Consider the following 56,387-nt stretch of genomic DNA (forward strand, 5'->3'; position numbering starts at 1 on the left):
CATGCCACCCGTGCCGAGGGCGCTGCCTCGACGCGACACATCCACGCCACCCAGATCCTCGGGGCCGTGCACCTCGTCGATGCGCTCGGCGCCCGGCGTGCCGGGCGCCGCGGTGTAGAGCCCGTCGACATCCGTGAGCAGCACCAGCGCATCGGCGTGGGCCACGGTGGCGACCAGCGCCGCCAGCCGGTCGTTGTCGCCGAACCGGATCTCGTCCGTCGCGACCGCATCGTTCTCGTTCACGATCGGGAGCACGCCCAGGTCGAGCAGACGATTGAACGCGCGCTGGGCGTTGCCATAGTGGCTGCGCCGCACCATGTCGTCCGCGGTCAGCAGCACCTGGCCGACGGTGAGCCCATGAGTGGCGAAGGCGGCGCTGTAGGCCGCGACGAGTGCCCCCTGGCCCACAGAAGCCGTCGCCTGCGCCGTCGCGAGGTCCTTGGGCCGAGCCGGCAGTCCCAGGGGTCCCAGACCGGCCGCGATGGCGCCCGAGGTGACCAGGATCACCTGGCGGCCTCCGGCACGCAGCCCCGCCACCACATCGGCCAGGCGTCGCACCGCGGGCACGCTCAGGTGACCGCTCGCGTCCGCGAGGGAGGACGATCCGACCTTGACGACCATGCGCCGCGCGGACGCGATGGACTCCCTGGTGCCGCTCACCCGGTCTCCTTCAGCTCTCGATGGCCGTGCGGCCTAGTCGTCCTCGGCGGGATCGGTCCAGTGCCCCGCATCTCGCTCGGTCCACAGCTCCTCGCGCGCGGCCGACTTGGCGTCCATGCGCTCCTTGTGATCGGCACGCTTCTGTGCGCGGGTCGCCCGGCCGGACCGCTCGTGCTCCTCGACGCGCAGATCGGACCCACGCTGACCCAGCAGCTCAGCGCCGGCAGCCATCGTGGGCTCCCAGTCGAACACGACTCCGCCCTCACGTGCGCCGATCACGACCTCGGAACCCGGGACCGCACCCGCGCGGAACAGAGCGTCCTCGACGCCTGCCTTGGCGAGCCGATCAGCAAGGTACCCGACGGCCTCGTCGTTGGCGAAGTTGGTCTGCCGCACCCACCGCTCGACGCGGCCGCCGCGCACCTGGTAGTAGTCCTCGGCGCCATCGCGCACATGGGTGACCGTGAACCCTGCGTCGTCAACAGCCTTGGGACGAATCACGATGGGCGCCTTCTCCACCTCCGGCGTCGCCTCGCGGTGCTCGCCCACCATCGCGGCCAGCGCGAAGCCCAGCTCGCGCAGGCCCTCGTGGCTGACAGCGCTGACCTCGAAGATCGGCATGCCGGTCGCGGCCAGATCCTCGCGCACCATCTGCGCCAGCTCCCGGCCGTCGGGCACGTCGACCTTGTTGAGGATGATGATCTGGGGACGCTCGGCCAGCGGCACGCCGCTGATCGCCTCGTCGCCCGTGTACGCGCGCAGCTCACCGGCGATCACCTCGAGGTCGCGCACCGGGTCGCGGTCCGACTCGAGAGTGGCGGTGTCGAGCACGTGCGCGATCACCGAGCAGCGCTCGATGTGACGCAGGAAGTCGTGGCCCAGGCCCTTGCCCTCCGAGGCGCCCTCGATGAGGCCAGGGACGTCCGCCATGGTGAAGCGCGAGCCGCCGGCCTCGACCACGCCGAGGTTGGGCACCAGGGTGGTGAACGGATAGTCGGCGATCTTGGGGCGCACCTTGCTCATCGCCGCGATGAGCGAGGACTTGCCCGCGCTCGGGTAGCCCACGAGCGCCACGTCGGCGATGGACTTGAGCTCGAGCACCACGGTGGCCTCTTCGCCGGGCTCACCCAGCAGCGCGAAGCCAGGCGCCTTGCGCTTCTGCGTCGCCAGAGCGGCGTTGCCGAGCCCTCCGCGTCCGCCCGCGGCGACGACGAACTGCGCGCCCTCGCCCACGAGATCCGCGAGCACCTCGCCGCTCTTGGACTTCACGATGGTGCCGCTGGGCACGCCGAGGACCAGGTCCTCCGCGTTCGCGCCGTGGCGGTGGTCGCCCGCGCCTTGAGAGCCGTTCGCGGCAGTGCGATGCGGACTGTGGTGGTAGTCCAGCAGGGTCGTGACCTGGGCGTCCACGACGAGGATCACGGAGCCGCCGCGGCCCCCGTTACCTCCGTCAGGGCCGCCCAGCGGCTTGAACTTCTCGCGATGCACCGAGGCGACGCCGTGACCGCCGTTGCCTCCGGTCACGTGCAGAGTGACCCGATCGACGAACGTGGCCATGACGACTCCCTTCTGGGGACGTACCCAAGATAGACGTCAGGGGCGCCACCGCGAACGGTGACGCCCCTGACGGCGAAGACTGTGTGGCTTAGCCAGCCACCACGTCGACGACGTTGCGGCCGCGACGGCGACCGAACTGGACCGAGCCCGCGGCGAGCGCGAACAGGGTGTCGTCCTTGCCGCGGCCCACGTTCTGGCCGGGGTGGTGGTGGGTGCCGCGCTGGCGGATGATGATCTCGCCGGCGTTGACGACCTCGCCGCCGAAGCGCTTGACGCCCAGGTACTGAGCGTTCGAGTCACGACCGTTGCGCGAGGAGCTCGCGCCCTTCTTGTGTGCCATGAGATGTCCCTCGCGTTACTTGATGCCCGTGACCTTCAGGCGCGTGAGCTCCTGACGGTGGCCGATGCGCTTGCGGTAGCCGGTCTTGTTCTTGTACTTCAGGATGTCGATCTTGGGGCCGCGCTCGTCGCGAACGACCTCAGCGGTGACCTTGACCTTGGCCAGGGCCTTGGCGTCGGACGTGACCTTCTCGCCATCGACGAGCAGCACTGCCGGCAGCTCGACGGAGTCGCCCGCAGCAGCCTTGAGTCGGTCGACGACGATGACGTCGCCCTCGGAGACCTTCTCCTGACGGCCACCGGCCTTCACAATCGCGTACACCATGAATCTGAATCCTCTACGTCTGGATGGTTCCCTGCCGCTGCCGCACAGGGCGCAGGCAGGCCCGCGACGCTCGCGCGCCGACATACGAATATACCTGCTGGCCCCGCCTGAGGTCAATTCGCGGCGGACACCCCTGACGCGGCCTCGATCGCCGCCGCCCACCGCGTCATCTGGCGTGCCAAGCTCCGTTGCAGCGAGCGACGCTGCCACGGCGCCAGGCGGCGCGTCAGCCAGTGCTCGAGCGCCGAGGTCGGCGTGATCTCGACGACCAATCGCCACTGCACGAGCAGCCGCCCCTGCGCATCAGCCTCGTGCCCGACCGTCGTGGTGCAGGTCTCGACGAGCCTCCGGGGCCCGAGCGCGCGCATCACCACAGGGTCGCTCGCCACGAGCTCGCCTCGGAACGCGGTGCGCACGAGCCCGGCGCGAGCGGTCATCTCCCAGGTCAGGGGCAGGCCCGCCTCGTCGTGCTCGAGCGAGTCGAGCCGATGGCCAGCCTCGCGCACGTTCCACGCGACATCGAGCTCGGCCTCGAGGATCTGCTGCCGCGACGCGGCGATGCGCTCCTGGTGAGCGACGTCGAGCGTCACCCGCCGATCGCTCGCGGTCACGGCTGCTGCTGGTCCTCGTCCGTCGGCTCGCCTGCGTGATCGACCCCGTGGTCGGACGGCGCGTCCTGGGTGTGGTCCGTCGGCTCGGCGTCCGAACGATCAGGAAGCTCGATCACCGGCTCGACGGCGGCGCCGTCGGCGTGAGCGTGCTCGCCATCCTCGTCGTGGTGGTGCGCCTTCTCGGCGGCCGCCGCGATCGACGCCAGCGTCGCCTTGACGGCGGCGCGGGCCTCCTCGCGGTCATCGAGGGCATGGGTCTCGCCCTTGGCCTGACTGTGGGAGTGCTGCTCCTCCGGCTGCTTCTTGGCGGGCTGCCCGGTGCGACCACCGCGTCCACCGCGGCGACGCTCGGGCTGCTTCTCGCTCGCCTCGGCCACGGGCTCGCCGTGCACGAGGAAGCCGCGTCCCTTGCAGTGCTCACAGGTCTCGGAGAACGCCTCGACGAGGCCCTGGCCCACACGCTTGCGCGTCATCTGCACCAGTCCGAGCGACGTGACCTCCGCGACCTGGTGCTTGGTGCGGTCCCGGCCCAGGCACTCGATGAGACGGCGCAGCACGCGGTCCCGGTTGGCCTCGAGGAGCATGTCGACGAAGTCGATCACGATGATGCCGCCGATGTCGCGCAGCCGCAGCTGGCGCACGATCTCCTCAGCGGCCTCGAGGTTGTTGAGCGTCATCGTCTCCTCGAGCGTGCCGCCCTTGCCCACGAACTTGCCCGTGTTGACGTCGATGACCGTCATGGCCTCGGTGCGGTCGATCACGAGCGAGCCGCCGGAGGGAAGCCAGACCTTGCGGTCCATGCCCTTGGTGAGCATCTCGTCGATCCGAGCCTCCGCGAACACGTCGCCGTCACCGGTGAACTTGTGCAGGCGCGGCATCAGGTCAGGCGCGACCTGGCCCACGTAGGCGCTCAGCGAGTTCCAGGTGTCGTCTCCCTGGATGGTGAGCGACTCGAAGTCCTCGTTGAAGATGTCCCGCACCACACGGATCGCCATGTCGGGCTCGCCGCGCAGCAGCGTGGGCGCCTTGCCGCCCTTGGCCTCGGCCTCGATGCCCTCCCACTGGCGCTTGAGTCGCTCCACGTCCGCGCGCAGCTCCTCCTCGGAGGCGCCCTCGGCGGCGGTGCGGACGATCACGCCGGCATCCGCCGGGATCACCTCGCGCAGCAGCTTCTTGAGGCGTGCGCGCTCCGTATCGGGGAGCTTGCGGCTGATGCCGGTCACTCCCCCTCCGGGCACATAGACCAGGAAGCGACCCGCGAGCGAGATCTGACTGGTGACGCGTGCACCCTTGTGCCCGATCGGGTCCTTGGTCACCTGGACCATCACGGTGTCGCCCGGCTTGAGCGCGAGCTCGATGCGGCGGGGCTTGCCCTCGAGTCCCGCGGCATCCCAGTTCACCTCGCCGGCGTACAGGACGGCGTTGCGACCCCGGCCAACGTCGACGAACGCCGCCTCCATGCCGGGAAGCACGTTCTGCACGCGACCCAGGTACACGTTGCCGGCCATGGACTGCTGCGCCTGGTGCGAGACGTAGTGCTCGACGAGCACATCGTCCTCCAGCACGGCGATCTGGACGCGGTGGTCCTTCTCGCGCACCACCATGTCCCGCTTGACGGACTCGCGGCGTGCGAGGAACTCTGCCTCAGAGATCACGGGCCGGCGGCGCTGGCCGTCCCGGGACTCGCGACGGCGCTGGCGCTTGGCCTGCAGCCTGGTCGAGCCCTGGAGCTGGTCGTCGCCGCCGCCACCGTTGCCGCCCCCGCCGGAGCCGCCGGAGCTGCTCGAGCGGGAGCCGCGGCGGCGGCGCCTGCGGCGCGAGCCGCCCTCGCCGTCGCTGGAGTCCGCGTCGGAGTCGTCGGAGCTGCCCTGCCGGTCGTCAGAGTCCTGCTGCGCGTCGCCCGCGGAGTCGTCGGAGTCGCTGCCGTCCGGGCCGTCCCCTCCGTCAGGCCTCTTCTTGCCGCGGCCTCGGCCACCGCGGCGACGCCGGCGCTTCGCGCCGCCCTCGCCCGAGCCGTCGCCGTCGTCGGGACCCGAGCTCGCGGAGCCATCGGCGTCGGAGCCGTCGGCCCCGCCACCGTTGGCCGCTGCGCTGCCCGATGACTTGTCACCGTCGGACGCATCGGAGGCGGGCGCATCGGCCGCCTTCTTCTTCCTGGACTGGCGCTTGGCACCGCCCTTGCCCGCGGGCTTGTCGGCGCCGCCGTCGCCCTTCGAACCCGAGTCCTGCGATCCGGTGTCCTTGGCATCCTTCGCGGGCGCGGAGTCGGCCGCCTTGGGCGGTCCGGCCGGTGCCGATGCACGGCGCGGCTGCGCGGGCTCGGGCGCCTGGAAGATGACGGCAGTCGACGGTGCTTCTGAAGTGGTCTTGTCCTCGCTCAACGCGGGTACCTCGAATCGACACGGCCCACACGCCGTCTCGACGATCTCGTCGGTCGTGGCTCGCGGTATGCGGCCACGGAAGTCTTCAGGTCGCGGCGGACAGCGGCGCCTGCTGATCAAGCGCCCATCCCCGATGTCTCCGCCGTGTGGCTGTAGCCCGGCGGGACCATGACGGGACTGGCAGCTGCTCAGTCGCTGCGTCTGTCGCGCGGTTGGCACCCGGTGTGGCTGGGTGCGACCTGCCGACCATTGTGACACACCCCCGGGTGATCGGCCGCGAGGGGCCCCTCTCGGGCGATTCGCCCCTGACCCCTGGGGGCCATGACCGGGACCTTGGTCCCGGGGTCCCACCCCCTGGTGCCGGGGTAGATTCTCTGTACAGAATGCCCCTGCCGCGCCCGACCCTGGAGGCTCCGCGATGGAAGTGCTCGACCTTGCCCGCTGGCAGTTCGGCATCACAACCGTCTACCACTTCATCCTCGTGCCCCTCACGATCGGACTGTCGACCCTGGTGGCCATCCTGCAGACCGCGTGGGTGCGCACCGGCAAGGACGAGTACCTGAGGCTCACCAAGTTCTTCGGCAAGCTGCTGCTCATCAACTTCGCGCTCGGCGTCGCCACGGGGATCGTGCAGGAGTTCCAGTTCGGCATGAACTGGTCCGAGTACTCGCGCTTCGTGGGCGACGTCTTCGGCGCGCCGCTGGCCATGGAGGCGCTCGCGGCGTTCTTCCTCGAGTCGACGTTCCTGGGCCTGTGGATCTTCGGCTGGGACCGCCTGCCCAAGAAGGTCCACCTCGCGACCGTGTGGGCATTCGCGATCGGCTCCCTGCTGTCTGCGTACTTCATCATCGCCGCGAACTCGTGGATGCAGCACCCGGTGGGAGCGGAGTTCAACGAGGAGACCGGCCGTGCGGAGATGAACGACATCTGGGCGGTGCTCACCAACAACACCACGCTGGTCGCGTTCCCGCATGTGATCGCGACCGCGTTCCTGGTCGCAGGCACGTTCGTGGCGGGCATCGCCGTGTGGTGGATGGTCAAGCACGCTCGCGCGGACAACGGCCACCCCGACGTCCCCATGTACCGCACCGCCGCCCGGTTCGGGGCGGTCGTGATGCTGATCTCGGGTGCCGCCGTGATCTACACGGGCGACGTCCAGGCCAAGCTGATGTTCGAGCAGCAGCCCATCAAGATGGCCGCTGCCGAGGGGCTGGTCGAGACCCCCGATGGCCCCGCGCCTTTCTCACTCCTGTCGATCGGCAACCTGGCGGGCGACGATCCGGCGTCCGTCCAGCACATCATCGAGATTCCCGGCCTGCTCTCGTACATGGCGACGGGCTCCTGGGACGGCGAGGTCCTGGGACTCGAGGACCTGCAGGAGATCTACGCGGAGCGCTACGGTGCGGTGGACGAGTTCGGCGAGCTCATCGAGTACCGGCCCAACCTGCTCGTCACCTACTGGTCGTTCCGGCTCATGATCGGGCTCGCGGTGTTCTCCGCAGCGCTGAGCGTGCTGATCCTGTGGTTCACCCGCTCTAAGCGCGTGGTCGACCAGCCGTGGATGGCGAAGCTTGCACTCGTCAGCCTGCCCATGCCCTTCCTCGCCGGCAGCTTCGGATGGATCTTCACGGAGATGGGACGCCAGCCGTTCGTGGTGGCGCCCAACCCCACGGGCTCGGACCAGATCATGCTGATGACGATGTCCGGCGTCTCCGAGGCCACGTCCGTGGGCGAGGTCATCACCTCGTTGGTCGCGCTCACGCTGGTGTACGCGATCCTGGGAGTGTTCTGGTTCCGCCTCATGCAGCGCTACGCCTCCGAGGGCGCGCCGCACGTGGAGTACGAGGAACCCTCCGAGGACCCCGACCGACCGATGTCCTTCGCGTACTAGGGAGCGCCCACCATGGAACTCGATCTCCCCCTCGTGTGGTTCGTGATCATCGCGATCCTGTGGACCGGCTACCTCGTGCTCGAGGGCTTCGACTTCGGCGTCGGCATGCTGCTCGAGAAGGTCGGCAAGGGCGACCGCGGGCGCCGCGTCGCGCTCAACACCATCGGCCCCGTGTGGGACGGCAACGAGGTGTGGCTGCTCACCGCGGGTGGCGCCACCTTCGCGGCGTTCCCGCACTGGTACGCGACCCTGTTCTCCGGCTTCTACCTGCCGCTGCTGCTGATCCTGCTCGCGTTGATCGTCCGCGCCGTGGCGATCGAGTATCGCGGCAAGATCAACGACGACACGTGGCGCCGCCGGTGGGACTGGGTGATCATGGGCTCCGCCTGGGTGCCGTCGATCCTGTGGGGCGTCGCGTTCGCGAACATCGTGCGCGGGGTGCCGATCGACGAGACCATGACCTACACGGGAGGGTTCTTCAACCTCCTGAACCCGTACGCGCTGCTGGGCGGCGCCACCACGCTGACGCTGTTCCTCAGCCACGGAGCGATCTTCCTGTCGCTCAAGACCGATGGCGAGGTGCGGGAACGTGCCGAGGCCGTGGCGCGCACCATGGCCCCCATCGCGCTCGGAGTGACGGCGACCTTCGCGATCTGGACGCAGCTGGCCTACTCCGTGACGTGGACCTGGGCCGTGGTCGCGGTCGCCGCGATCGGGCTCGTGGTCGCGGTTCTCGCGGGTCGCCAGGGCCGGTTCGGGTGGGCGTTCGTGGGCAACGCCGTGGCGATCGCGTTCGCTGTGGTGCTGATCTTCGGGTCCCTCTACCCCGACGTCATGCCGTCCAGCACGGACCCCGCGTACTCCCTCACCGTCGACAACGCCTCGTCGACGGACTACACCCTCACGGTCATGACCTGGGTGGCGGTGATCCTCACGCCGGTGGTGCTGATCTACCAGAGCTGGACGTACTGGGTGTTCCGCCGGCGCGTCTCCTCGCACCACATCCCGGAGCACAGCTCGCTCACCTTCCTGCCCAAGAAGTCGCAGGCCAAGCAGTAGCCGCGTGCGTCCCCTCGACCCACGGCTGATCGCACGCATCGGCCCGGCCCGGCGGTACGTGGTGGTCACGGCCGTGCTCGGACTCGCGACCGCCGTCGCGATCGGGCTGCAGGCCTTCGTGATCGCTCGCCTGCTGGGCCCCGTGCTCGCGCCGGCCCCGCTCGTCGCCGATGGCCTGGGGTGGCTGGGCGCCGTGGTGCCCGTGAGCGCCCGCGAGCTCGGCACCGGGGTGGCATGGCTGCTCGCCATCGTCGCGGCCAGGGTGGTGCTGACGTGGACCCAGGAGCGCTTGGCCCACCGCGCTGGCGTCGCGGTGGTGGCAGAGCTGCGCGGCAAGGTGGTGCGCCACGCCGCCTCGCTCGGGCCGCGCTGGGCCGCGTCCGGCGAAGGCGCCCAGGTGACGACCACCGTCACCCGAGGGCTGGACGGGCTGCTGCCGTACTTCGTGCGCTACCTGCCCCAGCTGCTGCTCGCCGCCACCGTGACGCCGCTGATGCTGCTCGTGGTGCTCGACCTCGACTGGATCTCGGCTGCCATCATCGCCGCCACTGTCCCTCTGGTGCCGGTCTTCATGGTGCTGATCGGTCTGCTGACGCGCGAGCGGTCCGCACGGCACCTGGAGGCGATGGCGCGCCTGTCCGCACGCACGCTGGACCTCATCACCGGGCTTCCCACGCTGCGAGCGCTGGGGCGGCACCGTGGCCCGGCGGCTCGGGTGCGCGAGCTGGGCGACGCGCAGCGCCGCGCCACGATGGGCTCGCTGCGGGTGGCGTTCCTGTCCGGCATGGTGCTCGAGCTGCTGACCACGCTCGCGGTCGCCCTGGTCGCCGTGACCCTGGGCTTCCGCCTCGTGTACGGCGAGGTGGGCGTGGAGACGGCGCTGGCGGTGCTGGTGCTCGCGCCGGAGGTGTACCTGCCGGTGCGCAACGTGGGCACGCACTTCCATGCCTCTGCGGATGGCCTCGCGGCGGCCGATGCGGCGTTCGAGGTGCTCGAGACGGAGCCCGTGCGTGTGGGGGGCGACGCGCCCGCTCCCGATCTCGCGGGCGCCACCCTGCGGGTGGACGGACTGTCGGTCGCGACCCCGGATGGGCGGCGCCTGGCGCCGGCGGCACTCACCCTGGAGGCTCGGCCCGGCCAGGTCACGGCTCTCGTGGGCCCCAACGGCGACGGCAAGACCACCGCTCTGCTCGCGCTGCTCGGCCTGCTGCGGCCGGATGCGGGCGACGTGGCGGCGACCCCTCCAGGCGGGGACCGGGTGCTGCTCGCCGACGTCGACAGCGAGCGCTGGTCCCGCCAGTGCGCGTGGGTACCGCAGCGGCCGGACCTGGGTGTCGAGGGACGCACCATGAGCCTGGGCCAGCGCGAGCGTGCCGCCCTCGCGCGGGCTCTCGACTCGGACCGTCCGGTCCTGGTGCTCGACGAGCCCACGGCGCACCTCGACCACGCCTCGCGCGCGGAGGTCGTGGCAGCGATACGCGCCGCCGCGCAGTCCGGACGCACCGTGGTGGTCGCGACCCACGAACGTGATCTCATCGAGGCGGCCCACACCGTGGTCGAGGTGCTGGGCGAGCCGGTGGTGCGGCGATGAGCGCGTTGCGACGAGCCCTCGACGATGCGGCCATCCCCCGTGGACGCGCAGTGCTCGCTGTCCTCACCGGCACGGCGGCGCTGGGCTCCGCCGTAGGCCTTGCTGCGGTGGCGGCGTGGCTCATCGCGCGGGCCGCGGGCATGCCCTCCCCCGCTGAGCTCGCGGTCGCGGCCGTCGTGGTCCGGTTCTTCGGCATCGGCCGCGGGCTGTTCCGGTACCTCGAGCGCCTCGCGTCTCACGAGACCGCGCTGCGAGGCGTCGTGTCCTTGCGCGTGCGGGTCTACGAGCGGCTCGCCCAGGCACCCGCCGCGCGGGTGCTTCCCCTCAGCCGGGGCGAGGTCATGGCGCGACTGGGAGCCGACATCGAAGCCGTGGGCGACGCGGTGGTGCGGGGCCTGGTGCCCGTGGCCGTGGCCGTGACCGTGTCGAGCATCGCGGTAGGGATCTCGCTCTTCCTGGTGCCTCTGGCGGGCGCCATCCTGGCCGCGTGTCTGCTGGTCGCAGGGCTGGGCACAGCAGGGCTGACGCTGCGGTCCGCCCGGGCCGCGGCGCGGGCCGCGGTGACGGCCGATGCGCGGGTCACCGAACGCGCCCTGGCGGCGGTGGAGGGCGCGGCCGAACATCGAGTCTGGGCCACGTCCCACGCCTCGCACGAGGCGCTCGCCGCAGCGGAGACCGACGCCGCCGCGGCCCACGAGGCCGCGGCGCGTCCCGCAGCGCTCGGCGCAGCGGTGCAGACGCTGTCCGCCGGAGCGGCCCTCGTGGGCTCGATCGCGGTGGCCGTCACCCAGGCACAGGGGGGATCCATCGGCCCCACCACCGCGGCCGTGGTGGCGCTGCTGCCTCTGGCGGCCTTCGAGGCCGTGGGCGCGGTCCCCGCGGCTGTGACCCAGCTGTTCCGGTCGAGCGAGGCCGCGCGGCGCATCGAGGAGCTGGCCCCGGTGATTGAGGCGCCGCCATCGACCCCGCACAAGGCCCCCCAGAGCGTCGTGATCGAGGCCCACGATCTCAGCGCTGCCTGGCCGGGGATGACGCCCACCAGGGCCGTCGACCTCACGGTCGCGCCGGGCGAGGTGGTCGCGGTGGTGGGACAGTCCGGCATCGGCAAGACCACCCTGCTCGCAACCATCGCGGGCGCTCTCGCGCCCGCCAGCGGCACCGTGACGGTCGCCGGCGAGACCTCCAGCGACCGGCACCTGGGGACCAGCGTGGCGATGACTCCCGAGGACGCTCACCTGTTCGGCACCACGGTGATGGAGAACCTGCGCGTCGCGCGCGGCGACGTCTCGCCGAGCGAGGCCATCGCCGCGCTCGACGTCGTGGGACTCAGCTCATGGCTGACGACCTTTCCTGCCGGGCTGGACACGGAGCTCGGCTCCGGCGGAGGCACCGTGTCCGGCGGAGAGCGTCGGCGTCTCCTGCTCGCACGCGCGCTGCTCGCGCCCCAGCCCGCGCATCTGATCGACGAGCCGGGCGAGCACCTCGACGCCGCCGGTCGCGACGCGCTGCGCGCGGTTCTGGAGCGGCTGCGCGCTGAGGGCCGTAGCGTGGTGATCGTGACTCACGACCTCGCCCTCGTCGACGCTGCGGACCGCACGGTGAGCCTCGATGCCTGACGCCGCCACCCGTGCGCATGCCCTTGCCCAAGCCGTGATCACGCTGAACAGCGAGCTCGAGCTGCCTGCCGTCCTGGATGCGCTGCTGGACTCCGCGACCGAGCTCACGGGCGCGCGTTACGCGGCGATCAACGTGCTGGACTCGCGGGGACACTCCATGCAGTTCCACCACCGTGGCATGCCGGAGGGCGTGGGCGAGCGGCTGGGGCGTCCACCGGAGCCCATCGGCGTGCTGGGGCAGATCCCCGCAGAGGGCACCATCGCGGTGCACGACGTCGCCCAGCACCCCGCGCGCGTGGGCCTGCCCGCGGGCCACCCGCCGCTCACCACCTTCCTGGGCGCCTCGCTGCGGGTCCGCACCCACGTGTTCGGTCAGCTGTATCTGGCGAACAAGGATGGGGACTTCACCGACGAGGACGACCGGGCGATTCGCGCGCTCGCGGCCGCAGCGTCCGTCGCGATCGATCACGCGCAGCTCTACGATCTCGCGCTGACGCGCGAGCGGTGGCTCGCGGCCGCGCAGCGCATCACGACGCACCTGCTCACCGACGAGGACCCCGAGGAGGGCTTGCAGGCCATCATCGACACGGCCCTGGAGCTCTCGAGTGCGCGCACCGCCGCACTGGTGCTCCCCGGCGTCGAGGACGCGTGGATCATGGAGGTCACCGCCGGCGACGGCGCGCACGAGCTGCTCGGGCTGCGGCTCCCGGAGGACGGCACCGGGATGTCCGTGATCCGTTCAGGCGAGGGCCTGTTCGCTCCGGAGCCGCCCGGCGCCAGCGTGCTCGAGCCCATCACCTCCTACGGACCGAGCCTGTACGCACCGCTCGTCACCCAGGGACGCACCGTGGGGCTGCTGATGCTGTGGAGGGCCCGCGGCGCTCAGCAGTTCGACGCGGGCGACCTCTCGGTCGCGCTGCGCTTCGCGAGCCAGGCCGCTCTCGCGCTGAGCCTGGCCGAGCTCAGCCACGTGCGGTCCGTGGGCGCGCTCCTGGAGGAGCGCACCAGACTCGCCGATGACCTGCACGACTTCGTGTCCCAGGAGCTGTTCGCCACGGCGATGCAGATCGAGGCGATGTCGGACGAGGCCGAGCCCGCGCTGGCCGAACGTCTGCGGGGCACCCTCGAGCATGTCAAGCGCGCTCAGCACGAGGTGCGCGGCGTGATGAGCTCGCTCGCCGGTCAGCGCAGCACCGAGCCCATCGCGGATCGCCTGCGCCGCGAGCTGCTGCTGGCACGGGGCTCGCTGGGCTTCGAGCCGTCGGTGGCCGCGGACTGGCCCGACCTCGACGCGGCCGTCGTGGGCGACCCCTCGCTCGCGGACGATCTGGTGGCGGTCACCCGAGAGCTGATCTCCAACGTCGCCAGGCACGCGGGCGCGCGCGCCGTGCGCCTCGAGCTCACGGCCGGCGACGGACGAGTCCAGGTGCGCGTCGAGGACGACGGCATCGGCCCAGCTGGGGCGACCCAGCGCCACTCGGGCACGTCCAACCTCGCCAATCGCGCGATCCGCCGCAACGGCACCTTCAGCATCGCCGAGCTCACGCCGGGCGCCGAGCGACCAGGGTGCGTCGCGGTCTGGAACGTGCAGGCGGCCGGCTAGCGGCGAAAGGACTGAGCGCGCCGCTGCGTGGCCCAGGCGACCACCTGGGTGCGCCGCTGCAGGCCCATCTTCGCCAGGATGCTGGTGACGTGGTTCTTGACGGTCTTCTCCGCGATGCCCAGCGAGTCCGCGATCTCACGGTTGGACTTGCCCTCGCCCACGGCGCTCACGATCTTGCGCTCGGTGGGCGTGAGCGCAGCGATCGCGTCGTCCTCATGGACCTGGATGTGCTGACCGTGCTCACGACCCGAGGCGGCATCACGCACCGCCTTGAGCAGCTCAGCCGAGCCGGCGGTCTTGGCGATGAACGCGTCCGCCCCCGCGGCGCGCGCCGCCGCCTTCGCGTCGTCATCGTCATAGCTGGTGAGCACCACGATGTGGGTGTCGGGGTGCTGGCTGCGCACATGAGCGATCACGTCCAGGCCCGTGCCGTCCGGCAGGCGCAGGTCGGACAGGAGCACATCCGGACGCACGGCGTCCGCGCGCCGCACCGCCTGCGCGACGTTCGCCGCCTCCGCGACCACCTCGATGCCCTCTGCGCGGTCGAGGATGTCGCAGATCCCTCGCCGCACCACCTCGTGGTCGTCGAGCACCAGCACTCTCACATCAGCCATAGCAGGCATCGTAGCGGCGTGGACCCGGGACCCCCTGCTCCTTTGGTCCCGAGACCGCCGCTTGTCTCATGCGCGGGGCGAGAAGCGCCGCTGGCAGGTGGCGCACCAGTGCGTCGAACGTCCGCCGATGCTCGCCCGCCGCAGCGCTCTGCCGCACCGCGAGCACGGCTCGCCTGCGCGCCCGTACGCCTCGAGCGAGCGCGAGAAGTACCCGGACTCTCCGTTGACGTTGACGTACAGCGCGTCGAAGCTCGTCCCGCCCTGCGCGAGCGCTCGCGACATCACCGTGCGGCTCGCGTCGAGGAGCTCGCGCGCCTGGCGGAGGCTCACCGCGCTCGCGGGCCGCTCCGGGTGCACCCGCGCCGCCCACAGCGCCTCGTCCGCGTAGATGTTGCCGATGCCGCTGACGAGGGTCTGATCGAGCAGCACCTGCTTGATGCCGCGGCTGCCGCGGCGCCAGGCGCGGGTCGCCGCGGCGACGTCGAGATGAGGGTCGAGCGCATCCCGTCCGATGTGGGCGACCGAGCCCGGCACGGCCGCGAGGTCCGAGCCCGCTCCCCCGGCCTGCGCATCGGCCGTCGGCACGAGCGGCTCCACGTGGAGGTAGCCGAACGTGCGCTGGTCCAGGAAGTCCAGGGTCAGGGACCTGCCGTCGCGCTCGAGGTGCAGGCGGGCACGGCAGTGCGCGTGCGGCTGCGGCGCCTGCGCACCCTCGTGCACGCGGAACTGGCCTGACATCCCCAGGTGCGCGGCGAGCGCCTCGGCTGGCTCTGGCTCGTGAGCGTGGAGGAGCGGCATCCACAGGAACTTGCCGCGCCTGGCCACGGACGCTATGCGCGCATCCGCGAGCATGCCGGCGAACTGGGCGGTGCCTCCCGGCAGCAGCCGCACGCAGGAGTCGCGGAGCACGTCGACGCGGCGCACGGTCGCGCCCGTGATGAGAGAGGCCAGGCCCGCGCGGACCGTCTCGACCTCGGGAAGCTCGGGCACGCGGCCGCGGTCAGTCGGTGGTGGCGGCAGCGGCGTCGAGCGCCACGATCGCGGCGTACGCGCGCTCGGCGGCCTCCTGCTCGGCGTGCTTCTTCGAGCTGCCGGTTCCGCTGCCGAAGGTCTCGCCGTCGACCGTCACCGTCGCGGTGAAGATCCGCTCGTGGTCGGGACCGGTACCCTCAGCCGTGTAGGTGGGTGCTCCCATGCCCCGCAGTGCGGTCGCCTCCTGGAGCGAGGTCTTCCAGTCGAGGGCGACGCCCGAGGTCGCCGCCGCGGCAAGGGTGGGGCCCACCAGTCGCAGGATCACCTCGGTCGAGACCTCGATGCCGTGCGTCAGGTACACCGCGCCGAACACCGCCTCGAGCGCGTCGCACAGGATGGAGTCCTTGTTCGACCCTCCGGTCGCGGTCTCGCCCTTGCCGAGGAGGATGCACGGCCCCAGCTCGAGCTCACGGGCGACCTTGGCGAGGGCCCGCTGGGACACGGATGCGGCCCGCATCTTCGCGAGCTCGCCCTCGGGCAGATCGGGGTGGTCGCGATAGAGCCGGTCCGTCACCACGACACCCAGCACCGAGTCGCCCAGGAACTCCAGGCGCTCGTTGGTGGGAAGGCCCCCCGCCTCGTAGGCGAAGGACCGATGCGTGAGGGCGAGCACCAGCAGTTCGGGGTCGACGACGACACCCAGCCTGTCCGCCAGGGCGTTGGCCGCGGCCTGCCCTGGAATGCTCATCTGCTCGCCTCCCGCATCACGCGGGCACGATCAGGCGTCGTGCTCGGTGCGCAGCGCCTCCGCGTACTGGCGGCCGTTATAGGCGCCGCACGAGGGGCACGCGGTGTGCGTCAGCTTGGGAGCCTTGCACTGCGGGCACGCAGTGGTGTTCGCAGCAGTGGTCTTCCACTGGGAACGGCGGGCACGCGTGTTCGAACGCGACATCTTGCGCTTGGGAACTGCCACGGCTAGCTCTCTTTCTCTTCAGTCAAACTCTGGAGCGCCGACCACCTCGGGTCGATCGCGTCGTGGGCGTGGTCCGGATCGTCCGCGAGCCTGGCGCCGCACTGGTCGCACAGGCCCGGGCAGTCCGGACGGCACAGCGGGGTGAACGGCAGCTCAGAGGCCACCGCATCCCGCACCACCTCCTCCAGGTCGACGGTCTCGCCGTCGAACTGGAAGACGTCCTCCGGCTCCCCCTCCTCGTCATCGGCGTGAACGTCGTCGACGGTGAAGAGACCCTGGACTGGAGCCGCGACCTGCTGTCGCACCTCGTCCAGGCATCGTCCGCACTCGCCCACGGCCTCAGCCATGACGGTTCCGGAGACCCAGATGCCCTCGGACACGGATTCGAGACTCACGTCGAGTCTCAGCTCCGCACCCTCCGGCACGCCGATCACGTCGGTGCCGAGGACCGCAGGGGCCGGAAAGGACTCGCTCACCGTTCGCTGCGTGCCTGGTCGGCGCGCGATATCCCTCATGGAGATGCGAAACGGGGAGGAAGCGGGACGCTGCGACATTCGCGACTCCCATCCTTCCGGTCCGGGTGGACCCCGGCCCGTGCTCGTTCGGCAGGACCGGCGCACTACTCTACGCGATCCACGCCCCTGCTCTCAACCTGGGCGCTCCCGCGCCGCCGGGCCGATGCACGCGCTGGACGCGCTCAGGCCTCGCGCAGCGCCGCGGTCACCGCGTCGACCACTCCGTCAGGGACGTAGGGAGCGATGTCGCCGCCGTGACGGGCGACATCGCGCACCAGCGAGGACGCGATGTGGCTGAGCGAGTTGTCGCCGGTCACGAAGACCGTCTCGATGCCGGTCAGCGAGCGGTTCATGAGCGCCATCGGGCGCTCGTAGTCGTAGTCGGCGCCGCCGCGCAGCCCCTTCACGATCGCGTTGGCGCCCCTGCGGGCGCAGAAGTCCACGAGCAGGCCGTCCACGATCTCGACGCGCACGCCGTCCAGTCCGGCCGTCGCATCGGCCGCCAGGCGCACACGGGTCTCGAGGTCGAGCAGGGGCGTCTTGGTCGAGTTGTGGGCGACGGCCACGATGACCTCGTCGAACAGCGCACCGGCGCGGGCGGCGATGTCGAGGTGGCCCAGCGTGATCGGGTCGAAGCTGCCGGGCAGCACGGCGATGGTCATGATTCGACGCTACACCGCCCGCGCCGTGGGCCCGCGACGGCGTTCCACCGAGCGAGCGCGGTGCGGTGCGGTGCCTGAGCGTCGCCTAGTCGACGTGCTGGGCCCAGTGGAGCCGCGTCTCGCCGTACTTCTTGTCGCGCACGGGCTCGAGCTCCGGCGGCCATGGCGCGTCCCCCGCGCGCGTGGCCCACTCGAGGACCACCGCTGCGCCGGGAGCCAGGTGCGTCGCGAGCGCCGCCAGTACTGCGGCGAGGTCGTCGCGCGCGATGTCGTACGGAGGGTCCAGCAGCGCCACGTCCCAGGTCTCGGTCGCGCGCGTGAGGTACGGCAGCGCCCGCTCGCGCACCACGCGCGAGCGCGAGGCCACGCCCAGGTCGCGAACATTGCCCTGCAGCACCCGGGTGGCGGCCGCCGCGGACTCGACGAACGTCGCGTGCCGGGCTCCACGGCTCAGCGCCTCGAGGCCCAGCGCACCGGATCCCGCGAACACGTCGAGCACGCGCGCGCCGCGCAGCGCGTCGTCGTGGTCGAGTCGCGAGAACAGCGCCTCGCGCACCCTGTCCGTCGTGGGGCGGGTGCCCTTGGCAGGCACCGCGACCCGTCGGCCTCCGAGCTCTCCGGCGATGATGCGCGTCACGCGGACACTCTACGCAGGCCCGTCACGCCTGGATGCGGCGCATCACCTCGAGGCACGCGCGGCCGTTGTGATACGGACACTTCCACGGGCCGATGCGGCAGCTCGACTCATGCTCGACCATGGGTCTCCGGTCGCGGTCCACCTGCGCCCACCACTCTCCCGCGGCGTGGTCGACGATGTGCGCGTCGAGGAACTCCCACGCGTGCACGGCGCTCACGAGATCCGCATCGCGCCCCGCGATCTGGAACGCGTTGAGCCATCCCACCACGCCCTCGGCCTGGGGCCACCAGTGCTTCTCCGCCGCGGTCACGCCGGTGGGGTCGCCCTCGTACATCACGCCACCGTCGGAGTCGACGCCGTGATCGCGCACCGCGTCCGCGAGCGCCAGCGCCGCGCCGCGCGTGCGGCTCTCGAGCTCGGGGCTCGCGAGACCGGCCCGCTCCAACGCCTCGTACGCCTCCCACAGCAGCCAGCTGGCCTCGATGTCGTGACCGAAGCTGATGGTGTCCACCTGGCTGGTCCACCCGCGGTCGAAGAACAGCGCACAGTGCACCCAGGGCTCGTGGCGCAGGATGTGCGAGAGGACTGCATCGAGGACGGCGGCGAGGGCCTCGCCCACGACCCGGTCGCCTGAGACGTCCAGCAGCGTCGTGAAGGCCTCCATCACGTGCAGGTTGGTGTTCATCGACTTGGGGACGTTGAGGTCCTTGCTCGAGAGCGCCATGTCCTCGAGCTCACCCCAGTCGCGGGCGTGCGCTTCGAGGTAGCCTCCGCCCTCCGTGTCCCTTGCGTGGCGCTCGAGGAGCTCGAACAGGGTCATCGCCCGCGCGAGAGCCTCGGGATCACGTGCGGCGCGCGACCATGCCGCGAGGCCGTAGATCGCAAAGGCCTGGGCGTAGACCTGCTTGCGGTCCGACAGCGGCCTGCGCTGGGCGTCGAGCGACCACACCACGCCGCCGTGCTCCGCGTCCCAGAACGCTCCCGTGAGCACGTCGAGGGCGGTGGCGCCCACGGCGAGCCAGCGTTCGCGCTGCGCCCCCGCATCCGCCCTCGCGGCCTCCGCGAAGGTCCACAGGATGCGGGCGGCGAGGACGCTGTGGCGGGGTGCGTCGGCGTCCACCGAGAGGTCGTCCCGCACGGTGCCCGCGAGCCAGCCGTGGGCGTCGAAGGCACGCTGCTCCCAGAACGGCAGGATGTTCCCTGTCAGCTCGCGCTGGGCGCGCTCGCGAAGATCGGCGAGAGCTCCGGCGGCGGCGATCGGGGCGGGCATGCGACCACGCTACCTCGCGGTCGCGCACCACCTCGCGAGGACCACGACGGGTTCAGAGGAGGTGGTGCGGGACGTCGGTCAGCCGCGCTCGAGGAAGCTCTCGCGCTCGTCTCCCAACCAGTGGTCGATCGCCGCTGCCAGGGCGGGGCTGCCGGTCAGGTCCGGATCCGCGTCCACCAGGCCGCGCGCCACGGTGCGCGTCTGTTCGATCAGCTCCGCATCCCGCACCACGCGCAGGAGCCGCAGCGAGTTGCGGCCGCCGGACTGAGCCGCGCCCAGCACGTCGCCCTCGCGGCGCAGCTCGAGATCCTTCTCCGCGAGCGCGAACCCATCCGTGGTCGATGCGAGGGCGGCGAGCCGCTCGTGCGACAAGGATCCCGGCTCGGCGCGCGAGACGAGCAGGCACAGGCTCTCGAGGTCGCTGCGACCTACCCGTCCGCGCAGCTGGTGCAGCTGCGAGATGCCGAACCGCTCGGCGTCGAGCACCACCATCATGGTCGCGTCCGGCACGTCGACGCCCACCTCGATGACAGTGGTCGACACCAGCACCGGCGCGTCGCCCGCCGCGAACGCCGCCATCGCCGCGTCCTTCTGGTCCGTGCTCAGGCGGCCGTGCATCACGCCGATGCGCACGCCTGCGAGCTCCGGACGCTCGGCGAGCATCGCGGCCGTCTGGGCCACGGACGCCAGCGGAGCCTTCTGCTCCGGCGGACCGTCGAGTGCGAGCGCGCCCTCGGTGGTGACCGTCGCCTCGGCGGTCGCGTCGTCTGCCTCCGGCTCGTCCTCCGCGTCGATGCGCGGGCACACGACGTACACGCGCCGGCCACTGTCCACCTCTTCGCGCACCCGCGCCCATGCTCGCGTGAGCCAGGCGTCGTTGTCGGCAGGGACCACGTGCGTGGTGATCGCCGCGCGGTGCGCCGGCTTGTCCGTGAGCAGCGAGGTCTCGAGATCTCCGAACACCGTCATCGCGACGGTGCGTGGGATGGGGGTCGCGGTCATGACGAGCATGTGCGGGGGGTGCTCGCCGCGGCCGCGCAGCGCATCCCGCTGCTCCACGCCGAACCGATGCTGCTCGTCCACGACCACCAGACCCAGATCCGCGAACTGCACTCCCTCGCTCAGCAGCGCGTGGGTGCCGACCACGATCCCGGCGGCGCCGGACGCGGCCTCGCCCAGCGCGACGCGCCGAGCCTTCGAGCCCTGCGAGCCGGTCAGCAGCGCCAGCCGGGTCGCTCCGTCGACACCGCCCAGCATCCCTCCGTGGGAAAGCGATCCCAGGAGCTGCTCGAGCGTCCGCAGGTGCTGGGCCGCGAGCACCTCGGTGGGCGCCAGCAGGGCCGCCTGGCCGCCGGAGTCGACCACCTGGAGCATCGCGCGCAGCGCCACCACGGTCTTGCCCGCTCCCACATCGCCTTGCAGCAGGCGCATCATGGGAGTCGAGCTCGCCAGGGCCTCAGCGATCTCCTTCCCCACGGCGCGCTGCGAACCCGTGAGGGGGAACGGCAGGCGTGCGTCGAGCGCGTCCACCAACCCACCATCGCGTGGGGGCCGTGGCACGGCCGCGAGCGCCTCGCGGGCCGCGCGACGCCGCGCGAGGGCCGTCTGGAGCACCAGCGCCTCCTCGAAGCGCAGCCGGTCGCGCCCGCGCCGCCAGTCCTCGTCCCGTTCGGGCACATGGACCAGCCTCAGGGCCTCGAGAAGCGTGGGCAGGCCGCGCTCGTCGCGTACGTGGGCAGGGAGCGGATCGGGGACGTCGCCATCGGCGAGCGGATCGAGCACTGCGCGCACGGACCGGCCGATGCGCCAGGTGGGCACGCTCGCGGCCGCGGGGTAGATGGGGATGGGGCGCGACGCCTCGAGCATCGCCTCGTCCTCGTCCGCGGCATCGACGCCCACCATCAGGTAGTCGGGATGCGTGAGCTGGCGACGCCCGCGGTACTCGCCCACGGTCCCCGTGAACAGCCCCGTGAGGCCCGGCCTGAGCTTCGACTCGTGCATGCGCAGCACTCCCGCGCGCTTGGCGAAGAACGTCAGCTGGAGGCTGTCGCGCCCGTCGCTGACGACGGCCTCCAGCATCGCCCCTCCACGGCTGCGCATGCTGCGCACCTGAACCTGGCGTACCTGCGCCATCACCGTGACGTGCTCGCCGGCGCGCAGCGCAGCGATGTCCGTCATCTCGCCGGGACTGCCATAGCGGCGTGGGTAGTGGCGCAGCAGATCCTCGACCGTCTCGAGCCCCAGCTTGCCCAGACCTGCGGCGGTGCGGGAGCCCAGGACCTTCGCCAGCGGCTCGGCGAGTCTGTCAGGCGCGCTCACAGCGTCCGCTCGACCCCGATGATCACGGGTGGCGCCGCCTGCTCGCCACGGTAGACGTTCAGGTCCGCCAGCGGCGCGGCGGCGTGGACGGAGAGTCGCACCGAGTCCGCGACGGCGTCCGGCACGCCCGCACCGAGCACCAGCGACACCACCTCCGTGGAGCGGTCGATCATCCGGTCGACGTCGTCGTCGAGAGCATCAGGGGTCGACTGCCCCACCGCGGTCGCTTCCACGGCACGCGCCATCTCCGTCGCGACGTCCTGGCCGGGCGTCACGAGTGCGGCCGCGGCCACCGCCGCGATCACGTGCGCCTCGTGCTGGGCCTCGAGCACCGTGAGCGAGGGACGACGCCGCTTGCGTTCGAGCGCCTGCGCGGCGGCCCGCAGGGCCGGGTGGCCGGCGACGACCACCGCGGACACGCCCGAGGCATCCTTGACCGCGCGTCGCAACGAGCGCTTCTTGAGCGCGGTGGGATCGGGCACCACCAGCACCACCGCGCCGGCGTCCGCGAGGGGCTCGGCAAGCCCGGGGCACGACGTGAGAGCGACGATCCCCGTGGTCGCCCGGTCCAGCTCGTGCGCGACGCGGACGTTGCGCACGACGATCTGCCGCGCCCGCGACGCGATTCCGCGCTCGACTGCGAGGTGCGGCTCGTCCGTGTGCACGTGGGCCTGCCAGAGATCGTGCGCTCCCGTCACCGCCACCGAGTCCCCGATGGTCTCGAGCTCCCCGGTCAGCGCGTCGCGGATGTCGGCCTCGGAGCTCGTCACGAACATGACCTCGTAGGCGCCACCGGACAGATGCGCGGCGTCGTGCATGCGCAGGGCGCCGCGGTCCGTGATCTCCCACTCGACCTCGTCCAGCGCCGCGAGGGCGTCCGGGCCTGCGAGGGTCTCGGCCAGCATCTCCAGCTGGAGCGCCAGCCCCGCTGCGCCCGCGTCCACCACGCCCGCCTCGTGCGCGCTGGGGAGCTGATCGTGAGTCCGTGCAAGCGCGGCTCGCGCGGAGATCACCGCCGCCACGATAGTCGCCTCGCGACGCGAGCCCAGCGCCACGGCATCGGAGGCGCCCTTGGCCGCGGCACGCGCGACGGTGAGGATGGTGCCCTCGACCGGCGAGCTCACGGCGCGGTAGGCGGCATCCGCGGCGAGGTCCAGCGACTGAGCGATCTGCTGCGCGTCCACGTTGCCCAAGCCGCCGCGCTCGTCGATCGCGGACAGGAAGCCGGCGAGGTACTGGCTCACGATCACTCCCGAGTTGCCGCGCGCCCCCATCAGCGCGCCGCGCGCGAAGGCCGCCACCACCTCGCGGTGCGTGGCGTCCGCGCTGAGCTTCGCGACGGCGCGATTGCCCTCCTGCAGCGTGAGGTACATGTTGGTGCCAGTGTCGGAGTCCGGCACCGGGAAGACGTTGATCGAGTCCAGGCGCTCGCGCGCCTGCTTGACCGCGCGCACGCCCGAATCGAGCCAGCGCCGCAACTCCGTCGTCTCCGCCATCAGTCCTCTCCCGAGCGGCCCGGGAGGGCCTGCTGAGGCCCTATCGTGTCATGAGGGCCAGACAACCTCTGGGCGAGCGGCGCTGAGCCGAGCGCGCGGTTTGCTCACAGGGGTGTGCGTCGGATACCCTAGTGCGGTTGCCTGATCTCAGGCTGTCAATCGTGGCGCCGCCCACTCGGGGCTGTGCGCAGGTAATTTTAGGAGAACTATCGTGGCTGCCAACTGCGACGTCTGCGGCAAGGGACCGTCCTTCGGTCACTCGATCTCGCACTCGCACCGCCGGACCAAGCGTCGCTGGAACCCGAACATCCAGCGCGTGCGCGCCGTCGTGGCGGGTACCCCCAAGCGTGTGAACGTCTGCACCTCCTGCCTCAAGGCGGGCAAGGTCCAGCGCGCCATCTGACCTGGCGCCTCTCACCAAGGCCGATTCCCCTCGGGGAGTCGGCCTTTGTGCTTGTCCAGGGCCGTCAGCGGCAGCCATGCCTGCGGCGCGATGAGGCACCTCACCCCTGAGGAGTGCCGCTGTCGAAGTGATCCCAGCCGCGACTGGTGGGCTCCGCGCCATCCACGAGCAGGCGCGCCTGGCCCTCGTGCGCCTCGCCCACGATCGTCCAGCCCTGGGGGACAGCCGAGGCGCGCGGGAACGTCGCCAGCATGTGATGGTCCTCGCCACCGGTGAGCGCCCAGGCGAGCGCGTCCGGGCCGGCTCCCAGCGCATCGGCCGTGCGCGTGGCGGCCGGGTGGACGGGCACCAGTGCGGAATCGATGGCCAGCTCCAGCTCCGAGGCGCGCGCCAGGCGGCCCGCGTCTCGCACCAGACCGTCGGACAGATCCATCATGGCCGTCGCGCCGTGGAGAGCACCCTCGAGTCCGGCGCCGATGCGCGGTCGCGGCCGCAGGAAGAGCTGCACCGCCTCCTCGTCCACGCGCAGCTCGCGCGCGAGCTGCTCGTACCCCGCACGAGCCGCACCCAGCGCTCCGGAGACCGCGACCACGTCTCCGGCGGCAGCATCGGCCCTCGTGATGGGCTCGGTGCCGTGAGTCTCGCCCAGCGCGGTGACGGACACCACGATCTCGCTCGCGCCGGACAGGTCTCCTCCCACGACTCCGACGCCGTGCGGCTCGCACGCCTCCCGCAGTCCATCCGCAAGGCCCAGCACCCAGTCCACGGGTGTGCTGGCGGGCGCGCACAGCGTCACCTCCAGCGCGGTCGGGACCGCACCCATCGCGTCGATGTCCGCGAGGTTCTGCATCGCGGCGCGCCACCCCACGTCCGCCCCGGTCGACCACTCGCGGCGGAAGTGGCGGCTCTCCACCAGCACGTCGGCACTCACCACCAGATGCCCGTCGACGGCCAGCACCGCGGCATCGTCGCCCGGACCCAGGATCTCCGCATCGGAGGCGGGCAGTCGCGGTGCGAAGAGCGCGATCAGCGCGTCCTCGTCCATGTCTCCGATGGTCGTCATGGCACGAGCCTACGGCGGGCGCACGCCTGCCCTGCACGGCGCCCCGCGCACCGGGCCGTACCCTTGTCCTCGACCTCGGGAGGATCGATGACACGCCTGTTCGAACGGCTGGACCGCCTGGCGGCCGGCCGGCAGGCCAGCACGCGCGTGAGCGCCGATGCGCTCGGACATCCGCGCATCCGCCTCACCTTCCGGTGGGTCCTGGCGATGCTCGTCGCGCTGGTGGCGATCGCGGTCGCGACCGTCGCCACCGCGGCATGGCTGGACGAGCACGGGGAGGACGTCGCGCTGATCGGATGGATGCGCGGCGTGATCGGCCTCGTGCTGTCGACGACGCTGTTCTACTTCTGGCTGCGCGCTCGCGACGGATACGTGTGGGCGTGGACGCGGCTCACGCTGTTCTCGAAGATCTTCCCTCTCGTGACGCTCGCGATCGCCGCGGTGCCAGCCCTGCTGCCGGTCTGGATGGTCACCGAGCAGATCGTGTTCTCGATGGTGATGCTCGGGATGGCCTGGGCTCTCGACTCCCGCCGCATGCGCACCGCCTTCACCGCCCCCGCGGCGAATTAGGCTGGGCCTCATGTCTCGTCGCGCCCTGCTCACCCTCGTCGCGGCGTCTGCACTGGCGCTCTCCGGCTGCGCTCATCCGCTCGTGGTCGATCCTGCCCCGTACGCGGCGGACCCGGACTGCGCAGAGGTGATGCTCGCCGTTCCCACCGCGGTGGGCGGCCTGGAGATGCGCGGCACCACGTCGCAGGCGACGCAGGCGTGGGGCAGCGAGTACGAGATCGTGGCGCGCTGCGGCGTCGAGCCACCTGGCCCCACCACCGAGCGGTGCGTCACCGTGGAAACGCCCGCCGCCTCGGTGGACTGGCTGGTGAGCGAGACGGCCGATGCACGGGTGGCGGTCACGTTCGGCCGCTCCCCCGCGCTCGAGCTCACCGTTCCCACGGTGCGCGCAGACGAGGCCGTGGGCGACGTCCTCGCGGAGCTGTCGCCCGCAGCGGCACGCGCGCCCTCCAACGGGCTCGAGTGCAGCTGACCGTCACTCGCCTCAGAAAACTGGGGGTAGCGCGGGATACCGTGCGCGGTAGTATGCGCTCAAGTCATGTGTGACTTTATTCACTCGGCTCCGGGGGGGAATCGATGGCAGTCTTTGGTGCGCGCTCGCGCGCAGAGCGGATCAACCAGACAGGCGCCGGGGGGCGGCGACTGCTCTCCATCGCGCTCGTGCTCGCGGTGCTGGCGCCCGTCGCCGTGTTCTCCCCGCAGTCTGCCGATGCCGCAGAGAGCGATCCGCTGTCACTCGAGGGCTTCTCCGACGAGGCGGTGCTGACGACCGGACTGAATCAGCCCATCTCGCTGGACTTCCTCCCCGATGGCCGCATGCTGGTGCTCGAGAAGGGCGGCCAGATCAAGATCGGCAACCCGGCGACTGTGCCCATGGTCACCGAGGTCTACCTGACGCTCCAGGACATCACCATCAACGCTGAGCGCGGACTCATCGACATCGCCATCTCCCCCGACTTCGCCTCCACCGGGGAGTTCTTCCTCTACTACACCCCGACATCCACGCAGCGAGCGCGCATCGCGCGCTTCGACCATGTCGAGAACACGGGCGGCACCACCAGCCGTGGCGACCTGAGCTCGGAGTTCGTGGTGTGGGAGGACACGACTGGCTACACGAGCTGCTGCCACTACGGCGGTGGGCTCGACTTCGGACCTGACGGCAACCTCTGGCTCACCGTCGGCGACAAGTTCGTGGGCGATCGAGCGGCGGACCTGCAGGACGCGAGCGGCTCCGTGATTCGCGTGGAGCCGGACGGAGACGTGCCCCCGGACAACCCGTTCGCGGACGGCGCCGGCGGCGTCCACCCGTACATCTGGGCCTACGGGCTGCGCAACCCGTTCCGCGCGTCGTGGGACCTCGAGACCAACCGATTCTTCATCGGCGAGGTAGGCGGCAATGACATCCCGGAGTCGTGGGAGGACCTGCACATCGCCAAGTACGACCCGGCCTACAGCGGTCTCGACTACGGCTGGCCAGGCTGCGAGGGACCCTATCCCTACACGGACTTCCCCGAGTGCGGGATCGAGGATGGCGACCTCGCGGAGCCCATCTTCGCCTACCCGCACTCAGGCCAGGCTCGGAACAATGCCTCGATCACGGGCGGCTTCGTCTACCGCGGCAACCAGTTCCCCGCTGAGTGGGACGGGGTGTACTTCTACGGCGACTACGCCCGCAACTTCATCCGCTACCTGCGCTTCGACGAGACCGGAGAGACGGTCACCGGGGACTTCCCCTTCAAGTCGTCTGAGCAGCTGCCAGGCGGAACGCACACGATCGTGTCGCTCGCCGAGGGCGCGGACGGCGCGCTGTACTACGCGATGATCGCGAGCGGCCAGATCCGTCGCATCGTCTACGAAGGTGGCAACCAGGCGCCGACGATCACCTCGGCGCAGCCGGACGCCACCACCGGGCCCACCCCGCTCACGGTGAACTTCGCGGCGTCCGCGACGGATCCCGAAGGCGACCCCATCTCCTACACCTGGCACTTCGGGGACGGGACCACAGCGACGGGCGCGACCGCGCAGCACACCTACACCACGGAGGGGCAGTACGAGGCCTATGTCAGCGTCTCAGACGGCAGCCATACTGTGGTCTCGGACTCTGAGCTCATCCAGGCGGGCGTGGTGCCGGAGGTGGAGATCACCTCGCCGGTCGACGGTGCGCTGTTCCGTGCCGGCGACACGATCCAGGTGGAGGGCGTCGCGACCGATGACGGCCCGCTGGACCCCGAGGACTACTCCTGGACGCTGCAGTTCGGCCACGACAACCACTTCCACCCGGCTGATGTGATCCCGAACGGACCCACGGGATCCTTCGAGATCGGCACCAGCGGCCACGATTACAGCAACGACACGTGGTACGAGCTCACGCTCGAGGTGGCCGACTCCAGCGGGCTGGTCGGCACGGACACGGTGCAGGTGCGGCCCGACAAGGTCGAGCTCACCGTCGCGACCCAGCCCGCGGGGCTGATCACGCACCTCGACAGCATCCCTCACGAGGCGCCATGGGTGCACGACACGCTGATCGGCTTCGAGCACACGATCAGCGCGCGCTCGCCCCAATGCCTCGACGGTGACTCCTACGTCTTCGACAGCTGGTCCGACGGCGGCGACCAGACTCACACCTACACGGTGGGCGACGCCGACGCGACCGTGACGGCGGTCTTCGTCCAGAACGGGGTCTGCGCCGCTCCAGTCCCGGACGGCCTCGTCATGCGGCTCCAGGGCGACCAGGGCGTCTCCACCAGCGGCAGCGCGGTCACCGGATGGAACGACCTGAGCCCGTCCGGCAACGGACTCGGAGTGATCACGGGATCCCCCACCGTGGTGCCGAGCGCGCTCTCCGGACACGACGTCGTGAGCTTCGACGGCGTCGACGACGTGCTGGGCCGCTCGTTCTTCTCCGGCCTGCCCACCGGGGACGACGACCGCTCGGTGTTCGCGGTGGTCAAGTACGACGGCGGCTCCGCCTTCGGCGGCTGGGCCGGCTTCACCTACGGCAGCCCCTACACGAACCAGGCCTGGGGACCGGTGCGCACCGCGAGCGGCACCCTCGGAATCCAGGGCTGGGGCTCCGGCAACGACGCCGACTCCGGTGCCCCGGCAGACGGCGGGGGATGGCTCGTCCAGTCCATCGTCAAGTCCGGCTCGGGCTACGTCCACTACAAGGACGGCGTCCCCATCGGCTCGGGCTCGCACGTCTACAACACCGCCCAGGGCATCATCCGGCTGGGCGGGGAGCTCAACGGCAACCGCAGGATCGACATGGACGTCGCCGAGATCCTGGTCTACGACCGCGCGCTGGTCGACGCGGAACGGGACCAGGTCGAGGCGTACCTCCGGCAGCAGTACTTCGAGGGCGCGACCGTTCCCCCGTCGGTGACGCTGACGTCGCCCACGTCCGGCGAGACCGTGAGGGACTCGAACGTCGACGTCACATGGACCACCAGCGGCGATCTCGCTCCCGGTGATCACGTGCACCTCACACTCGACGGGGGCAGTCATGTCACCGTTGCGGCGGGCGCCCAGACCCACACCTTCACCGACGTGGCGGATGGCGGGCACGTGGTGGAGGCCACGATCGCGAGCTCCGCCCACGAGGTCTACGCCCACCCCGAGGCGACCGACTCGGTGAGCTTCACCGTCGACACCCAGCCGGTCTCGAGCGACCTGCCGCTCGACGGCCTCGTGATGCACGTGGAGTCCGACCTGAACGTCATCATGGATGGCTCGAACTCGGTGGGTGGGTGGCTGGACCAGTCCGGCCGTGGCAACGACTTCGCAGACGCCTTCGGCGCCCCGGCGTTCGCTGCTGCGACCACGCCCAGCGGGCTCCCGGCCGTCTCCTTCGACGGTGCCGACGACGCTCTCGAACGCGGCGGCGGCCTCAACGGCATGCCCCTCGGCAACAGCGATCGCACCGTCCTCACCGTGGTCGACTACCACTCGAATGGGTGGGGTGGGTTCAGCTGGGGCGTCAACGCCTGCGGCAAGACGTACGGCAACGTGGTGTCCAAGGACGGCGACCTCGCGGTCCAGGGCTGGTGCGCGGACGCCGACTCCAACATCGACGCCAACGGCGCGGGCTGGCTGGTGCAGGGCAGCGTCTACGACGGCGGCCAGCTGACGCAGTACCGCAATGGCTCCACCATCGCTTCGAAGGCGGCGGCCTTCAACACCGCGGCGGATCGCATCACGCTCGGCCGTGAGATCGACGGAGCGCCGTACGTCGACATCGACGTCGCGGCGATCCTCGTGTACGACCGCGCGCTGAGCTCGGCCGAGTTCGACCAGGCCTCCGCGTACCTGGACAGCAAGTACCTGTCCGGGACCGTCGAGGACGTCCCGCCGTCCGCGCCAGGGGGGTTGAGCGCCGTCGGCGGCGACGGCCAGGTCGCGCTGTCCTGGACCGCGTCGACCGACCTCAACGGCGACCTCGCCGGCTACCAGGTGTTCCGCTCCACCTCGGCCGGTGCGATCGACCCCAGCTCCGACACTCCCCTGGCCACGGCCACCGGAACGTCCTTCACCGACGGCACCGTCACCAACGGCACCGAGTACTTCTATCTCGTCACCGCGATCGACGACGCAGGGCTGCAGTCCGCCGCCTCCAACGAGGTCGCCGCGACGCCCGCGGTGCCCGTTCCTGACACCACCCCACCAGCGGCGCCCACCGGGCTGTCCGCCACCGCCGGCGACAGCACCGTCACGCTGACCTGGGACGCTCAGTCCGAGCCCGATCTCGCCGGCTACCAGGTGTTCCGTGCCACCACGGCGGGCGCGATCGACACCGAGGCCGACGCCCCCGTCGCCACGGTCACGCAGACCGAGTACGTCGATGACACCGTCACGAATGGCACTGGGTACTTCTACGCCGTCACCGCGATCGACGAGTCCGACAACGCCTCCGCGGCATCGACGGAGGCCTCCGCGACCCCGCAGGCCGCCCCCAGCGACTGCTCGGCGCCCTTCGGTGGCGACACCACTCTGTGCCTGGAGGCGGACACCGGGGTCGTGGGAGGCGGCACCGTGACCGGCTGGAACGACATGTCCCCGGAGGGCAACGACCTCACCGCCACCGGCGACCCGACGTTGACCACCACCCCCAGCGGCGCCCCCGCCATCGCGTTCGACGGGGACGGCGACGCGCTGGAGCGCCTGGGCAACCTGGCCATGCCCCAAGAGGACGGCGCTCGCACCGTCGTCACCGTGGTCAACTACGACTCCAACGGCTGGGGCGGGTTCTCCTGGGGCAAGAACGGCTGCGACGACACCTTTGGCGTCGGCGTCGCCAAGGACGGCGACCTGGGCCTGCAGGGCTGGTGCACGGATTTCGACTCCGATGTCGACGGCACCGGCACGGGCTGGATGACCCAAACCATCACCTACGGCGACGACACCTTCGTGCACTACCGCGACGGTGTCGAGATCGACACCGGCACCCGCCATCTCACGACCGGCACCGCCCGCATTCGCCTGGGCGCGGAGATCGACGGCGCACCGTTCCTCGACATGGACACCGCAGCCGTGCTGGTCTACGACCGCGTGCTGACGGACGAGCAGCTCGACCAGGTGGAGGCCTATCTCGACGTCAAGTACGTGACGGGCGTGGTGGAGGATGTGGCGCCGGCGGTGCCCGGCGCGCTCGACGCGGCAGCCGGAGATGGTCAGATCGAGCTGTCCTGGACCGCGTCGACCGACCCCCACGGAGACCTTGCCGGCTACCAGGTGTTCCGCTCCACCACGGCGGGCGCGATCGACACCGCTGCGGACACTCCGTTGGCCACCGTCACTGGCACGAGCTTCGTCGACGACACCGTCACCAATGGCACCGAGTACTTCTACGCCGTCACCGCCTTCGACGACGCCGGACTGCAGTCCAACCCTTCCAACGAGGCTTCCGCGACCCCGGACGTCATCGTTCCCGACACGACCCCACCAGCGGCGCCCACCGGGCTGGCTGCCACCGCCGGCGACAGCACCATCACGCTGGCCTGGGATGCTCAATCCGAGCCCGATCTCGCCGGCTACCAGGTGTTCCGTGCCACCACGGCAGGAGCGATCGACACCGAGGCCGACGCCCCCGTCGCCACGGGTACGGAGGCCACCTTCGTCGACGACGCCCTGACCAACGGCACCGAGTACTTCTACGCCGTCACGGCGATCGACGACTCCGACAACGCCTCCACCGCCTCGACCGAGGCCTCCGCCACACCCCAGGCCGCCCCCAGCGATTGCTCCGCACCCTTCGGCGCCGCCACCACCCTGTGCCTCGAAGCCGACACCGGCGTCGCCGGCTCGGGCACCGTCGCCGGCTGGACCGACATGTCCGACGCCGGCAACGACCTCACCGCCACCGGCGACCCGACGTTGACCACCACCCCCAGCGGCGCGCCCGCCATCGCGTTCGACGGGGACGGCGACGCGCTGGAGCGCCTGGGCAACCTGGCCATGCCCACCGGCAACGCGGACCGCACCGTCGTCACGGTCGTCAACTACGACTCCAACGGCTGGGGCGGGTTCTCCTGGGGCAAGAACGGCTGCGACGACACCTTCGGCGTGGGTGTCGCCAAGGACGGCGACCTGGGCCTGCAGGGGTGGTGCACCGACTTCGACTCAGGAGTCGACGGCACCGGCACGGGCTGGATGATCCAGTCCATCACCTACGGAGACGACACCTTCGTGCACTACCGCGACGGCGTCGAGATCGACACCGGCACCCGTGCGTTCACCACCGGCACCACGCGGATCCGCCTGGGCGCGGAGATCGACGGCTCGCCGTTCCTCGACATGGACACCGCAGCCGTGCTCGTCTACGACCGCGAGCTGAGCGCCTCGGAGCACCAGGCGGTGCTGAGCTACCTGCAGGCGAAGTACTTCTAGGCCTACGTGCGCGCCGGCCGTCAGCGCAGGCCGGTGGACCGCGCGAGCGCGCCCTGGAGCAGCGCCTCGACGAGAGCCGGATAGGCGAGACCGGCTGCAGCCCACATGCGCGGGTACATGCTCGTCGACGTGAATCCCGGCATGGTGTTGATCTCGTTCACCGTCACCGTGCCGTCCTCGCCCACGAACACGTCGACGCGCGCGAGCGACTCCGCTCCCACGGCCCGGAACGCGCGCACGGCGATGTCCGACACCACGGTCGCGACATCGTCCGGCAGTTCGGTGGGGCACCGCAGGTCCACCGCGGCCTCGTCGAAGTACTTCGCGTCGAAGTCGTAGAAGTCGTGGTCGCCGCGCGTGACGATCTCGCCCGCTGGCGACGCCACGATGCCGTCCGGCGTCGACAGCACCGCCGTCTCGATCTCGCGTCCCACGACGGCACGCTCGATCAGGACCTTGGGATCGTGCTTGACCGCCGCGGCCAGTGCGGTGTCCAGCGCACTCCAGTCGGTGACCTTGGTGATGCCCATGCTCGATCCCGCGCGCGCGGGCTTGACGAACACCGGAAGCCCCAGACCCTCGAGCTCGGCCCGGCGCGCATCGGCGCTCTCTCCCGGCTGGAGGACCACGTCGGGAGTGACGGGCAGGCCGGCTCCTCGCAGCGCGGTCTTCATGTACTGCTTGTCCATGCCGATCGCAGACGCGAGCACGCCCGCGCCCACGTAGCGCACATCGACCAGCTCGAGAGCGCCCTGGATGGTGCCGTCCTCGCCAAAGGGTCCGTGCAGCAGCGGGAACACCACGTCGACGTCCGCGAGCGGCTCGACGGACCCGTCCGCGCCAAGTACTCGCCACGTGCGCTCGGCCGCGTCGCGCGGAGGCAGCACGGTGCGCTCATCGTGCGCGACGTGAGGCAGGGCGCCATCACGCAGCAGCCACTGCTCGGCGGCTGCGGAGACCGGGACCCATCGGCCCTGGTCCGTGATGCCCACCGCGACCACGTTCCAGCGCGTCCGGTCGATCGCGCCCAGCACTCCCCCGGCCGTGGCGCAGGAGACCCCATGCTCCGACGATCGCCCGCCGAACACGACGGCGACGGTGGGCTTGCCTGCTCCGTCCACGCTAGGTCAGCTCCGCCTTGCGCGGCCGCGACAGCAGCTGCGTGAGGAGCTCCTTGATGGGCTCGCCGCGGTGGAGCATCGCGACCACGGCGTCACAGATGGGCACGTCCACGTCATGCTCCCGTGCGAGCTCCTGGATCGACAGCGATGTCTGCACTCCCTCGGCCGTGCCGCCGGTGCGCTCGATCGCCTCCTCGAGGCTCAGGCCACGACCGATGTGCGCGCCCAAGGTGTGGTTGCGTGACAGCGGCGACGCGCAGGTCGCGATCAGGTCGCCCATCCCGGCCAGCCCGGAGAACGTGTCCGGGTGCGCTCCGAGCGCCACGCCCAGACGAGTGATCTCCGCCAGTCCTCGCGTGATCACCGTCGCGGTGGTGTTGTGGCCGAAGCCCAGCCCATCCGTGACTCCCACGCCCACGGCGATGACGTTCTTGAACGCGCCGCACAGCTCGACGCCCACGACGTCGGGGTTCGTGTAGGGCCGGAAGTAGGAGGACGCCGTCGCTGCGGCCAGCATCTCCGCGGCGCTCGAGTCCGTGCCGGCTACCACGGTCGCGGTGGGCTGCTTGACGGCGATCTCGCGTGCCAGGTTGGGGCCCGACACCACCAGGGTGCGTTCGGCGGACAGCTCCCACACGTCCCGCAGGACGTCGCTCATGCGCGCATGGGTGCCGACCTCGATGCCCTTCATGAGCGACGCGACCACCGCCCCATCCGGCACGGCGTCGGCCAACGGACCGATGATCCCGCGCACCTTCTGCGCGGGCAGCGCGACCGCGACCACGTCCACTCCCGACAGCGCCTCGCGCGCATCGGCGGTGGCATGGATGCCCTCGGGAAGGTCCATCCCGGGCAGGAATCGCTCGTTGCGTCGCTCGGCGTTGATCTGCGCTGCGACGTCCTCGTCGCGGCCCCACAGGGCGACCTCGGTGCCGGCATCGGCGAGGACCGCGGCGAACGTGGTTCCCCAGGCGCCGGCACCCAGCACGGCCGCCCGCGTCATCGGCCGCCGCCCTCGCGCCGCGAGTCCCACGGCTTCGCGGGCGCCTTCTCGCCACGGATCTCCTCGAGCATGGAAGTCAGCGTAGCCATGATCCTGTCGGTCGCCGAGCGCAGCACCTGGATGTCGAGGTCACGTCCACGGAACTCCTCGAGATCGACGGGCGGACCGGCCATCACCGTCACCGTCTTGCGCGGGAACAGGTTGACCTTCTTCGAGTACGGCGGGAGCAGCTCGTGCGCGCCCCATTGGGCGACGGGGATCACCGGCACGTCGTTCTCGAGAGCCATGCGCGCGGCGCCCGTGCGCGCCACCATGGGCCACAGCTCGGGATCGCGGGTGAGAGTGCCCTCGGGGAACACGGCGATCGAGTCGCCGCGGCGCAGCAGCGTGACCGCCGCGTCGACCGCGTCCCGCGCCCGCGCGCTGCCGCGATGCACGGGCACCTGATCGAGGCCCTGGAGAGCGCGGCCGGCCACGGGGATGTCGAAGAGCGAGGCCTTCGCAAGGAAGTGGGGCGCGAAGCCGTGGTCGTACAGGAAGTGCGCGAAGGTGAAGGGATCGGCGTACGAGGCATGGTTGGAGACAGCGATGAAGCCGCGGTCCGTGGGCAGGTGCTCGGCACCTGACCACACGCGCCGCGTGACGGCGAGCAGAGGGGGCTTGACGAGGACCGCGGCAGCGCGGAAGCCCCCGGGAATCCTGGGCGCCATGGCCTACTCGACCGCTGCGCCGAGCGCGGCGAGCTTGTCGCGGAAGGACTCGTAGCCGCGGTCGATGATCCCGATCCCGGACACGGTCGAGGTGCCCTCGGCCGCCAGCGCGGCGATCAGGTGCGAGAAGCCTCCGCGCAGGTCCGGCACCTCGATGTCCGCCGCCTTCAGCGGGGTGGGGCCGGAGATCACGGCGCTGTGCAGGAAGTTGCGCTGACCGAACCGGCACTGGTTGTCGCCCAGGCACTCGCGGTACAGCTGCACGTGCGCCCCCATCTTGACGAGCGCCTCGGTGAAGCCGAACCGGTTCTCGTAGACGGTCTCGTGCACGATCGACAGGCCCTTGGCCTGGGTGAGCGCGACCACCAGCGGCTGCTGCCAGTCCGTCATGAAGGCGGGGTGCACGTCCGTCTGCAACGGGATCGAGTTGAGGTCGCCGCCGGGGTGCCAGAACCGGATGCCCTGCTGGGTCACCTCGAACTCGCCGCCCACCTTCCGGAAGACGTTGAGGAACATGCCCATGGTGCGCTGCTGAGCGCCGTGCACCAGGATGTCCCCGCCGGTCGCGAGAGCCGCCGATGCCCACGAACCCACCTCGATGCGGTCGGCGAGCGAGGTGTGGTCGTAGCCGCCCAGTCGCTCGACGCCCTCGATCGTGATGGACCGGTCCGTGTCGACGGAGATGATCGCGCCCATCTTCTGCAGCGTGTCGATGAGGTCCTTGATCTCGGGCTCGACGGCGGCGTTGTCCAGCCGCGTGATTCCCTGTGCGAGCACGGCCGTGAGCAGCAGCTGCTCGGTCGCGCCCACCGACGGGTAGTCCAGGGTGTGCTTGATGCCGTGCAGGCCGTCCGGGGCGGTCAGGTGCAGGCCGTCGCCGGCCTGCTGCACCTGCGCGCCGAACTTGCGGAGGATCTCGAGGTGGAAGTCGATGGGCCGGTCACCGATCCGGCACCCTCCCAGGTCGGGGATGACCGCCTCGCCCAGGCGGTGCAGCAGCGGCCCGCACAGCAGGATGGGGATGCGGCTCGAGCCCGCGTGCGTCGCGATCTGCAGCGCATCGGCGGACTGCAGCTGCGACGTGTCCGCGTGCAGCACACCGCTCTCGACGTCGTAGTCGACGGCCGCGCCGTGCAGGCGCAGCAGCTCGGAGACGACGTTGACGTCCCGGATGTCAGGCACGTTGCGTAGCGTCGACGGGGTCGAGCCCAGCAACGCGGCGACCATGGCCTTCGACACGAAGTTCTTGGCGCCGCGCACGCTGATCTCGCCGCGCAGGGGCACACCGCCGTGCACACGAATGGAATCGGTCATGGGGACCATCTTCCCCCATGCGCGCCTGAGAGCCCGCATTCGCGCCCCGGCCGCCCCCGTGCCCCGCACCTGCCGCCCCGACGTCGCCCAACGTAGGCACGTCATGCTCGTGCGCTGAGCGCGACCGCGCTCGACGAGGCACGTCATGCTCACGTGCCACGATGTCCTCATGCCATCGTCCGCACCTCGCGCCCTGTTCGCAGGCCTGACCACGCTGGACGTGATCCAGCAGGTGGAGCGCCTTCCCGGTGCCAACGAGAAGGTCGTGGCGCTGGACTTCGCCGTCGCGGCCGGTGGCCCTGCCACGAACGCCGCCGTCGCGTTCGCCCACCTCGGCGGATCGCCCACGCTGCACACGCGGCTGCCGGATCACCCGCTCTCGGGGATCATCCGCGCGGACCTCGCCGGGTGCGGCGTGGAGCTGGCGGACGCGGGAGGCGCCGACGGCGCACCCGTGACAGCGTCGATCCTGGTGACGCGCGGCACCGGCGAGAGGGCCGTGGTCTCCCCCAGCGCATCGGCGACTCGCGCCGATCGCCACGAGGTGGCGCCGCCGGCACTGGACGGCGTGCGCGCCGTCCTGGTCGACGGCTATCACCCCGAGATCGCCATCCCCCTCGCCCGTGCCGCGCGAGCATCGGCCATCCCCGTGCTGATGGACGCCGGGAGCCTCAAGCCGCACACGGAGCTCGTGGCGCGCGAATGCGATCTCGTGATCGCGTCCACGGACCTCTCTGCTCCAGGCGGCTCGAGCGATCCGGCGGATGTCTTCGCCTGGCTCGCGTCGCTGGGCGTCCAGCGCGCGGTCATCACCCGTGGTGAGAGGCCGCTGCTGTGGCACGTCCTCGGTGGCGGCGGGGAGGTCGCGGTCGAGCCGGTCGACGCCGTCGACACGCTGGGAGCGGGAGACTTCTTCCACGGATCGCTCGCCTTCCGGATCGCCAGCCTGGGGCTGGACGATGCGCGCCTCGCCGAGGATCTCGCGTGGTCCGCCCGTGCGGTGGCCCCGGCCCTGGCGAGCTTCGGGACGCGCGAGTGGCTGAGCTCGTGACTACTGCCCGGGCACGGTGATGAAGATGTCGAACAGGTCCGGGTGGTGCGCATGCACGAGCACGGCGAACACGACGGCATCGAAGAGCAGGTGCACCGCGAGGACGTATGGCAGGGACTTGAACCGCGAGAAGATCCACGCCTGCACCAGAGCGAACGGGATGGTCAGCAGCGGGCCCCATTCGCGGTAGCCCAGCTCCCAGAGGAAGGACACGAACACGGTGGCCTGCAGCACGTTCGCGAGCCACATCGGGAAGTGACGCATGAGGAGGGCGAACACGGTGCAGATGAAGAACAGCTCGTCCCAGATCCCCACGGCGTTGACGCCCACGAATAGCCGGGCGATCTCGTTGGCGCCCGTGATCTCCGGCCAGTTCTGGTAGGCGCCGGAGCCGATGAAGTAGAACGGCAGGATCAGGTAGCCGGCGAGGATCACGACGCCCAGGTAGATCCACTGCGCCCGCGACCAGCGGCGCCCGGTGAACATGGGGAACTTCACCGCGTCATGCTTCAGCCAGTACCGAGCGAGAGCCCACGGCACCAGCACGGCGAGGCTCAGCGCGACGGCGAACTTCGCGATCCCTGAGTCGGACAGGTCCGCCTCGAGGGAGATCGCGGAGATGATGAGCTGGCCGGTCGCGATCAGCAGCAGGTCCTTCGCGAGAGCGCGGTCCACCGCGAAGGCGAGCGCAAGGCCCAGCACGAGCGGCAGATATCCCAGCGGGCGCACGTGGACGGCGAACAGCAGCACCGCGGCTCCGCACACGAGTGCGGCCGCGCCGACCCTCGCCACGGTCAGAGCATCGGGTCCCAGACGCGGCACGGTAGGGGCGGGGGCCGATGCGCTCATCCCCTGAGCATGGCATGTCGCCGCGTGCGCGCGATCACGCCGCCCGGGCGACAGTGCTGGTCAGGCGCGAATACACGGCGCCGAGCGTCACCACCCTCACGACGTTGAGGGCCACGAAGGCCGTCCACACGGTGGCGTTGGTGAGCCCGCCCGGCTGCTGAGTGCCCCACAGGATCACCGGCACGAACACTCCGAGCACGGACAGCGCCATCGCGCCCAGCATCAGGGGCGACTGACCCGCGCCCAGGAACACGCCATCGAGCCAATACGCACCCCAGGAGAGCACGGGCAGCAGCGCGATCCACGGCCAGTACTCGAGCGCCGTCGACTGCACGCCAGGCAGGTCCGTCAGCGCGTCGAGGATCCCGGAACGCGCGAACCAGTAGGCGCAGCTCAGGATCACCCCGATGGCGGCCATGGGTATCGCGGTGGCGATCACGGCGGCGTGGAACTGCGGCACCTCCCCCGCCCCAGCCGCATGCGCGACCAGCGTCTCCGCCGCGTTCGCGTAGCCGTCGAGCGCGTAGGACGCGACGTGCATCATCTGCAGCATGATCGCGTTGGCGGCCAGCACCTCGGGCCCGAAGTGCGCGCCGATCGAGGCGACGAACGTCACGACCCCGGTGAGCAGGGCGGTGCGCGCCATGAGTGCGCCATTGAAGCGCAGCAGGGCGTTCCAGCCGGTGCGCAGCGTCGCGTCGCGCCAGTCCCGAACGGTCGCGCGCTGCCGCGCGTCGAGGTGACGCCACAACATCGCGACCGCGAGAGCGGCGCCTATCCATTCGGAGCCGAAGGTCCCCCATGCGGCGCCGGCGGCGCCCATGCCGAAGCCGCCCACGAGCAGCAGGTCGAGGACGATGTTCGCGACCGCCTGGGTCGAGGCGATCAGCAGTGGGATGCGCGTGTTCTTGGCGCCGATGAAGTATCCGGTCACCACGAGCGTGACCAGCAGCGCGGGCAGGGACAGGCCGCGGATGAGCGTGTAGGCCAGTGCCGCGTCGCGAGCGGGGCCGTCGGGGGCGAGCAGGTGAAGGATGCCCGGCACGAGCACCCACATCAGGACGAGCCAGGCTGCCGCCATCGCACCGGCGAGTGCCGCGGCGCGCTGGATATGCCTCACCGCTCCGGCGCGGTCGCCGCGACCGAGCGAGCGCCCCACGAGAGACGTGGTTCCCACGCGCAGGAACGAGAAGATCCAGAAGAGCGTGGAGATCACTGCCGCGCCGAGTCCCACCGCTCCGAGGTCCGTCGCGGTGGCGAAGTGACCGAGCGCCGCGGTGTCGACCAGGCCAGCGAGGGGCACGGCCACGTTGGACGCGATGGCCGGCACCGCGAGAGCGGCGGCCGCCCGGTGCGGCAGGTGCCGGGCGATGCGGCGCCGCTGGGCGGCCGCCTCGCCGTCAGCCATGGACTACTGCACCGGCCTGGCGGCCTCGATCTCGACCTTGGGCTCCGTCTTGGCGGGAAGCGTGGTGGGACGCCACGAGCCGCGGGTGGCCTCGAAGTCGGTGATGGCCTGCTCGTTCTGGAGCGTCAGCCCGATGTCGTCGAGGCCCTCCATCAGGCGCCACCGCACGTAGTCGTCGATCTCGAAGGGGACCGTGAGCTCGCCGCAGGTGACCGTGCGGTCCTCGAGCGAGACGGTGATCTCCTTGCCGGGCTCGGTCTCGAGCAGCTTCCACAGCAGCTCGATGTTCTCCTGGCTCACGACGCCCGCGACCAGACCCTGCTTGCCGGAGTTGCCGCGGAAGATGTCCGCGAAGCGGCTGGCCAGCACCACCTTGAAGCCGTAGTCCTTGAGCGCCCACACGGCGTGCTCGCGCGAGGAGCCGGTCCCGAAGTCCGGTCCGGCCACCAGCACCGAGCCGTGGGTGTACGCGGGCTGGTTGAGGATGAAGTCCTCATCACCGCGCCAGGCGGCGAACAGCGCGTCCTCGAAGCCCGTGCGGGTGACGCGCTTAAGGTAGACGGCGGGGATGATCTGGTCCGTGTCGACGTTGGAGCGGCGCAGCGGGACGCCCACTCCGGTGTGGGTGGTGATCTTCTCCATGGCGGCTCTCCTTACGCGGAGGCGCCGACGAGGACGTCGGCACCTTCCAGGTCTGCGGGGCTGGACAGGGTGCCGCGCACGGCGGTGGCGGCGGCGACCAGCGGGGACACCAGGTGGGTGCGTCCGCCCTTGCCCTGGCGTCCCTCGAAGTTGCGGTTGGACGTGGACGCGCTGCGCTCCTGCGGGGCGAGCTGGTCCGGGTTCATGCCCAGGCACATGGAGCAGCCGGCGTTGCGCCACTCGGCTCCGAAGTCGATGAAGACCTGGTCCAGGCCCTCCGCCTCCGCCTGCAGGCGCACGCGAGCGGATCCCGGCACCACCAGGAAGCGAGTGTTCGGCGCCTTGGTCCGGCCCTGAATGATCGCCGCGGCGGCGCGCAGGTCCTCGATGCGACCGTTGGTGCACGAGCCCAGGAAGACCGTGTCGATCGGGATCTCCTTGAAGGGCGTGCCCGGGGTCAGCCCCATGTACTTCAGGGCGTTGATGGCGGCCTCGCGCTCGTCCGCGTCCGCGATGTCATCGGGGTTGGGCACGGTGGCGCTGAGCGGCAGGCCCTGGCCGGGGTTGGTGCCCCAGGTGACGAAGGGCTCGAGGTCCGCAGCGTTGAGGTTGACCTCGGCATCGAACGTCGCGTCCTCGTCGGTGACGAGCGTCTTCCAGTACTCGACGGCCTCATCCCAGTCCGCGCCCTCAGGAGCGTGCGGGCGTCCCTTGACGTACTCGAACGTGGTCTCGTCAGGGGCGATCAGGCCCGCACGGGCACCCGCCTCGATGGACATGTTGCAGATGGTCATGCGCGCTTCCATCGAGAGCGACCGGATGGCCTCCCCGCGGTACTCGAGCACGTAGCCCTGGCCGCCGCCGGTGCCGATCTTGGCGATCACCGCGAGGATGATGTCCTTCGCCGTGGTGCCCTCGGGGAGCTCGCCGTCGACGTTGATGGCCATGGTCTTGAACGCCTTGAGCGGCAGGGTCTGAGTGGCGAGCACATGCTCGACCTCGGAGGTGCCGATGCCGAACGCGAGCGCTCCGAAGGCGCCGTGGGTCGACGTGTGGGAGTCGCCGCACACCACGGTCATGCCCGGCATGGTGAGACCCAGCTGGGGGCCCACCACGTGGACCACGCCCTGGTCCGCGTCACCCAACGAGTGGATGCGGATGCCGAACTCCTCGGCGTTCTTGCGCAGCGTGTCGATCTGGGTGCGGCTGGTGAGGTCCGCGATGGGCTTGTCGATGTCCAGCGTGGGGGTGTTGTGGTCCTCGGTCGCGATGGTGAGGTCAGGGCGACGCACCTGGCGGCCGGCCAGTCGCAGCCCCTCGAAGGCCTGGGGGCTGGTCACCTCGTGGCACATGTGCAGGTCGATGTAGATGAGGTCCGGCGCGCCGTCCTCGCCCTCGTGGACTAGGTGGCTGGACCACAGCTTCTCCGCCAGGGTGGTTCCCATGTCTACCTCCAAGATGGACATCTCACATTTTGAGACGCTAGTATCGCTCTATGGACAATCATAGCGGCGTCGGTGTCATTGACAAGACCGCGGCCATCCTCGGCGCCCTCGAGAAGGGCCCGGCCACGCTGGCCGAGCTCGTCTCCACCACCCATCTTGCGCGACCCACGGTGCACAGGCTCGCCCTGGCGCTCGAGCACCACCACCTCGTGGGCCGGGACACCACCGGCGCGTTCATCCTGGGACGGCGCTTCTCCGAGCTCGCAGCGACCGTGGGCGAGGACCGGCTGGTCTCCGCCGCACTGCCCGTGCTCACCACCCTTCGCGACCGCACCGGCGAGTCCAGCCAGCTGTACCGGCCGCACGGGGACCAGCGCATCTGCATCGCCGCCGTGGACCGACCGGTGGGGCTGCGCGATTCGATCCCGGTGGGCACCACCATGACGATGGCCGCCGGCTCCGCCGCCAAGGTGCTCCTCGCATGGGAGGAGCCCGCTCGCATGCATCAGGCGCTGGCGCACGCCACCTTCACGGCAGCCGACCTCGACAGCGTGCGAGCATCCGGCTATGCCGAGAGCGCCGGCGAGCGCGAGGCCGGGGTGTCCTCCGTCTCCGCACCCGTATGGGGAACCGGGGGCACGGTCATCGCGGCGGTGTCCATCTCCGGGCCGATCGAGCGCCTCACGTCCCACCCGGCCGGCGCCCACGCCGCAGCCGTCACCGACGCCGCTCGTCAGCTGAGCGACGTGTTGCGGCGCACCGAGCACTGACCGCCTCCCCCTCCTTCCCGTGAGATGGGCGTCGAGCCCACGGCCTGGGACACAAAGCGGTGCGTGAGCGCCCCTCTCACGCTGGGCGCGGCGCGGCTGAGCGAGCGGGGGCACGGACGCCGCGGACCCTCCCACCGTGGCCGGCGGGACCTTGGTCCCTCGCGCGCACGCACGCGCGGGCGTAGACCGGGTGTCATGGACGCCGTGGTCGTGTACGAGTCGATGTGGGGCAACACATCGACCGTCGCACGCGCCATCGCGGCCGGCCTGGGCAGGGGAACGCAAGCGCTCGCGACGGATGCCGCCACCCCCGCGGCGATCGGGTCATGCCGGCTGGTCGTCGCTGGTGCCCCTGTCCACGCCATGGGCCTTCCGACCGACACCACGCGCGCATCGGCAGCGGCCAAGCGCCAGGGCGTCGATGGGCTGAGTGCCGACCTGGGACATCCGCCGCTGCGCGACTGGCTGGAGGGACTGGCCGCGGGGCCGCGCCTGTACGCGGCGTTCGAGACGCGGATTCGAGGCCCCTTGGGCCGTGGCGCCGTGCGTGGGATCGCCCGCGCCTTCGAGGAGGCCGGCTGGGCGGCGCTGGACGAGCCGCGCGGCTTCACCGTCGCGCTGACCACACGCTCCGCCGAGCCCGCCGCCCTGCTGCTGCCTGGCCAGGAGGAGGCCGCGCACCGCTGGGGCGAGCACCTCCGCCACCTGCTGGTGGAGGCCGAGGCGGAGGCCGCATCGCCCTCCTGAGCACCTGTCCCGCAGCGCTGTGCACGATCTCAGCCGCTGGCATCCGCCCAGGCAGAACGCCGACTTCGCGATGTGAACGTTCCACGGCTCGCGGCTCGAAACGATTCTTGCTACGTTCCGTACACACGCATCGAAGCGTTTCGCGCTCGAGCGCCAGCTGAGGGGCATGGCAGCGACAACGATGGCTCAAAGGAGAGCACCGTGGCACACCTTCCCTGGCGACGCGCGTCCGCAGCAGCGGCCACCGCAGCCTTGATCGCCCTCGCGGCATCAACACCGGCATCAGCAGATCTTCCCCCCACAGACTTCGAGGACGGCAACGGCGGCTTCTGGGGCTGGGGCGTGGGCGGCGGCGAGGGCGGCCAACCCTATGTCGACAGTGGCATGCTGTGCGGCGACAGCACGGGCGCCGGCCTCTACAACGGCGGCATCGGCAACGACAGCTTCACCATCGCGGCCGGCGACAACGTGCTGACGATGACGATCCACGCCGACGGTCCCGTTCCCGTGCAGCTGTCCGGCCCCACTGACGCCGACCAGCACGTGAGCCAGGAGATCGATGTCGACGGCACCGCCGAGGTGTCGATCCCCTTTACGGTCGACGCCGACGTCGACCCGGCCAAGCTCATCGTCTTCGTGGGCGAGGCAAGCGACGGGCCACGCACGGTGTGCATCGACGACGTATCGGTCGCATCGGCCGGGATCGAGCAGGTGGTCAATGGCACGTTCGACGACGGCCTGAACGGCTGGACTGCCTACGGCTTCGTCGATGGCACCGCTCGCGTCGAGGACGGCGTGTTCTGCGCCACGGTCCCGGCGGGCACCACCAACCCCTGGGACGCCGCGATCTACCAGGACCTGTCGCTGGTGGCGGGCGACTACGCGTTCAGCTTCGATGCCAAGGCTGCTGGCCCCGTGCGTGCGATCGTCCAGCAGGAGGGCGGCGCGTACGCCTCCTACGGGGAGATCGCCGCCGGAAACCTCGACGAGTGGACTCGCTACGAGACGGGCCACCAGGCCAATGCCGACCCCGTGGATCCCCGCCTGGGCTTCCAGGTGGGAGGAGCGGCCTTCGAGTGGGAGTTCTGCCTGGACAACGCGTCCTACCTGGGCGGCGTGGCCGTCGAGCCATACGAGCCGGAGACCGGCCCCCGCGTCCGCGTCAACCAGGTGGGATATCTCACCCATGGCCCCAAGGAGGCGACCCTCGTCACCGAGGCGACCGACCCGGTTCCCTGGGAGCTGGTGAGCGAGGGCTCGGCAGTCGCATCAGGCGACACCTCGCCCCTGGGGACTGACGCATCGGCTGGGCTCAACGTGCACGGGATCGACTTCTCCTCCGTGACCGCAGCCGGCACCTACACACTCGTCGCCGACGGCGAGGAGTCCTACGAGTTCGAGATCGGGACCGATGCATACCAGCAGCTGAGGTACGACGCGCTGAACTACTTCTATCTGGCGCGCTCCGGCATCGAGATCGACGGTGACATCGTGGGAGACGAGTACGCTCGCGCAGCCGGCCATGTGTCCTCGCCCGCGGACGGCGTCGCGAACAAGGGCGACCTCGACGTTCCTTGCCAGAACGCAGCCGATGCGGCGGCGGTCTACACGGACGGCTACGGCTGGGAGGGCTGCGACTACACCCTCGACGTCGTGGGCGGCTGGTACGACGCGGGCGACCACGGCAAGTACGTGGTCAACGGCGGCATCGCGACCGCGCAGCTGCTGGGCACCTACGAGCGCACCAAGACGGCGGCGGCTGCGGACGCTGGCGCCCTCGGCGATTCGACCCTGAACCTGCCGGAGACCGGCAACGAGGTGCCCGACGTCCTCGATGAGGCCCGCTGGCAGCTCGAGTTCATGATGTCGATGCAGGTGCCCGAGGGCGCCCAGTTCGCGGGGATGGTGCACCACAAGATCCACGACGACGGCTGGACGGGGCTGCCGCTGATGCCGGTCAACGATCCTCAGGTGCGCGAGCTGCACCGTCCGTCGACGGCGGCGACGCTCAACCTGGCGGCGACCGCCGCGCAGGGTGCGCGCCTGTTCGCCCCGTACGACGAGGACTTCTCAGCGGAGCTGCTCGCGACGGCACGCTCGACGTGGGACGCGGCGCTCGGCACTCCGGATCTGTACGCTCCGGTCGCAGACGGCGCGGACGGCGGCGGGCCGTACGACGACGACGACGTCTCCGACGAGTTCTACTGGGCCGCGGCGGAGCTGTTCCTCACTACGGGCGAACAGGAGTTCGAGGACTTCCTGGCCGGCTCCGACGTCGACGGCGCGGACGACGTCGCGGACGGCTTCTACTGGGGCTCGCTCGCCGCGCTCGCGAAGATCGACCTTGCGACGGTGCCGAACGACTACGCCCACCGGGCGGACATCATCGATCAGGTGATCGCCGGTGCCGACGAGCTGCTCGCCACCCAGCAGGGTCAGGAGTTCGGCCTCGCCCTCGCGGACGACGGCTTCGAGTGGGGCTCGAACTCCGCGGTGCTCAACAACCAGGTGATCCTGGGCACCGCGTTCGACCTCACGGGAGACACCGCGTACGCGGACGCAGTGGTCGAGTCGATGGACTACCTGTTGGGCCGCAATGCGCTCAACTGGTCGTACATCACGGACTACGGCGAGGTCACCAGCCAGAACCAGCACAGCCGCTGGTTCGCGAACCAGCTCAACGCGGCGCTTCCGAACCCACCGTCGGGCTCGGTGGCTGGTGGACCCAACGCCGACTACGGCACCTGGGATCCCACCATCTCGGGCCTCTACCCCGACCGGGACTGCGCGCCGCAGTGGTGCTACGTGGATCACATCCAGTCGTGGTCGACCAACGAGATCACCGTGAACTGGAACTCCGCGCTGAGCTGGGTGGCATCGTGGATGGCGGACCATGGCCAGGCAGCGACCGTCGTCGAGCCGTGTTCCGTGTCGTACACCGTCCACGGCTCGTGGCCTCGGGGCTACAACACGCAGATCTGGATCGAGAACACCTCGGCCGAGCGCATCGAAGGCTGGGAGCTGACGTGGGCGTATCCGGCCGACGACTCCGTCTCGAAGCAGGCGTGGAGCGCCGACTGGAGCCAGGACGGCGCATGGGTGAGTGCCGAGGGCAAGAGGTGGAACGGCGTCCTCAAGCCGGGCCAGCGCACCACCATCGGCTTCATCGGCGAGCCGGGAACCTTGGCCGATGCACCACCTGAGCAGTTCTGGCTGAACGGCCAGCCCTGCACCACCGGCTGACACGGCGGACCAGGACCGGGCCCGGCGCGTGGGCATCACGCGCCGGGCCCGTCTGCGCGCGCACCACGACGGCAACACCTCCGTCATGGCGCCGCAACGTCCCTGCTGTTGAGTGAGGGCATGGACCTCGACACGTACCTGCGCCTGCTGCCCAAGACCGAGCTGCACTGCCATTTCGCGTCCACCATGGACGCCGCGCGCCTGATCTCGCTGGCTGACCGCGAGGGCGTCGAGCTGCCCACCACCGACCCGCAGGCTCTGTTCGACTACGAGGATCTGGCGGACTTCCTGGTGGCCTTTCGTGCCGCCCATCGCGTCATGACTCATCCTCAGGACTTCGCACAGGTCGCCTACGACGGCGTGCGGGCCGCAGTCGCCTCCGGGGCTCTGCGCTACCGGGAGTACGCGATCAACCCCCAGTACTTCGCGCCGCGAGGGTTGGCGTACCGCACGGTCCTGGAGCCGATCATCGACGGCCTGCGCGCCGCGGAGGCTGACCTCGGCGTGGGCTTCCGGATCGTGGTTGCGATCAGTCGACACGAGAGCCCCGCCTCCGCCGTGGAGCTGGTCGAGACGGTGCTCGCGCACCCGCTTCCCGAGGTCGCGGCCATCGGCCAGGACGACCTCACGCCCCAGCTCACGGAGGATCCGGGTCGCTTTCACGAGGCATACGCGCTCGCCCGAGCCGGGGGGCTGCGCACCACGGCGCACGCCGGCGAGAGACATCTGGACAGCGCCGAGAACGTGCGCGTCGCCATGGACGTGCTCGAGGTGGACCGCGTGGACCACGGATACATGATCGTGGAGGACCACGATCTCACCGCCCGGGCACGCGACCGGCAGATTCCCTTCGCATGCACACCCATCTCCACGACGATCTGCTCCGGCTGGACGATCGACTCCGAGCACCGGATTCGCCGCATGATCGACGCGGGCCTCAACGTCTCCTTCTCGACGGACGATGCGCTGTTCTTCCGCACGGACGTCGGCCGCGAGTTCCGGGAGGCGCTGCCTGCGCTCGGACTGGGTGCGGCGGACGCGAGGCGCATCGCGATGGCCGGGATCGACGGAGCGTTCTGCGATGACGATCAGAAGGCTCGACTGCGCGCGCAGTTCAGCGGCGAGATGGCCGCGCTCGACGCCGCGCTCGACGACAGTGACGAGGACGTCGACGCCCTCGCGCGGTGATCGCCGCTCAGAAGGTCAGACCCTCGTCTGCGATCGCGCGACTCACACGGCGCACCTCGCGGTAGACGCCGTTGCCCGGCTCTCCCGCATCTGCCAGGACCACGAGCAGCAGATCGTCGCTCACCGCACGGGTGATGACCTGACGCGAGGTGCCGTAGATCACGGAGCCCTCGGTCTCGTCGAGACCGAGGCTCTGGGCCACGAGGCCTGCGACGCCCGCGAGCGTCGCGGCGGCGGCAGCCCCTCTCTCGCGGTCCTCGAGCCGCGCGTCGTCGTAGTGGGCGAGGCCGTCCGCGCCTGCGAAGATCACTCGGTGCACGCCAGGATGCTCGTGCAGCTCACGGGCGAACGCGGCGCACCTGTCGCGAGCGATCACGTGGTGCGCGCCATTCCTGACAGCGCCCGCAGGCGTTCCGCCTCGACCAGCACTGCCTCGCCAGCGGCGAGCGGGTCGCCCTCCGGGTCGAGGATCACGGCCAGCACGTGCCCTGCGTCGACGGCGGCGAACACGATGGTCCCGTCCTCGCCCACGGTCATGGATGCACGCGCCGCGCCCAGGCCGAACGCGGCCGTCGCGGTCGCGGCCAGACCCAGGAGCGCTGCGGTGAGCGCGGCTCCTCCGTCGCGCTCCTTGAGCGGGACGTCGTCGTAAAGCGCGATGCCGTCCGTGCGGGCGATGATCACGCGGGTGATGCCGTGCACCTCCTGCCGCAGACGCGCGGCGGAGATCAGCCCGTGCTTGGGGACGATCATGAGCCCGCCACCCCCGCTCCGACGACGGTCCGGGACTCGATGTCGCCCAGGAGCTGTGCGAGCACCGCATGAGCCTGGTCCGTGCTGCGGGGGTCACACGCGACGATCCGGTCGCTCGGCACTCCCACGAACGATGCCAGCTGCTCACGGCTCACCTGCGCCGGATCCCAGCGGTTGGCCGCGAGGATGAACGGCGCGTTCGGCGCGAACTCGGCGAACCGTCGCACGATGGACTTGAGCTGTGCCTGGGCCTGGAGGCGACTCGCGTCCACGAGGAGCACGTAGCCAGCCATGCCTTGGGCGAGCATGGGCCACATGAAGCTGAAGCGCTCCTGCCCGGGCGTGCCGAACAGGGTGATCAACTGCTCGCCGGAATCCGCCGCGATGCGGGCGGTGCCGTGGTCCATCGCGACGGTGGTCTGCTCCTTGAGCCGCGACGTCGCGTCGGTGACGGCGCGCTCGGCGCCGATCGCATCGGAGCACGCGGTGGTGACGAAGGTGGTCTTCCCCGAACCGAACGGCCCGGCGACCACGAGTTTGAGGATGTCTGCCATGTGAGCGGACCTCCCGAGCGGACGACCATAGTCGTCCGCGTCGGAGAGGTGAGCTAGATCGAGAGCGCCTGCTCGACGGACTGCAGCTGACGGCGCGCCATGGCCAGGTTCGCACGGTCGCGCTGCAGCACCAGGTAGATGAACAGTCCGTGACCCGAGGGCGACGTCACCAGGCGGATGAGGTGGAACTGCTTGCCCAGCGTGATGAGGATGTCCTCGATCTTGTCGTCGAGCCCGAGCGAGTCCATCACGCGCATCTTGGAGCGGACGACCTCGGTGTTGCCCGCCGCAGCGAGGTCAAGGTCGACTCCGCCACCGGCAGTGGCGAGCGTCATGCCCGAGTCGTAGTCGACCAGAGCGGCCGCCGTGGCGCCCTCGATCGTCATCACGGTGGCCATGGTCTCGTTGGCGTTTGCCATAGTTGTCCCTCCCAGGGATCGACGGCCCTCAGTCCGTCGTTCGTCGTGCTGTGTGAGCGCTTCGCGGATGCGTGCGCAAAGGCGAAGAGGCCCCTCCCTGTGGAGGGACCTCCCATTGTTCGCGCGGAATCGCCGCTCGGACTGGATCACGTTACGTGGAAGTTTCAACAATTTCTAGAGAACGACGGTGTGGCATTGATCACGGAATACACCCTGGGGTAACCGCGTTCGAGCCAGCAGTGTCACAGATGGGCGGAATGTCCAGAATGCCCCCGCCCAAGAGATGCCTGCGGGGGCTCGTGCCGGGTTAATCCCATCATTATCAAAACCGATAACAATAGCGCGCGGCGAAGAGAGGTGCCAGTCGAAGGTGCCAGTCGAGAGTCCGGCGTCAAGATATCGTGGAGAGCATGGCGCGATCGATCGTGATCTTCGACGGCGACTGCGGCCTGTGCAACGGGTTCGTCGCGTGGCTGATTCGGCACGACACAGACGCGAGCTTCCTCATCATCGGCAGCGCTGGTGAGGTAGGGCGCTCGGCTCTGAGCGCCATGGGCCTGGAACCCGAGGTCGCGGCCTCAACCCTCGTGGTCGCCACCGTGCACGGCCCGCGCGTGCGGTCCGATGCCGTCGCGGAGGTCCTCAGTGGCCTTGGGTGGCCGTGGAGGGCCGGCGCGATCGTCCGCTGGGCCCCGCGAGGGCTCCGCGACCGTGTCTACGACGCGGTGGCCAGGCGCAGGCCCCGCAGCCCCTCCGAGGACCCTGCGTGCGGCAACCCGCCGCGCGAGCTCATCGCGACGTGGCGCTCCCGGCTCGCATCGCAAGGCGACATCGACGCGCTCGTCGATGCTCAGCCCTCACCGCGCGGCTGAGCTCAGGAACCCTTGCCACCAGCACCGGCGGGCTTGCCTGCGTCGTCGGACTTGCCTGCGTCGTCGGACTTGCCCGCGCCGTCGGGCTTGCCCGCGCCGTCGGGCTTGCCTGCGTCGTCGGGCTTGCCCGCGTCCCCGGGTCCGACGCCGTCGTCGGGCTTGCCTGCGTCGTCGGGCTTGCCTGGGTTCTCAGGGGCAGATCCATTCTCCACCCCGTCCGCCGGCACCTCGTCCGGTGCGCCTGGCGCGTCGGGCTGGCCCGCGCCGCCGGGACGACCGGGGGCGTTCGCCCCCGGCGCCTCGCCGGCATCGGCGCCACGTCCGATCAGGCGGGCCCTCTCAGAGACCGCCTGACCGAAGTCCTTGCCTTCGAGATCCGTCTCGCTCATCCACAGCAGCATCGCGGCGACCTGCTCGCGCACCTGCTGGGACTGCTCCGAGCCCGTTCTCAGCACCGCATCGGCCGCGACGCGCAGGCCCTCAGCAGCCTCGCCGTCGACGCCGTCGAGCGAGTCCTCGGCGTGTTCGAGCGCGCCCTCGACATCGCCGTCCTCCACGAGGCTGCGCACCTCGAGGAGCCGCTCGCTCGCGCCACCGGCGTTGACACCCACCGCCTCGAGAGCGCGATCGAGACCGTAGAGCGCGTCGCCCGGCGCGGACTCATCCGCTGCAGCAGCCCCCGCGAAACCGGCGCCGAACAGCGCGGCGAGAGTGACCGCGCCGGCGGCACGGCGTCGCCACGGTGATCGCTTGACTCCGGTCGAGGGCGCCGCTGGGACCGCAGCGGCCATCGAGGCGGCGGCCGCCGCGACCTGCGCGTCCGAGGGGACGGCAGTGGCGGTGGCGCGCATCCGGCTGATCGTGGGAACGAGCGGCGCCAAGCGCTCGTCCGCGACGTCGCGCCCGCTCAGGAGCGCATCGATCTGGCGGCTGTCGAACTCGCGTGTCTCGTTCATCTCATACGGGACATCGTCTGCCGGCCGGAAAAGGTTACGCGCAGTCTCGGGACGGGGCGCGGTCGCGCCCCAGAGAGGCCCGCAACGCGGTGATCGCGCGGTTCTGGAGCACGCGTACAGCGCCTTCGGACTTCTCCATCGCGACGGCGGTGTCCTTCACGGACAGGTCGGCGACGACGCGAAGCATGAGCACCTCGCGCTGCGTCGCGCTGAGGTTCTTGATCACGGCGCTGAGCTCGATGAGCGCGAGGCTGGACAGGGCCTCCGCCTCCACATCGCCGCCCGCACGCTGATCGCCTAGATCGAACGGGTCGCCATCCGCCATCTCCACCGTCCGGCCCCGGGAGCGCCAGGCGTCCACGGCTCGCCTGCGCGCGATCGTGAACACCCACGCCCGGAACGCGTCCTCGTCGCCGTCGAAGGCGTGGATGTCGCGCGCGACGCTGAGGAACGTCTCGGACACCAGGTCCTCGGCCTCCTCCGGCGGGCCGACACCGCGCAAGAAACCGAACAGGGGGCCGTAGAGATCCCGATAGATCTGCTCCCACGCCCACGTGGCACCCTTGCGCGCGACGATCAGCGTCGATGCGAAGTACTCGCCCAGGGCCATCGCGTGGGAGATCCTCTCCTGTCACGTGCGCGTCACGCGCAACTGCAGGCGAAGGTAGCACCGGCGGGCTGATCGTGCGACACCCCTGTGACGACACCGTCCCGGAAACGAAGAACTCCCCACCGAGATCCGGTGAGGAGTTGATTTCGTAGCCCCGACGGGATTCGAACCCGCGCTACCGCCTTGAGAGGGCGGCGTGCTAGGCCGCTACACAACGGGGCCCTAGCTGTCCGCCCAACACCGCGGCGAACCGAGACACGATGATAGCCCATCGGTCCGCTGTTGCGCCAATCGCCTCATCGGAGGATGCGCATCGGCCTGGCGACGGATGCGCGGCGCCTTTCGTACCGGGCAGGATCGTCCCATGGACGCCTCCGCCGCCACCGCGCGCCTCGACCGCATCGCCGCCAAGGCGGCCTCCCATCGCGACGCCGCTGGCGTGCGATTCGCCGTGAGAATGCCTGGCTTCGAGTGGTCCTGGCTCCACCCCGACGCGAAGGAGCAGTACTTCGTCGCCTCGGTCACCAAGCTCGTCACCGCAGCCATCGTCCTCCAGCACATCGACGAGTCTCGCTACGACCTCGACACACCGGCCGTCTCGCTGCTGCCACAGGGCACCATGGACGGGCTGCACGGCGGCGCAGGAGTGGATCGCTCGGCACTCGTCACCGTGCGCCACCTCCTGGGCCACACCTCGGGGATCGCGGATTACTTCGAGGGCGCGCGGATGGGCCAGCGTGCGATCTTCGAGGAGATGCTCCGCGGCGACCTCGCCTGGACCCATGCCGAGGCACTCGACATCGTCCGCGGACGCACGCCCGACCGCGACCCGGGCGACCACGGCCGGGCCTTCTACTCCGACACCAACTACCAGCTCCTCCACCTGGTCATCGACGGCCAGGACGGCAGCTTCGAGGATGCCGTCGCCCGCCGGGTCTGCGATCCGCTGGGACTCGAGGACACCTACGCCTACAGCGCCGACACGCTCGCGCGGTACGACCAGGTCCAGTCGATCCACTACGGCGAGGGTCCGCTCGAGCTACGCCACGCGATGGCGTCCTTCGGCGCCGACGGCGGACTGGTCTCCACAGCGGAGGATCAGCTCGATCTGCTCGACGCCATCATGGGCGCCAGGCTCTTCTCCCCTCAGCTGCTGGACCAGGCGACCGGCACCTGGCGTCCCCTGTTCTTCCCGCTCGAGTACGGGCTGGGCGCGATGCGCTACCGGCTTCCCCGCGCGTTCTCGCCGCTCTCGCCCATGCCGGCCCTCATCGGCCACTCGGGGGCGACAGGCTCGGTGCTCTTCCACGACCCCGCGCGTCAGTTGACCATCGCCGGGTCCATCAACCAGCTGCGCCGGCGCTCGCAGGTGTTCAAGGTCCTGTGGCGGCTGGAGCGCGCTCTGCGCTAGCGCCCCACCCCCGTCGGCCCGGGCTCCCGCTTGCCCCGAGCATCGGCGTTATGTAAACTTGAGCGTAAGCGGCTCAACTTTTGCCGCTCAGGTTTCGGACCAGGAGGATCACCATGACTGCCACCTCGCAGGCTCCTCAGCAGGAGGAGCAGGCCAGCGCCCTCGAGACGTTCGGCCAGGACTTCACCGCGCTCGCCGAGTCCGGCAGCCTCGACCCCGTGATCGGCCGCGACGAGGAGATCCGGCGCGTCATGCAGGTGCTCACCCGTCGCACCAAGAACAACGCCGTGCTGATCGGCGAGCCAGGAGTGGGCAAGACCGCGATCGTCGAGGGTCTCGCACAGCGCATCGTCGCCGGCGACGTGCCCTCGTCGCTGAAGGACCGTCGTGTGATCGAGATCGCGATGAGCTCGGTGGTGGCCGGCGCCGCCTACCGCGGCCAGTTCGAGGAGCGCCTCGAGGCCATCCTCGCGGAGGTCGAGCAGGCCGAGGGTCGCATCATCCTGTTCGTCGACGAGCTGCACACCATCGTGGGCGCCGGCAAGGCGGACGGATCCGTGGACGCGGGCAACATCCTCAAGCCCATGCTGGCCCGCGGCAAGCTCCGCATGATCGGTGCGACCACGCTGAACGAGTACCGGGAGCACATCGAGACCGACAGCGCCCTGGAACGCCGCTTCCAGCCGGTCTACGTGGGCGAGCCCAGCATCGACGACACGGTCGCCATCCTGCGCGGCCTGCAGGAGAAGTACGAGGTCCACCACGGCGTGAAGATCACCGACGAGGCGATCGTCGCATCGGCCCGGCTGTCCGATCGCTACATCGCCGACCGCTTCCTGCCGGACAAGGCCGTGGACCTGATCGACGAGGCGACCAGCGCCCTCAAGATGCAGCTCGACTCGATGCCCATCGAGCTCGACCGCGCGCGCAGGCGCATCATGCAGCTGGAGATCGAGCGCACCCAGGTGGCCAAGGACAAGGCCGACGCGGCCAAGGCCAGGCGCGAGGAGATCGACCGCGACATCGCTCGCCTGCGCGACGAGTCCGAGGCGCTCACCATGCGGTGGGCACGCGAGAAGGACCTCATCGTCCGGGTCTCCAGCGCGACCGAGCGCCTCGAGTCGCTGCGTGGCGAGCTCGAGCGTGCGGAGCGGCTGGGCGAGCTCGAGAAGGCCGGCCGCATCCGCTACGGGGAGATCCCCGCGGCGGACAAGGCGATGGCCGATGCTCGGGCCGAGCTGGACGGCATCGAGCCGAACGAGCGCATGCTGCGCGAGGAGGTCACCGGCGAGGACATCGCCGCCGTGGTCGCCAAGTGGACCGGCGTGCCCGTCGAGAAGCTGCTCACGGACGAATCCGCGAAGCTGGGACATCTCGAGGAGCGCCTGCACGAGCGCGTCGTCGGCCAGGACCGGGCGATCACGGCCGTGTCCGACGCGATCCGGCGCGCCCGAGCGGGCATCGCGGACGAGCACCGACCCATCGGCTCCTTCCTGTTCCTGGGCCCGACCGGCGTGGGCAAGACGGAGCTCGCGCGAGCACTCGCGGAGCAGCTCTTCGACGACGAGCGCGCGATGATCCGCATCGACATGTCCGAGTACATGGAGTCGCACGCCGTGAGCCGCCTCATCGGGTCCCCCCCGGGCTACGTGGGCTACGACCAGGGCGGGCAGCTCACCGAGGCGGTGCGTCGCCGTCCGTACAGCATCGTGCTGTTCGACGAGGTCGAGAAGGCGCACCCGGACGTGTGGAACGTGCTGCTGCAGGTGCTCGACGACGGCCGCCTCACGGACGGACGCGGGCGCACGGTCAACTTCACCAACACGATCCTCATCATGACCTCCAACCTGGGCAGCGACATCGTGCTGGGGTGGGACGGCGTGCATCGGGAGGCGCTCGAGCATGACCTCCTCGCGGTGCTCAAGCAGGCCTTCCGCCCCGAGTTCCTGAACCGCCTCGACGACGTGGTGATCTTCGACCGCATCGACGCTGCGTCGATGGAGGGCATCGTGGACACCGAGGTGGGCAAGGCGGTGCAGCGCCTGCGCGTGCAGAAGGACATCGCGCTCGGCGTGTCCCCGGCACTGCGGGAGTCGCTGGCGCGCGACGGCTTCGATCCGGCGTTCGGGGCCCGGCCTCTCAAGCGGCTCATCCAGACCCGGCTGCTCAACGAGCTGGCGCGCGAGATCGTGGAAGGCCGCATCTCGGAGGGCGACAGCGTGAGCGCCGACTGGACCGGCGAGCGGGTCACGCTCACCGTCGGCTAGGTCCAGCCCCTCCCCCGACAGCTCGAACCACGTGCGGGCCGACACGCTGGGGCCCGCCGGCGCGCCGGTCGCCTCGCCCGGCGTGTCGCCTCCCTCGCGGTTCGAACTGTCGGGGCTGGCGGGGTCTAGAGCTCGCCGCTCGTCGCCGCCCCATACTGCCGGAGCGCGGCGGCGGCCTCCTCGTGACCGGACGCGAGCGCCACGTCCAGCGCAGTGTCGCCGTCGGCCTCCACGAGGTTGACGTTGGCACCTGCCAGCGCCAAGGTCTCGATCACGTCCGGGTGGTTGGCGAAGGCGGCCACGAAGATCGCGCTCGCGCCGAACCCGGGATTGGGCAGGTCGATGGGCGCGCCCGCCTCGATCAGAGCCTGCACCGCGCGGACGTTGCCGTCATAGGCGGCAAGGTGGAGCGGCGAGCCGTTCACAGAGGTGGTCGCGAAGACGTCGAACGGCGCTCCTGCGGACGCGAGCGAAGCGATGATCGCCGGGTCGACGTCGTTGGCGGCCGCGTGGTGCAGCGCGGTGTAGCCGCTCGAGCCCACGGCCGCAGGGTCCGCGCCCGCGTCGAGAAGCACGTCCACGAGGGCGGCGTCGTCGCGGATCACCGCAGCCATCAGGGCGGTGGTGCCGCTGGCGACCTCGAGTCCGGGATCCGCACCGGCTTCGACGGCGAGAGCGACCAGAGCCGCGTCCCCGGCACGGAGGGCCTCCGCGAGCTGCTCGTCGAGCGGACGGTCGTCGAGAGCTGCGGCGCTCGCACCGGGGTCGGCCGATGCGGTGGCCGAGGTGACCGTCGAGCTCTCACCGTCCGAGGCGGTCGAGCAGCCCGCCAGCAGCAGCAGGCCCGCGCCTGCGGCAGCAGCGCGGGCAAGGATCGTGGTGGTGGTCATGGTGTCCTCCCTGAGTTGGTGACACCAGACTTGCGCTCGGCAGGCGGGCGCGGCGGCTCTCGATAACACTGTTATCACTTTGTGATGAAGGGCAGCCGATCCGGGGACGGGGAGGGTCGCGAGGGCATGAAAAAAGCCCGCCGTAGCGGGCTGTT

General features: G+C 70.6%; 49 protein-coding genes and 1 tRNA gene (1 of these 50 cut by a window edge). 17 read left to right on the forward strand and 33 right to left on the reverse strand.

The genetic code is table 11. The features are described from left to right. From proB to Dac01nite_RS09360, 6 genes are all read right to left on the reverse strand, one after another. Nucleotides 1-660: the 5' portion of a glutamate 5-kinase gene (gene proB / locus Dac01nite_RS09335; protein ID WP_239066602.1), read on the reverse strand. 456 nt of this gene lie to the left of the window's left edge; the window shows 660 of its 1,116 coding nt (coding positions 1-660); its start codon is at nucleotides 658-660; the stop codon falls past the left edge of the window. A gap of 33 nt (nucleotides 661-693) precedes the next feature. Then, nucleotides 694-2,217 (reverse strand): GTPase ObgE, encoded by a 1,524-nt coding sequence (obgE, locus tag Dac01nite_RS09340; RefSeq protein ID WP_203656276.1) that lies wholly within the window; start codon nucleotides 2,215-2,217, stop codon nucleotides 694-696. 88 nt (nucleotides 2,218-2,305) lie between these two features. After that, nucleotides 2,306-2,557, reverse strand: coding sequence for a 50S ribosomal protein L27 (gene rpmA, locus Dac01nite_RS09345; RefSeq protein WP_203656278.1), 252 nt, complete (start codon nucleotides 2,555-2,557; stop codon nucleotides 2,306-2,308). Nucleotides 2,558-2,572: 15 nt separating this feature from the next. Continuing rightward, nucleotides 2,573-2,881: a 50S ribosomal protein L21 gene (gene rplU / locus Dac01nite_RS09350; RefSeq protein WP_203656280.1), complete on the reverse strand. Its 309-nt coding sequence runs from the start codon at nucleotides 2,879-2,881 to the stop codon at nucleotides 2,573-2,575. Nucleotides 2,882-2,994: 113 nt separating this feature from the next. Beyond that, nucleotides 2,995-3,492: a hypothetical protein gene (locus Dac01nite_RS09355; RefSeq protein WP_203656282.1), complete on the reverse strand. Its 498-nt coding sequence runs from the start codon at nucleotides 3,490-3,492 to the stop codon at nucleotides 2,995-2,997. After that, nucleotides 3,489-6,008 (reverse strand): Rne/Rng family ribonuclease, encoded by a 2,520-nt coding sequence (locus Dac01nite_RS09360; protein ID WP_444542497.1) that lies wholly within the window; start codon nucleotides 6,006-6,008, stop codon nucleotides 3,489-3,491. Before Dac01nite_RS09360 ends, Dac01nite_RS09355 begins: the two co-directional genes overlap by 4 nt. Nucleotides 6,009-6,291: 283 nt before the next feature. Here Dac01nite_RS09360 and Dac01nite_RS09365 point away from each other — a divergent pair, with 283 nt between their 5' ends. The 5 genes from Dac01nite_RS09365 to Dac01nite_RS09385 are packed head-to-tail and all read left to right on the forward strand — an operon-like array spanning nucleotide 6,292 to nucleotide 13,633. Continuing rightward, entirely contained in the window at nucleotides 6,292-7,764 is a 1,473-nt protein-coding gene (locus tag Dac01nite_RS09365; protein ID WP_203656284.1) for a cytochrome ubiquinol oxidase subunit I, read from the forward strand. A 12-nt stretch (nucleotides 7,765-7,776) separates the two neighbouring features. Continuing rightward, nucleotides 7,777-8,823, forward strand: a complete 1,047-nt coding sequence (cydB, locus tag Dac01nite_RS09370; RefSeq protein ID WP_203656285.1) for a cytochrome d ubiquinol oxidase subunit II — start codon at nucleotides 7,777-7,779, stop codon at nucleotides 8,821-8,823. Nucleotides 8,824-8,827: 4 nt separating this feature from the next. Next, entirely contained in the window at nucleotides 8,828-10,414 is a 1,587-nt protein-coding gene (locus tag Dac01nite_RS09375; RefSeq protein ID WP_203656288.1) for an ABC transporter ATP-binding protein/permease, read from the forward strand. After that, a complete protein-coding gene (gene cydC, locus Dac01nite_RS09380) occupies nucleotides 10,411-12,030 on the forward strand; it encodes a thiol reductant ABC exporter subunit CydC (RefSeq protein WP_203656291.1) in 1,620 nt (539 codons plus the stop codon). The genes Dac01nite_RS09375 and cydC overlap by 4 nt, the downstream gene beginning before the upstream one ends. After that, nucleotides 12,023-13,633 carry a sensor histidine kinase gene (locus Dac01nite_RS09385; protein WP_203656292.1) on the forward strand — a complete coding sequence of 537 codons (1,611 nt, stop codon included), beginning with the start codon at nucleotides 12,023-12,025 and terminating at the stop codon, nucleotides 13,631-13,633. The genes cydC and Dac01nite_RS09385 overlap by 8 nt, the downstream gene beginning before the upstream one ends. On the opposite strand, the gene Dac01nite_RS09390 is transcribed toward Dac01nite_RS09385, so the two are convergent. The 10 genes from Dac01nite_RS09390 to Dac01nite_RS09435 form a co-directional block, all read right to left on the reverse strand. Further along, on the reverse strand, nucleotides 13,630-14,247 hold the full coding sequence (locus Dac01nite_RS09390) for a response regulator transcription factor (protein ID WP_239066603.1): 618 nt from the start codon (nucleotides 14,245-14,247) through the stop codon (nucleotides 13,630-13,632). The two genes, Dac01nite_RS09385 and Dac01nite_RS09390, sit on opposite strands and share 4 nt — an antisense overlap. Before the next feature lie 66 nt (nucleotides 14,248-14,313). Further along, complete coding sequence (mutM, locus tag Dac01nite_RS09395) at nucleotides 14,314-15,237, reverse strand: bifunctional DNA-formamidopyrimidine glycosylase/DNA-(apurinic or apyrimidinic site) lyase (RefSeq protein WP_203656293.1); 924 nt, start codon at nucleotides 15,235-15,237, stop codon at nucleotides 14,314-14,316. A gap of 10 nt (nucleotides 15,238-15,247) precedes the next feature. Further along, on the reverse strand, nucleotides 15,248-15,967 hold the full coding sequence (gene rnc, locus Dac01nite_RS09400; RefSeq protein WP_203656294.1) for a ribonuclease III: 720 nt from the start codon (nucleotides 15,965-15,967) through the stop codon (nucleotides 15,248-15,250). Nucleotides 15,968-15,997: 30 nt separating this feature from the next. Next, entirely contained in the window at nucleotides 15,998-16,192 is a 195-nt protein-coding gene (gene rpmF, locus Dac01nite_RS09405; protein ID WP_203656295.1) for a 50S ribosomal protein L32, read from the reverse strand. 2 nt (nucleotides 16,193-16,194) lie between these two features. Continuing rightward, nucleotides 16,195-16,668: a YceD family protein gene (locus Dac01nite_RS09410; RefSeq protein ID WP_239066604.1), complete on the reverse strand. Its 474-nt coding sequence runs from the start codon at nucleotides 16,666-16,668 to the stop codon at nucleotides 16,195-16,197. A gap of 221 nt (nucleotides 16,669-16,889) precedes the next feature. Then, complete coding sequence (gene coaD, locus Dac01nite_RS09415) at nucleotides 16,890-17,369, reverse strand: pantetheine-phosphate adenylyltransferase (protein ID WP_203656297.1); 480 nt, start codon at nucleotides 17,367-17,369, stop codon at nucleotides 16,890-16,892. 85 nt (nucleotides 17,370-17,454) lie between these two features. Further along, on the reverse strand, nucleotides 17,455-18,006 hold the full coding sequence (rsmD, locus tag Dac01nite_RS09420; RefSeq protein WP_203656298.1) for a 16S rRNA (guanine(966)-N(2))-methyltransferase RsmD: 552 nt from the start codon (nucleotides 18,004-18,006) through the stop codon (nucleotides 17,455-17,457). Nucleotides 18,007-18,028: 22 nt separating this feature from the next. Continuing rightward, complete coding sequence (locus tag Dac01nite_RS09425) at nucleotides 18,029-19,276, reverse strand: AGE family epimerase/isomerase (RefSeq protein WP_203656299.1); 1,248 nt, start codon at nucleotides 19,274-19,276, stop codon at nucleotides 18,029-18,031. Between the two features lie 78 nt (nucleotides 19,277-19,354). Continuing rightward, nucleotides 19,355-21,595 (reverse strand): ATP-dependent DNA helicase RecG, encoded by a 2,241-nt coding sequence (locus Dac01nite_RS09430; protein ID WP_203656300.1) that lies wholly within the window; start codon nucleotides 21,593-21,595, stop codon nucleotides 19,355-19,357. After that, nucleotides 21,592-23,091 carry a DAK2 domain-containing protein gene (locus Dac01nite_RS09435; protein WP_203656301.1) on the reverse strand — a complete coding sequence of 500 codons (1,500 nt, stop codon included), beginning with the start codon at nucleotides 23,089-23,091 and terminating at the stop codon, nucleotides 21,592-21,594. The genes Dac01nite_RS09430 and Dac01nite_RS09435 overlap by 4 nt, the downstream gene beginning before the upstream one ends. Before the next feature lie 211 nt (nucleotides 23,092-23,302). Here Dac01nite_RS09435 and rpmB point away from each other — a divergent pair, with 211 nt between their 5' ends. Next, nucleotides 23,303-23,494, forward strand: coding sequence for a 50S ribosomal protein L28 (rpmB, locus tag Dac01nite_RS09440; protein ID WP_203656302.1), 192 nt, complete (start codon nucleotides 23,303-23,305; stop codon nucleotides 23,492-23,494). Between the two features lie 100 nt (nucleotides 23,495-23,594). Here the strand turns inward: rpmB and Dac01nite_RS09445 are convergent, their stop codons facing one another. Next, a complete protein-coding gene (locus Dac01nite_RS09445; RefSeq protein WP_203656304.1) occupies nucleotides 23,595-24,557 on the reverse strand; it encodes a thiamine-phosphate kinase in 963 nt (320 codons plus the stop codon). Nucleotides 24,558-24,644: 87 nt separating this feature from the next. Between Dac01nite_RS09445 and Dac01nite_RS09450 the strand changes: the two genes are divergently transcribed. The 3 genes from Dac01nite_RS09450 (at nucleotide 24,645) to Dac01nite_RS09460 (ending at nucleotide 32,009) form a co-directional block, all read left to right on the forward strand. Further along, nucleotides 24,645-25,127: a hypothetical protein gene (locus Dac01nite_RS09450; protein WP_203656307.1), complete on the forward strand. Its 483-nt coding sequence runs from the start codon at nucleotides 24,645-24,647 to the stop codon at nucleotides 25,125-25,127. A gap of 10 nt (nucleotides 25,128-25,137) precedes the next feature. Beyond that, entirely contained in the window at nucleotides 25,138-25,599 is a 462-nt protein-coding gene (locus tag Dac01nite_RS09455) for a DUF3515 family protein (protein WP_203656309.1), read from the forward strand. A gap of 104 nt (nucleotides 25,600-25,703) precedes the next feature. After that, nucleotides 25,704-32,009 (forward strand): PQQ-dependent sugar dehydrogenase, encoded by a 6,306-nt coding sequence (locus Dac01nite_RS09460; RefSeq protein WP_203656311.1) that lies wholly within the window; start codon nucleotides 25,704-25,706, stop codon nucleotides 32,007-32,009. Between the two features lie 20 nt (nucleotides 32,010-32,029). On the opposite strand, the gene Dac01nite_RS09465 is transcribed toward Dac01nite_RS09460, so the two are convergent. The 4 genes from Dac01nite_RS09465 to murA are packed head-to-tail and all read right to left on the reverse strand — an operon-like array spanning nucleotide 32,030 to nucleotide 36,157. Beyond that, nucleotides 32,030-33,130, reverse strand: coding sequence for a D-alanine--D-alanine ligase family protein (locus tag Dac01nite_RS09465; protein WP_203656313.1), 1,101 nt, complete (start codon nucleotides 33,128-33,130; stop codon nucleotides 32,030-32,032). 1 nt (nucleotide 33,131) lies between these two features. Further along, a complete protein-coding gene (locus Dac01nite_RS09470) occupies nucleotides 33,132-34,133 on the reverse strand; it encodes an NAD(P)H-dependent glycerol-3-phosphate dehydrogenase (protein ID WP_203656320.1) in 1,002 nt (333 codons plus the stop codon). Next, nucleotides 34,130-34,843, reverse strand: coding sequence for a lysophospholipid acyltransferase family protein (locus tag Dac01nite_RS09475; RefSeq protein ID WP_203656321.1), 714 nt, complete (start codon nucleotides 34,841-34,843; stop codon nucleotides 34,130-34,132). Before Dac01nite_RS09475 ends, Dac01nite_RS09470 begins: the two co-directional genes overlap by 4 nt. Nucleotides 34,844-34,846: 3 nt before the next feature. Continuing rightward, nucleotides 34,847-36,157, reverse strand: a complete 1,311-nt coding sequence (gene murA, locus Dac01nite_RS09480; protein ID WP_203656325.1) for a UDP-N-acetylglucosamine 1-carboxyvinyltransferase — start codon at nucleotides 36,155-36,157, stop codon at nucleotides 34,847-34,849. 169 nt (nucleotides 36,158-36,326) lie between these two features. On the opposite strand from murA, the gene Dac01nite_RS09485 reads away from it, so the two are divergent. Next, complete coding sequence (locus Dac01nite_RS09485; protein WP_203656327.1) at nucleotides 36,327-37,208, forward strand: PfkB family carbohydrate kinase; 882 nt, start codon at nucleotides 36,327-36,329, stop codon at nucleotides 37,206-37,208. Here the strand turns inward: Dac01nite_RS09485 and Dac01nite_RS09490 are convergent, their stop codons facing one another. Genes Dac01nite_RS09490 through leuC form a run of 4 tightly spaced genes read right to left on the reverse strand, consistent with a single transcriptional unit; the run spans nucleotide 37,209 to nucleotide 41,552 of the window. Beyond that, on the reverse strand, nucleotides 37,209-38,057 hold the full coding sequence (locus Dac01nite_RS09490) for a CPBP family glutamic-type intramembrane protease (protein WP_203656329.1): 849 nt from the start codon (nucleotides 38,055-38,057) through the stop codon (nucleotides 37,209-37,211). A gap of 34 nt (nucleotides 38,058-38,091) precedes the next feature. Next, entirely contained in the window at nucleotides 38,092-39,465 is a 1,374-nt protein-coding gene (locus tag Dac01nite_RS09495) for an MATE family efflux transporter (protein WP_203656330.1), read from the reverse strand. Between the two features lie 3 nt (nucleotides 39,466-39,468). Further along, nucleotides 39,469-40,107, reverse strand: coding sequence for a 3-isopropylmalate dehydratase small subunit (gene leuD, locus Dac01nite_RS09500; RefSeq protein ID WP_203656331.1), 639 nt, complete (start codon nucleotides 40,105-40,107; stop codon nucleotides 39,469-39,471). 11 nt (nucleotides 40,108-40,118) lie between these two features. Further along, a complete protein-coding gene (gene leuC, locus Dac01nite_RS09505; RefSeq protein WP_203656332.1) occupies nucleotides 40,119-41,552 on the reverse strand; it encodes a 3-isopropylmalate dehydratase large subunit in 1,434 nt (477 codons plus the stop codon). 50 nt (nucleotides 41,553-41,602) lie between these two features. Between leuC and Dac01nite_RS09510 the strand changes: the two genes are divergently transcribed. From Dac01nite_RS09510 to add, 4 genes are all read left to right on the forward strand, one after another. Continuing rightward, complete coding sequence (locus Dac01nite_RS09510) at nucleotides 41,603-42,322, forward strand: IclR family transcriptional regulator (RefSeq protein ID WP_203656333.1); 720 nt, start codon at nucleotides 41,603-41,605, stop codon at nucleotides 42,320-42,322. Nucleotides 42,323-42,517: 195 nt separating this feature from the next. After that, complete coding sequence (locus Dac01nite_RS09515) at nucleotides 42,518-43,069, forward strand: NADPH-dependent FMN reductase family protein (RefSeq protein WP_203656334.1); 552 nt, start codon at nucleotides 42,518-42,520, stop codon at nucleotides 43,067-43,069. Between the two features lie 201 nt (nucleotides 43,070-43,270). Continuing rightward, nucleotides 43,271-46,312: a glycoside hydrolase family 9 protein gene (locus tag Dac01nite_RS09520; protein WP_203656335.1), complete on the forward strand. Its 3,042-nt coding sequence runs from the start codon at nucleotides 43,271-43,273 to the stop codon at nucleotides 46,310-46,312. A 120-nt stretch (nucleotides 46,313-46,432) separates the two neighbouring features. Next, entirely contained in the window at nucleotides 46,433-47,500 is a 1,068-nt protein-coding gene (gene add, locus Dac01nite_RS09525; RefSeq protein ID WP_203656337.1) for an adenosine deaminase, read from the forward strand. Between the two features lie 7 nt (nucleotides 47,501-47,507). Here the strand turns inward: add and Dac01nite_RS09530 are convergent, their stop codons facing one another. Genes Dac01nite_RS09530 through Dac01nite_RS09545 form a run of 4 tightly spaced genes read right to left on the reverse strand, consistent with a single transcriptional unit; the run spans nucleotide 47,508 to nucleotide 49,226 of the window. Then, a complete protein-coding gene (locus tag Dac01nite_RS09530; RefSeq protein ID WP_275404546.1) occupies nucleotides 47,508-47,876 on the reverse strand; it encodes a roadblock/LC7 domain-containing protein in 369 nt (122 codons plus the stop codon). Continuing rightward, the gene (locus Dac01nite_RS09535) at nucleotides 47,873-48,253 is read right to left on the reverse strand and encodes a roadblock/LC7 domain-containing protein (protein ID WP_203656344.1); all 381 of its coding nucleotides are present in this window, start codon (nucleotides 48,251-48,253) and stop codon (nucleotides 47,873-47,875) included. The genes Dac01nite_RS09530 and Dac01nite_RS09535 overlap by 4 nt, the downstream gene beginning before the upstream one ends. Further along, a complete protein-coding gene (locus Dac01nite_RS09540) occupies nucleotides 48,250-48,807 on the reverse strand; it encodes a GTP-binding protein (protein ID WP_203656346.1) in 558 nt (185 codons plus the stop codon). The genes Dac01nite_RS09535 and Dac01nite_RS09540 overlap by 4 nt, the downstream gene beginning before the upstream one ends. A 53-nt stretch (nucleotides 48,808-48,860) precedes the next feature. Continuing rightward, nucleotides 48,861-49,226, reverse strand: a complete 366-nt coding sequence (locus Dac01nite_RS09545) for a hypothetical protein (protein ID WP_203656347.1) — start codon at nucleotides 49,224-49,226, stop codon at nucleotides 48,861-48,863. Between the two features lie 410 nt (nucleotides 49,227-49,636). Between Dac01nite_RS09545 and Dac01nite_RS09550 the strand changes: the two genes are divergently transcribed. After that, nucleotides 49,637-50,098, forward strand: coding sequence for a thiol-disulfide oxidoreductase DCC family protein (locus Dac01nite_RS09550; protein ID WP_203656348.1), 462 nt, complete (start codon nucleotides 49,637-49,639; stop codon nucleotides 50,096-50,098). A 2-nt stretch (nucleotides 50,099-50,100) separates the two neighbouring features. Here Dac01nite_RS09550 and Dac01nite_RS09555 read toward each other — a convergent pair whose 3' ends face one another. The 3 genes from Dac01nite_RS09555 to Dac01nite_RS09565 form a co-directional block, all read right to left on the reverse strand. Next, a complete protein-coding gene (locus Dac01nite_RS09555; RefSeq protein WP_203656349.1) occupies nucleotides 50,101-51,054 on the reverse strand; it encodes a hypothetical protein in 954 nt (317 codons plus the stop codon). 34 nt (nucleotides 51,055-51,088) lie between these two features. Further along, nucleotides 51,089-51,664 carry an RNA polymerase sigma factor gene (locus Dac01nite_RS09560; RefSeq protein WP_203656350.1) on the reverse strand — a complete coding sequence of 192 codons (576 nt, stop codon included), beginning with the start codon at nucleotides 51,662-51,664 and terminating at the stop codon, nucleotides 51,089-51,091. 149 nt (nucleotides 51,665-51,813) lie between these two features. Further along, nucleotides 51,814-51,886: transfer RNA gene (locus Dac01nite_RS09565), tRNA-Glu, on the reverse strand. Nucleotides 51,887-52,028: 142 nt separating this feature from the next. On the opposite strand from Dac01nite_RS09565, the gene Dac01nite_RS09570 reads away from it, so the two are divergent. Beyond that, nucleotides 52,029-53,075 carry a serine hydrolase domain-containing protein gene (locus Dac01nite_RS09570; protein WP_203656351.1) on the forward strand — a complete coding sequence of 349 codons (1,047 nt, stop codon included), beginning with the start codon at nucleotides 52,029-52,031 and terminating at the stop codon, nucleotides 53,073-53,075. Nucleotides 53,076-53,188: 113 nt separating this feature from the next. Continuing rightward, complete coding sequence (locus Dac01nite_RS09575) at nucleotides 53,189-55,342, forward strand: ATP-dependent Clp protease ATP-binding subunit (protein ID WP_203656356.1); 2,154 nt, start codon at nucleotides 53,189-53,191, stop codon at nucleotides 55,340-55,342. Nucleotides 55,343-55,467: 125 nt separating this feature from the next. Here the strand turns inward: Dac01nite_RS09575 and Dac01nite_RS09580 are convergent, their stop codons facing one another. Then, a complete protein-coding gene (locus Dac01nite_RS09580; RefSeq protein WP_203656357.1) occupies nucleotides 55,468-56,232 on the reverse strand; it encodes an ankyrin repeat domain-containing protein in 765 nt (254 codons plus the stop codon). Nucleotides 56,233-56,387: the final 155 nt, after the last annotated feature.

Source organism: Demequina activiva, assembly GCF_016862815.1.
Classification (GTDB): Bacteria; Actinomycetota; Actinomycetes; order Actinomycetales; family Demequinaceae; genus Demequina; species Demequina activiva.

What these genes read in the sequence shown, in the direction of transcription:
- obgE (WP_203656276.1), bottom strand. Translation starts at nt 2,217, where the DNA reads ATGGCCACGTTCGTCGATCGGGTCACTCTGCACGTGACCGGAGGCAAC.
- rpmA (WP_203656278.1), bottom strand. Translation starts at nt 2,557, where the DNA reads ATGGCACACAAGAAGGGCGCGAGCTCCTCGCGCAACGGTCGTGACTCG.
- rplU (WP_203656280.1), bottom strand. Translation starts at nt 2,881, where the DNA reads ATGGTGTACGCGATTGTGAAGGCCGGTGGCCGTCAGGAGAAGGTCTCC.
- Dac01nite_RS09365 (WP_203656284.1), top strand. Translation starts at nt 6,292, where the DNA reads ATGGAAGTGCTCGACCTTGCCCGCTGGCAGTTCGGCATCACAACCGTC.
- cydB (WP_203656285.1), top strand. Translation starts at nt 7,777, where the DNA reads ATGGAACTCGATCTCCCCCTCGTGTGGTTCGTGATCATCGCGATCCTG.
- cydC (WP_203656291.1), top strand. Translation starts at nt 10,411, where the DNA reads ATGAGCGCGTTGCGACGAGCCCTCGACGATGCGGCCATCCCCCGTGGA.
- Dac01nite_RS09385 (WP_203656292.1), top strand. Translation starts at nt 12,023, where the DNA reads ATGCCTGACGCCGCCACCCGTGCGCATGCCCTTGCCCAAGCCGTGATC.
- Dac01nite_RS09390 (WP_239066603.1), bottom strand. Translation starts at nt 14,247, where the DNA reads ATGGCTGATGTGAGAGTGCTGGTGCTCGACGACCACGAGGTGGTGCGG.
- rnc (WP_203656294.1), bottom strand. Translation starts at nt 15,967, where the DNA reads ATGAGCATTCCAGGGCAGGCCGCGGCCAACGCCCTGGCGGACAGGCTG.
- coaD (WP_203656297.1), bottom strand. Translation starts at nt 17,369, where the DNA reads ATGACCATCGCCGTGCTGCCCGGCAGCTTCGACCCGATCACGCTGGGC.
- Dac01nite_RS09425 (WP_203656299.1), bottom strand. Translation starts at nt 19,276, where the DNA reads ATGCCCGCCCCGATCGCCGCCGCCGGAGCTCTCGCCGATCTTCGCGAG.
- Dac01nite_RS09435 (WP_203656301.1), bottom strand. Translation starts at nt 23,091, where the DNA reads ATGGCGGAGACGACGGAGTTGCGGCGCTGGCTCGATTCGGGCGTGCGC.
- Dac01nite_RS09445 (WP_203656304.1), bottom strand. Translation starts at nt 24,557, where the DNA reads ATGACGACCATCGGAGACATGGACGAGGACGCGCTGATCGCGCTCTTC.
- Dac01nite_RS09450 (WP_203656307.1), top strand. Translation starts at nt 24,645, where the DNA reads ATGACACGCCTGTTCGAACGGCTGGACCGCCTGGCGGCCGGCCGGCAG.
- Dac01nite_RS09455 (WP_203656309.1), top strand. Translation starts at nt 25,138, where the DNA reads ATGTCTCGTCGCGCCCTGCTCACCCTCGTCGCGGCGTCTGCACTGGCG.
- Dac01nite_RS09460 (WP_203656311.1), top strand. Translation starts at nt 25,704, where the DNA reads ATGGCAGTCTTTGGTGCGCGCTCGCGCGCAGAGCGGATCAACCAGACA.
- Dac01nite_RS09470 (WP_203656320.1), bottom strand. Translation starts at nt 34,133, where the DNA reads ATGACGCGGGCGGCCGTGCTGGGTGCCGGCGCCTGGGGAACCACGTTC.
- Dac01nite_RS09475 (WP_203656321.1), bottom strand. Translation starts at nt 34,843, where the DNA reads ATGGCGCCCAGGATTCCCGGGGGCTTCCGCGCTGCCGCGGTCCTCGTC.
- murA (WP_203656325.1), bottom strand. Translation starts at nt 36,157, where the DNA reads ATGACCGATTCCATTCGTGTGCACGGCGGTGTGCCCCTGCGCGGCGAG.
- Dac01nite_RS09485 (WP_203656327.1), top strand. Translation starts at nt 36,327, where the DNA reads ATGCCATCGTCCGCACCTCGCGCCCTGTTCGCAGGCCTGACCACGCTG.
- Dac01nite_RS09490 (WP_203656329.1), bottom strand. Translation starts at nt 38,057, where the DNA reads ATGAGCGCATCGGCCCCCGCCCCTACCGTGCCGCGTCTGGGACCCGAT.
- Dac01nite_RS09495 (WP_203656330.1), bottom strand. Translation starts at nt 39,465, where the DNA reads ATGGCTGACGGCGAGGCGGCCGCCCAGCGGCGCCGCATCGCCCGGCAC.
- leuD (WP_203656331.1), bottom strand. Translation starts at nt 40,107, where the DNA reads ATGGAGAAGATCACCACCCACACCGGAGTGGGCGTCCCGCTGCGCCGC.
- leuC (WP_203656332.1), bottom strand. Translation starts at nt 41,552, where the DNA reads ATGGGAACCACCCTGGCGGAGAAGCTGTGGTCCAGCCACCTAGTCCAC.
- Dac01nite_RS09510 (WP_203656333.1), top strand. Translation starts at nt 41,603, where the DNA reads ATGGACAATCATAGCGGCGTCGGTGTCATTGACAAGACCGCGGCCATC.
- Dac01nite_RS09515 (WP_203656334.1), top strand. Translation starts at nt 42,518, where the DNA reads ATGGACGCCGTGGTCGTGTACGAGTCGATGTGGGGCAACACATCGACC.
- add (WP_203656337.1), top strand. Translation starts at nt 46,433, where the DNA reads ATGGACCTCGACACGTACCTGCGCCTGCTGCCCAAGACCGAGCTGCAC.
- Dac01nite_RS09535 (WP_203656344.1), bottom strand. Translation starts at nt 48,253, where the DNA reads ATGATCGTCCCCAAGCACGGGCTGATCTCCGCCGCGCGTCTGCGGCAG.
- Dac01nite_RS09540 (WP_203656346.1), bottom strand. Translation starts at nt 48,807, where the DNA reads ATGGCAGACATCCTCAAACTCGTGGTCGCCGGGCCGTTCGGTTCGGGG.
- Dac01nite_RS09545 (WP_203656347.1), bottom strand. Translation starts at nt 49,226, where the DNA reads ATGGCAAACGCCAACGAGACCATGGCCACCGTGATGACGATCGAGGGC.
- Dac01nite_RS09550 (WP_203656348.1), top strand. Translation starts at nt 49,637, where the DNA reads ATGGCGCGATCGATCGTGATCTTCGACGGCGACTGCGGCCTGTGCAAC.
- Dac01nite_RS09555 (WP_203656349.1), bottom strand. Translation starts at nt 51,054, where the DNA reads ATGAACGAGACACGCGAGTTCGACAGCCGCCAGATCGATGCGCTCCTG.
- Dac01nite_RS09560 (WP_203656350.1), bottom strand. Translation starts at nt 51,664, where the DNA reads ATGGCCCTGGGCGAGTACTTCGCATCGACGCTGATCGTCGCGCGCAAG.
- Dac01nite_RS09570 (WP_203656351.1), top strand. Translation starts at nt 52,029, where the DNA reads ATGGACGCCTCCGCCGCCACCGCGCGCCTCGACCGCATCGCCGCCAAG.
- Dac01nite_RS09575 (WP_203656356.1), top strand. Translation starts at nt 53,189, where the DNA reads ATGACTGCCACCTCGCAGGCTCCTCAGCAGGAGGAGCAGGCCAGCGCC.
- Dac01nite_RS09580 (WP_203656357.1), bottom strand. Translation starts at nt 56,232, where the DNA reads ATGACCACCACCACGATCCTTGCCCGCGCTGCTGCCGCAGGCGCGGGC.